This is a genomic window from Tepidiforma sp., from assembly GCF_026419595.1.
In the GTDB taxonomy this organism is placed as follows: Bacteria; Chloroflexota; Dehalococcoidia; order Tepidiformales; family Tepidiformaceae; genus Tepidiforma.
Genome location: NZ_JANZZD010000010.1, coordinates 1 through 55,973, shown reverse-complemented (window position 1 = coordinate 55,973; position 55,973 = coordinate 1). Strand labels below are relative to the sequence as shown.

At 72.0% G+C, this 55,973-nt stretch carries 52 protein-coding genes (1 of these 52 running past the window's edge); 26 read left to right on the top strand and 26 right to left on the bottom strand.

The window, feature by feature from the left end; genetic code table 11:
• The 5 genes from N2041_RS07285 to N2041_RS07265 all read right to left on the bottom strand — a co-directional run.
• On the bottom strand, positions 1–138 hold the beginning of the coding sequence (locus tag N2041_RS07285) for an IPT/TIG domain-containing protein (RefSeq protein ID WP_297677301.1). It extends 2,016 nt beyond the left edge of the window; the window shows 138 of its 2,154 coding nt (coding positions 1–138); it begins with the start codon at positions 136–138; its stop codon lies off the left edge, out of view.
• A 10-nt stretch (positions 139–148) separates the two neighbouring features.
• A complete protein-coding gene (locus N2041_RS07280) occupies positions 149–931 on the bottom strand; it encodes a hypothetical protein (protein WP_297677298.1) in 783 nt (260 codons plus the stop codon).
• A gap of 190 nt (positions 932–1,121) precedes the next feature.
• On the bottom strand, positions 1,122–1,781 hold the full coding sequence (locus tag N2041_RS07275; RefSeq protein WP_297677296.1) for a class F sortase: 660 nt from the start codon (positions 1,779–1,781) through the stop codon (positions 1,122–1,124).
• A gap of 94 nt (positions 1,782–1,875) precedes the next feature.
• On the bottom strand, positions 1,876–2,559 hold the full coding sequence (locus tag N2041_RS07270; RefSeq protein ID WP_297677294.1) for a class F sortase: 684 nt from the start codon (positions 2,557–2,559) through the stop codon (positions 1,876–1,878).
• 64 nt (positions 2,560–2,623) lie between these two features.
• On the bottom strand, positions 2,624–3,286 hold the full coding sequence (locus N2041_RS07265) for a hypothetical protein (protein WP_297677292.1): 663 nt from the start codon (positions 3,284–3,286) through the stop codon (positions 2,624–2,626).
• A 100-nt stretch (positions 3,287–3,386) separates the two neighbouring features.
• Here N2041_RS07265 and N2041_RS07260 point away from each other — a divergent pair, with 100 nt between their 5' ends.
• Positions 3,387–4,643, top strand: coding sequence for a helix-turn-helix transcriptional regulator (locus tag N2041_RS07260; RefSeq protein ID WP_297677290.1), 1,257 nt, complete (start codon positions 3,387–3,389; stop codon positions 4,641–4,643).
• Positions 4,644–4,896: 253 nt separating this feature from the next.
• On the top strand, positions 4,897–5,835 hold the full coding sequence (locus N2041_RS07255; protein ID WP_297677288.1) for a CAP domain-containing protein: 939 nt from the start codon (positions 4,897–4,899) through the stop codon (positions 5,833–5,835).
• Between the two features lie 15 nt (positions 5,836–5,850).
• Here N2041_RS07255 and N2041_RS07250 read toward each other — a convergent pair whose 3' ends face one another.
• The 3 genes from N2041_RS07250 to N2041_RS07240 form a co-directional block, all read right to left on the bottom strand.
• Entirely contained in the window at positions 5,851–6,600 is a 750-nt protein-coding gene (locus N2041_RS07250) for a hypothetical protein (protein ID WP_297677285.1), read from the bottom strand.
• A 65-nt stretch (positions 6,601–6,665) separates the two neighbouring features.
• Complete coding sequence (locus tag N2041_RS07245; RefSeq protein ID WP_297677283.1) at positions 6,666–10,559, bottom strand: hypothetical protein; 3,894 nt, start codon at positions 10,557–10,559, stop codon at positions 6,666–6,668.
• 229 nt (positions 10,560–10,788) lie between these two features.
• Positions 10,789–11,763, bottom strand: coding sequence for a hypothetical protein (locus tag N2041_RS07240; protein ID WP_297677281.1), 975 nt, complete (start codon positions 11,761–11,763; stop codon positions 10,789–10,791).
• A 271-nt stretch (positions 11,764–12,034) separates the two neighbouring features.
• Here N2041_RS07240 and N2041_RS07235 point away from each other — a divergent pair, with 271 nt between their 5' ends.
• From N2041_RS07235 to leuD, 3 genes are all read left to right on the top strand, one after another.
• On the top strand, positions 12,035–14,776 hold the full coding sequence (locus tag N2041_RS07235) for a DUF2325 domain-containing protein (protein WP_297677279.1): 2,742 nt from the start codon (positions 12,035–12,037) through the stop codon (positions 14,774–14,776).
• 65 nt (positions 14,777–14,841) lie between these two features.
• Complete coding sequence (gene leuC / locus N2041_RS07230) at positions 14,842–16,248, top strand: 3-isopropylmalate dehydratase large subunit (RefSeq protein WP_297677277.1); 1,407 nt, start codon at positions 14,842–14,844, stop codon at positions 16,246–16,248.
• Between the two features lie 2 nt (positions 16,249–16,250).
• Entirely contained in the window at positions 16,251–16,859 is a 609-nt protein-coding gene (gene leuD, locus N2041_RS07225) for a 3-isopropylmalate dehydratase small subunit (RefSeq protein ID WP_297677275.1), read from the top strand.
• On the opposite strand, the gene N2041_RS07220 is transcribed toward leuD, so the two are convergent.
• Complete coding sequence (locus N2041_RS07220; protein ID WP_297677273.1) at positions 16,856–17,812, bottom strand: hypothetical protein; 957 nt, start codon at positions 17,810–17,812, stop codon at positions 16,856–16,858. The genes leuD and N2041_RS07220 overlap by 4 nt on opposite strands.
• Before the next feature lie 82 nt (positions 17,813–17,894).
• Here N2041_RS07220 and N2041_RS07215 point away from each other — a divergent pair, with 82 nt between their 5' ends.
• From N2041_RS07215 to N2041_RS07185, 7 genes are all read left to right on the top strand, one after another.
• Positions 17,895–18,332: a PaaI family thioesterase gene (locus N2041_RS07215; protein WP_297677271.1), complete on the top strand. Its 438-nt coding sequence runs from the start codon at positions 17,895–17,897 to the stop codon at positions 18,330–18,332.
• Positions 18,329–19,135, top strand: a complete 807-nt coding sequence (gene aat / locus N2041_RS07210; RefSeq protein WP_297677269.1) for a leucyl/phenylalanyl-tRNA--protein transferase — start codon at positions 18,329–18,331, stop codon at positions 19,133–19,135. Before N2041_RS07215 ends, aat begins: the two co-directional genes overlap by 4 nt.
• A 61-nt stretch (positions 19,136–19,196) precedes the next feature.
• Positions 19,197–19,586 (top strand): cupin domain-containing protein, encoded by a 390-nt coding sequence (locus tag N2041_RS07205; RefSeq protein ID WP_297677267.1) that lies wholly within the window; start codon positions 19,197–19,199, stop codon positions 19,584–19,586.
• Between the two features lie 55 nt (positions 19,587–19,641).
• Positions 19,642–20,730: a 3-isopropylmalate dehydrogenase gene (gene leuB, locus N2041_RS07200; protein ID WP_297677265.1), complete on the top strand. Its 1,089-nt coding sequence runs from the start codon at positions 19,642–19,644 to the stop codon at positions 20,728–20,730.
• 85 nt (positions 20,731–20,815) lie between these two features.
• The gene (locus N2041_RS07195) at positions 20,816–21,850 is read left to right on the top strand and encodes an alcohol dehydrogenase catalytic domain-containing protein (protein WP_297677263.1); all 1,035 of its coding nucleotides are present in this window, start codon (positions 20,816–20,818) and stop codon (positions 21,848–21,850) included.
• Positions 21,847–22,068, top strand: coding sequence for a hypothetical protein (locus N2041_RS07190; protein ID WP_297677261.1), 222 nt, complete (start codon positions 21,847–21,849; stop codon positions 22,066–22,068). Before N2041_RS07195 ends, N2041_RS07190 begins: the two co-directional genes overlap by 4 nt.
• 30 nt (positions 22,069–22,098) lie before the next feature.
• Positions 22,099–23,982 carry a biotin carboxylase N-terminal domain-containing protein gene (locus N2041_RS07185; protein ID WP_297677259.1) on the top strand — a complete coding sequence of 628 codons (1,884 nt, stop codon included), beginning with the start codon at positions 22,099–22,101 and terminating at the stop codon, positions 23,980–23,982.
• Positions 23,983–24,085: 103 nt separating this feature from the next.
• On the opposite strand, the gene N2041_RS07180 is transcribed toward N2041_RS07185, so the two are convergent.
• Positions 24,086–25,684, bottom strand: a complete 1,599-nt coding sequence (locus N2041_RS07180; RefSeq protein WP_297677257.1) for a hypothetical protein — start codon at positions 25,682–25,684, stop codon at positions 24,086–24,088.
• A 111-nt stretch (positions 25,685–25,795) separates the two neighbouring features.
• A complete protein-coding gene (locus N2041_RS07175) occupies positions 25,796–27,412 on the bottom strand; it encodes a carboxyl transferase domain-containing protein (protein ID WP_297677255.1) in 1,617 nt (538 codons plus the stop codon).
• 139 nt (positions 27,413–27,551) lie between these two features.
• On the opposite strand from N2041_RS07175, the gene N2041_RS07170 reads away from it, so the two are divergent.
• The 3 genes from N2041_RS07170 to dcd are packed head-to-tail and all read left to right on the top strand — an operon-like array spanning position 27,552 to position 30,072.
• Positions 27,552–28,475 (top strand): MIP/aquaporin family protein, encoded by a 924-nt coding sequence (locus tag N2041_RS07170; protein WP_297677253.1) that lies wholly within the window; start codon positions 27,552–27,554, stop codon positions 28,473–28,475.
• A 2-nt stretch (positions 28,476–28,477) separates the two neighbouring features.
• Positions 28,478–29,470, top strand: coding sequence for a hypothetical protein (locus N2041_RS07165; RefSeq protein ID WP_297677251.1), 993 nt, complete (start codon positions 28,478–28,480; stop codon positions 29,468–29,470).
• Positions 29,471–29,502: 32 nt separating this feature from the next.
• A complete protein-coding gene (dcd, locus tag N2041_RS07160) occupies positions 29,503–30,072 on the top strand; it encodes a dCTP deaminase (RefSeq protein WP_297677249.1) in 570 nt (189 codons plus the stop codon).
• Positions 30,073–30,076: 4 nt separating this feature from the next.
• Here the strand turns inward: dcd and N2041_RS07155 are convergent, their stop codons facing one another.
• Positions 30,077–31,471: an MBL fold metallo-hydrolase gene (locus N2041_RS07155; RefSeq protein WP_297677247.1), complete on the bottom strand. Its 1,395-nt coding sequence runs from the start codon at positions 31,469–31,471 to the stop codon at positions 30,077–30,079.
• 4 nt (positions 31,472–31,475) lie between these two features.
• A complete protein-coding gene (locus N2041_RS07150; RefSeq protein WP_297677245.1) occupies positions 31,476–32,171 on the bottom strand; it encodes an MBL fold metallo-hydrolase in 696 nt (231 codons plus the stop codon).
• Positions 32,172–32,240: 69 nt separating this feature from the next.
• Between N2041_RS07150 and N2041_RS07145 the strand changes: the two genes are divergently transcribed.
• The 3 genes from N2041_RS07145 to N2041_RS07135 all read left to right on the top strand — a co-directional run bounded on the left by N2041_RS07145 (position 32,241) and on the right by N2041_RS07135 (position 35,206).
• Positions 32,241–32,969: a sulfite exporter TauE/SafE family protein gene (locus N2041_RS07145; protein WP_297677243.1), complete on the top strand. Its 729-nt coding sequence runs from the start codon at positions 32,241–32,243 to the stop codon at positions 32,967–32,969.
• Between the two features lie 104 nt (positions 32,970–33,073).
• The gene (locus N2041_RS07140) at positions 33,074–34,273 is read left to right on the top strand and encodes a CoA transferase (RefSeq protein WP_297677241.1); all 1,200 of its coding nucleotides are present in this window, start codon (positions 33,074–33,076) and stop codon (positions 34,271–34,273) included.
• Positions 34,274–34,498: 225 nt separating this feature from the next.
• Positions 34,499–35,206, top strand: coding sequence for a hypothetical protein (locus N2041_RS07135; RefSeq protein ID WP_297677239.1), 708 nt, complete (start codon positions 34,499–34,501; stop codon positions 35,204–35,206).
• 39 nt (positions 35,207–35,245) lie between these two features.
• On the opposite strand, the gene N2041_RS07130 is transcribed toward N2041_RS07135, so the two are convergent.
• Positions 35,246–36,463 carry an MFS transporter gene (locus N2041_RS07130; protein WP_297677237.1) on the bottom strand — a complete coding sequence of 406 codons (1,218 nt, stop codon included), beginning with the start codon at positions 36,461–36,463 and terminating at the stop codon, positions 35,246–35,248.
• A 76-nt stretch (positions 36,464–36,539) separates the two neighbouring features.
• Between N2041_RS07130 and N2041_RS07125 the strand changes: the two genes are divergently transcribed.
• Genes N2041_RS07125 through secF form a run of 4 tightly spaced genes read left to right on the top strand, consistent with a single transcriptional unit; the run spans position 36,540 to position 40,175 of the window.
• Positions 36,540–37,421: an HD domain-containing protein gene (locus tag N2041_RS07125; RefSeq protein WP_297677235.1), complete on the top strand. Its 882-nt coding sequence runs from the start codon at positions 36,540–36,542 to the stop codon at positions 37,419–37,421.
• A gap of 34 nt (positions 37,422–37,455) precedes the next feature.
• Entirely contained in the window at positions 37,456–37,800 is a 345-nt protein-coding gene (gene yajC / locus N2041_RS07120) for a preprotein translocase subunit YajC (protein ID WP_297677234.1), read from the top strand.
• The gene (secD, locus tag N2041_RS07115; protein WP_297677232.1) at positions 37,793–39,196 is read left to right on the top strand and encodes a protein translocase subunit SecD; all 1,404 of its coding nucleotides are present in this window, start codon (positions 37,793–37,795) and stop codon (positions 39,194–39,196) included. Before yajC ends, secD begins: the two co-directional genes overlap by 8 nt.
• A 4-nt stretch (positions 39,197–39,200) precedes the next feature.
• Positions 39,201–40,175 carry a protein translocase subunit SecF gene (gene secF / locus N2041_RS07110; protein WP_297677230.1) on the top strand — a complete coding sequence of 325 codons (975 nt, stop codon included), beginning with the start codon at positions 39,201–39,203 and terminating at the stop codon, positions 40,173–40,175.
• A 7-nt stretch (positions 40,176–40,182) separates the two neighbouring features.
• Here secF and hemW read toward each other — a convergent pair whose 3' ends face one another.
• The 8 genes from hemW to N2041_RS07070 are packed head-to-tail and all read right to left on the bottom strand — an operon-like array spanning position 40,183 to position 46,310.
• Positions 40,183–41,415, bottom strand: coding sequence for a radical SAM family heme chaperone HemW (gene hemW / locus N2041_RS07105; RefSeq protein ID WP_297677228.1), 1,233 nt, complete (start codon positions 41,413–41,415; stop codon positions 40,183–40,185).
• A gap of 2 nt (positions 41,416–41,417) precedes the next feature.
• The gene (locus N2041_RS07100) at positions 41,418–42,110 is read right to left on the bottom strand and encodes a glycerophosphodiester phosphodiesterase (protein WP_297677226.1); all 693 of its coding nucleotides are present in this window, start codon (positions 42,108–42,110) and stop codon (positions 41,418–41,420) included.
• A complete protein-coding gene (locus tag N2041_RS07095; RefSeq protein WP_297677224.1) occupies positions 42,107–42,883 on the bottom strand; it encodes a Crp/Fnr family transcriptional regulator in 777 nt (258 codons plus the stop codon). Before N2041_RS07095 ends, N2041_RS07100 begins: the two co-directional genes overlap by 4 nt.
• Positions 42,880–43,716, bottom strand: coding sequence for a SirB1 family protein (locus tag N2041_RS07090; RefSeq protein WP_297677222.1), 837 nt, complete (start codon positions 43,714–43,716; stop codon positions 42,880–42,882). Before N2041_RS07090 ends, N2041_RS07095 begins: the two co-directional genes overlap by 4 nt.
• 49 nt (positions 43,717–43,765) lie before the next feature.
• Entirely contained in the window at positions 43,766–44,518 is a 753-nt protein-coding gene (locus N2041_RS07085; protein WP_297677220.1) for an energy-coupling factor ABC transporter ATP-binding protein, read from the bottom strand.
• Positions 44,515–45,309 carry a cobalt ECF transporter T component CbiQ gene (gene cbiQ, locus N2041_RS07080; protein WP_297677374.1) on the bottom strand — a complete coding sequence of 265 codons (795 nt, stop codon included), beginning with the start codon at positions 45,307–45,309 and terminating at the stop codon, positions 44,515–44,517. The genes N2041_RS07085 and cbiQ overlap by 4 nt, the downstream gene beginning before the upstream one ends.
• A complete protein-coding gene (locus tag N2041_RS07075) occupies positions 45,306–45,632 on the bottom strand; it encodes a PDGLE domain-containing protein (protein WP_297677218.1) in 327 nt (108 codons plus the stop codon). The genes cbiQ and N2041_RS07075 overlap by 4 nt, the downstream gene beginning before the upstream one ends.
• 9 nt (positions 45,633–45,641) lie before the next feature.
• Positions 45,642–46,310 (bottom strand): energy-coupling factor ABC transporter permease, encoded by a 669-nt coding sequence (locus N2041_RS07070; protein ID WP_297677216.1) that lies wholly within the window; start codon positions 46,308–46,310, stop codon positions 45,642–45,644.
• A 122-nt stretch (positions 46,311–46,432) separates the two neighbouring features.
• Between N2041_RS07070 and N2041_RS07065 the strand changes: the two genes are divergently transcribed.
• From N2041_RS07065 to N2041_RS07055, 3 genes are read left to right on the top strand one after another with little or no spacing between them, the layout of a single operon-like run.
• On the top strand, positions 46,433–47,296 hold the full coding sequence (locus tag N2041_RS07065) for an MBL fold metallo-hydrolase (RefSeq protein WP_297677213.1): 864 nt from the start codon (positions 46,433–46,435) through the stop codon (positions 47,294–47,296).
• Positions 47,293–48,354: a hypothetical protein gene (locus N2041_RS07060; protein WP_297677210.1), complete on the top strand. Its 1,062-nt coding sequence runs from the start codon at positions 47,293–47,295 to the stop codon at positions 48,352–48,354. The genes N2041_RS07065 and N2041_RS07060 overlap by 4 nt, the downstream gene beginning before the upstream one ends.
• Entirely contained in the window at positions 48,348–48,890 is a 543-nt protein-coding gene (locus N2041_RS07055) for a hypothetical protein (RefSeq protein ID WP_297677208.1), read from the top strand. Before N2041_RS07060 ends, N2041_RS07055 begins: the two co-directional genes overlap by 7 nt.
• A gap of 15 nt (positions 48,891–48,905) precedes the next feature.
• Here the strand turns inward: N2041_RS07055 and N2041_RS07050 are convergent, their stop codons facing one another.
• The 4 genes from N2041_RS07050 to N2041_RS07035 all read right to left on the bottom strand — a co-directional run bounded on the left by N2041_RS07050 (position 48,906) and on the right by N2041_RS07035 (position 52,005).
• Positions 48,906–49,739, bottom strand: coding sequence for a hypothetical protein (locus N2041_RS07050; protein WP_297677206.1), 834 nt, complete (start codon positions 49,737–49,739; stop codon positions 48,906–48,908).
• An 87-nt stretch (positions 49,740–49,826) separates the two neighbouring features.
• Positions 49,827–50,582 (bottom strand): SIMPL domain-containing protein, encoded by a 756-nt coding sequence (locus tag N2041_RS07045; protein WP_297677204.1) that lies wholly within the window; start codon positions 50,580–50,582, stop codon positions 49,827–49,829.
• A complete protein-coding gene (locus N2041_RS07040) occupies positions 50,579–51,391 on the bottom strand; it encodes a hypothetical protein (protein WP_297677202.1) in 813 nt (270 codons plus the stop codon). The genes N2041_RS07045 and N2041_RS07040 overlap by 4 nt, the downstream gene beginning before the upstream one ends.
• The gene (locus tag N2041_RS07035) at positions 51,388–52,005 is read right to left on the bottom strand and encodes an RNA polymerase sigma factor (RefSeq protein ID WP_297677200.1); all 618 of its coding nucleotides are present in this window, start codon (positions 52,003–52,005) and stop codon (positions 51,388–51,390) included. Before N2041_RS07035 ends, N2041_RS07040 begins: the two co-directional genes overlap by 4 nt.
• 81 nt (positions 52,006–52,086) lie before the next feature.
• On the opposite strand from N2041_RS07035, the gene N2041_RS07030 reads away from it, so the two are divergent.
• On the top strand, positions 52,087–55,973 hold a 3,887-nt coding region (locus N2041_RS07030; protein WP_297677198.1), incomplete at its 3' end, for a hypothetical protein.

Genomic DNA, 55,973 nt, shown 5'->3' with positions numbered 1-55,973 from the left:
TGCCGGGGACTGGACCACGGCGAAGGTCACGTCGTCCTCGGCGAGGGCGCGCGCCGGGCGGGAGATGCCGCCGAGGAGGACGAGCAGGAGCGCGGCAGCAGCGAGGGCGGGGACGGGGAGACGGCGCCGGGCGAACATGGGCCGCCTCCTAGTAGGTGTAGCTGATGGTGACGCCGCGGAGCTTCGACGCGGTGCCGCCGGTGAGGTCGACGACGAGGAAGTAGACGTTGGCGCCGTTATCGACCTGGTGGGCGTAGGCGGAGGCAGTCTGCGGCGAGGGGCCGGCGTTCGAGCGGACCTCGGCGAGGATGTAGACCGCGCCGGGGGTGTCGCCGTTGGTGATGGGGGTGTAGTCGAGGCGGATTTTGACGGTATCGCCGGTGCCTTCGAAGGCGGCGGTCATCGTCGTGATGGTGGCGCCGTGGGGCAGGTGGACGGGGGCGAAGTAGCGCTGGGAGGCCGGGTCGGTGTTGAGGGGGTAGAGCTGGTTGAAGCTCTTTTCGTAGACGGCGAGGTCGCTCGCGGGGACGAAGGTGCTGGCCGCGATGCTGATTTTGCCGGAACCGCCGGCGGGGACCGAGCCGGAGGGCGGGGCGCCGGTGTTGAATTCGCGGCCGCTGCCGGTGTAGTGGACCCAGATGGCATCGCCGGGGTTGATGGTGGTGAGCGTGTTGACGAAGCCGGGAACGCCGGGCGCGTAGAGCTGGTAGGCCTGGGTGGCCGGGTCCCAGCGGTAGACGGCGGTGTATTCGCCGGTGAGCGGGGCGAGGGCCTGCGCGGGGGGTGCGGCCTGGCCGAAGTAGGCGATGTTGTTCCAGCCGCGGAGGAGCTGGGCGGCACTGGCGGCGCGTTCGCGGGCGAGGAAGGCGCCGGCGAGGAGGGCGAGGACGAGCGCGGGGGTGAGGAGTGCGGCGAGGAGCCGGGTGCGCATGGCTGGACCTCCGGGAGCGGCTGCTCGGTACGGAGGTCATGGTAGGAACGGCGCGGGGTTCCCTTGATGGGCAAAGGCCCGATGGCGGGGAGGGGGCAGGCCGCGTTCCCGGCGGTGAAAACCCTGATCCGGAGCAGCGGGGCGCCGGGGAGCGGGCGCGGGACTCCCGGAGCGATTCGTGAGGGCGCGACTACTCCCAGATGCGCTTCGCGACGACGACGTCGCGGCTGAGGTATTCGAGGCCGGTGGCGTCGAGTTCGCCGCCGCAGGTGATGAGGGTGATCCACTCGTCGTAGTCGGCCTTCTCGGGGGCTTCGATGATGTCGCCCATGGGGATGGTGTCGCGGTGGTAGCGCTTGTTCGAGAAGACTTCGTACTTGTAGGTGGTGCCGTCTTCCATGACGACGAGGACGATATCGCCGGGCTGGCTCTTCGCGAGGTTGACGAAGGGGGCGGGCTTCGAGTGGTAGTAGACGTGGGCGGAGAAGATCGCATTCCCGCCCCAGCCGGGCCGGTCGTAGATGAAGTACCAGCCGACGGCGGTGTTCTCGGCTTTCGGGGTTTCGAGGGTGTTGGTGGAATCGATGCCGAGCTCTTCGATGGGGGCATCGACGCCGAAGCGGGGGATCTGGAGGCGCGCGACTTTGCCGGCGAAGGGGGTGGGCGTGGCCGTCGGGGTGGGCCGCGGCGTGGGGGTCGAGGTCGCGGTGAGCGTGGGCTCGGCGGAGGGTGAGGGCGCGGCCGGCGCGGTGTCATCGCTGGCGCCGCTCGAGCTGCAGGCGGCGCCGACCACGAGGAGGGCGAGACCGAGCAGGAAGACGGCAACGGCGGCGTTGCGGGCAAGCTTCACGGAGCGCTCCGGGAATAGCGGGGTTGCGAGAGATACCGTATCGCAGGCGGGCGAAACGGGCTCGGCTGAGGAAACGCGCGGTTAGGGCGGAGGGTTACTGGACGCGGCGGGCGACGACGACGTCGCGGTCGAGGTATTCGCCGAGGCCGTTGGGCTGGGTGGCCACGAAGCGGCCACCGCAGGTGATGAGGGTGATCCACTCTTCGTCTTTCGGGCGGGCGCGGCCGCCGACGACGCCGGAGATGAGGTCGCCCATGGGGATGGAGTTGACGTCATAGCGCTGGAAGTAGAAGACCTCGTAGACGTAGGCGGGGCCGTCGGCCATCTGGATGGTGATGCGGTCGCCGGGTTTGGCTTTGTAGAGGTTCACGAAGGGGCCGGGCTTGAAGTTGTAGTTGACGTGGGCGGCGAAGACGGCGTTCCCGCCGAAGCCGGGCTTGTCGTAGATGTAGTACCAGCCGACGTTGTTGACGCCGTCGTGCGGGGTATCGAGCTGGTTGTTGGGGAGGATGCCGATTTCTTCGATGGCGTGGTCGATGCCGAGGGCGGGGGCGACCATGCGGGCGATTTTGCCGTCGAAGGGGGTGGGCGTCGGGGTCGGGGAGGGCACTTCGGTCGGGCTGGCGGTCGGCGTGGGCGTCTCGGTGGGCCGGATATCGAAGCCGACGACCGCCGGGGGGGCCGCGGGGGCTTCGGCGGGGGCGTAGTACCAGCCGACGGCGAGCAGGCTGACGCCAGCGACGAAGGTGAAGATGGCGAGGTAGGGCAGGATGCGCATGCGGCCGTACGGGGGCGCTATCGGCCCCTATCGCTATGGTATACGACGGGCTGAGAAGGGCGGGTTAGTCCCCCGCCGGGCGTTTTCGGCGGAGGCGGAGGGCGGCGAAGCCGGCCGCGGCGGCGATTCCTGCGGCCGGGATGACGAGCCAGGGCCAGAGCGGGCTGCCGCTCCCGGGCTGCGGCTGCATCGATGGGCCGGCCGCGCTCCCGCCCGGGCCGCCGGCGCCGCCGGGCTGGAGGTTGCCCGGGGGCGTGATGTCATCGGTCGGGGGGGTGCCGGTGCGGAGCGGCGGAGGGGCCGGGGTGGCGGCACCGCCGGGCGGGGTGGGGGTGCTGGTGGGGAGGGGGATGGTCGTCGCTGAGCCGAGGCTGAGGTCGAGGCGGATGGGCCCGGGCTCCCATGCGACCGACTGGAGGGCCGGGCGGCCGTCGATGGTGAAGGTGACGACGGCGCCGGTTCGGCCGCAGCCGGGGCGCTGGGATTCGTGGAGGACGGTGACGACGTAGGCAGTTGCCGCGCCGTCGCGGAACGCCGGGCGCTCGCCGGGTGCGGCCTGCGTGCAATCGACCGGGCCGATGAAGGCGCGCACTTCGGTCCCGGTTGGCGCGGGCTGGCCGTCGATGGTGACGGAGCCGTAGACGGTGGCAGGGATCTGAGGCTGGGCGCGCGCGATCGCGGGGACGAGCAGGACGAGCGCGGAGACGGCCGCCGGGAGCACGCGCATGGAGGGATGGTACCGGCCGGGCCGGCGGCGACCAACCGGCGGGATTCGCCCGTTTGACAGTTGTCGCGTACTTTATGTTTCCCCCAGGGGAGGCACCGGAATGGCACGCATCGGGGATACGCTGCGGGAGGCGCGGGAGCGCCGGGGACTGAGCATCGAGCAGGCGGCGCAGGAGACGCGGATCTCGCCGCGGTTCCTCGAGGCGCTCGAGGCGGAGGAGTTCGACGTGCTGCCGGCGCCGGTGTACGTGCGGGGCTTCCTGCGGTCGTATGCGAACTACCTGAAGCTGGACCCGCAGCCGCTGCTCGACCAGCTCGTGGGCGGGGAGGCGGGCGGACCAGCGGCGCCGCCGGCTGGCTACGTGGGCGGGCCGCGGGGCGGCGCCCCGGCCCGGGCGCCGCGGGAGCGTTCGGACCCGTTCCGGCGGGCGGGCGCGGGGCCGGCCGGGGGTGGCGGGGCGGCAAGCGGCGGATGGGCGGCCCCGGGCGACGAGGGCGACGGCTGGGCGCCCGAGCCGCCGGCACCGGTGGAGACGGTCGCGGGACGTGCGCCGATCGAGCCGCCCTCCTACTACGAGGAGGCGAACCCGGACCCGTACGGGTACGAACGGGGGCCCGCGCCGTACCGGCGAGCGGCCGGGGGCGTGCTGTTCGAACGGCCGGAGCTGCCGGGGCAGGGCGGGGTGCCGCGGGGCGTGCTGATCGCGCTGGCGGCGGCGTTCGTGTTCGTCGCCGCACTGGCGGCGGCGGTGCTGGTGCGGTCGGGCGGCGACGGGGGGAGCGGGACGCCCGCCGGGCCGGGCGGGGAGCCGACGCGCGCGCTGACGCCGGCGGCGGTGGTGCCGGTGGGGTCGCCGACGCCTCGGCCGACGGGCGCTGCGGGGACGCCGACGGGAACGCCGGGGGCGAGCCCGACGGCCGAGGGGACGGGGACGCCGGGCGCGACCGGCACACCGGGGACGGCGACGCCGACGCCGCGGCCGGGTTCGACGGCCACGCCGACGCCCACGGCGGGTGCGGCCCCGACGGCGACACCGGTCCCGCCGACGGCCACGCCGACGCCGTTCGTGCCGACGCCGACGCCGGTGCCGCTGCCGCCGATTCCGCTCGGCTTCGAGGAGTGCACGCCGACTGAGACAGGTTATGACTGTGGCAGCGGGCCGGTCCGCGTGGTTTGCGTGCCCCCGTTCCCTGGCGACCCCGCGCAGCGGGGAATCTACAACGGATGGTTCGCGGACCTGCCGCCGTACTACCCCATCCAGCCCGGTTGGCGCGAGACGACCGTCTACCCGGGGTCGAGTTCGACACTGGCCAGCGCGATCCTGGCCGCTGGGCGGATGGGCTGCGTCGGGAACTGAGGCCTGCGCGTCCAGGGCGGTCGGGCAGCGCGGGTGCGAGTGAACGGGCAGTAACGAGCGGGTGCGCCGGGTCACGGCGCGGACACCCTTAGGGGTCGGGGGAAACCCGTAGGGGACGGGCGGGTGACAGCGTCCCAAGGCGTCACCGGGATGCCCTCTGCGTGTCCATGCGGTCCACCGCGGGGAGGGTCGAACCCCGAATCGAGACCCGGCGGGCAACCGCCGAAGCCGTGGGTCTCCAGCGGGGTTCCCGATGGCAGGATTCGAGCTGGCCCGCCCGCGGGCGGCGGGCGTACGGGTACGGGAGTGGCGGCCGGGGCGGTTCGCGCCGCTGTATGCGGCGGCGCTGCTGGCGGGCGCGGGGCTGGGCATCGGCTTCAACGTCATCGCGGGGGATGCCGGGCGGACGGCGACGCGGCCAATGGCGGCCGCAGCGGCGTGGAGCCCGGCCGACGGGGTGCTGGCTCCCCCGGTGGTCTTCGAAGCGCCGGCCGCGGCAGCCATCGAGCCGGCGGCGGGTTCGGCTTCGGACCCGGGCCCGGGTGCGCTGCCCCTGGAGTTCGACCTGGCGATGGGCCGGTTCGGCGCGTGGGCGCCCGCGGCGGAAGCGCCGCAGAATACGGCTGGCGGCGCGGCTTCGGCCCCAGCAGCTCTTTCGGCGCCTGCTTCGCCGGCGCGGCCGGCCCCGCAAGCGGCGCCCGCACCGCCCCCGGCCCAGGCCGCAGCGCCCGCGGCTCCGGCTGCGCCGGCGAAGCCGAACTTCTACGTGCCGGCGGTGCCGGCCGGCCCGGCCACGGCGCTCGAGCTGCAGCTGTTCGAGCTGATCAACGCGGAGCGGGCGAAGGCGGGGCTCGCGCCCTACGTGCTGGACGCGGGGCTCACGAAGGTGGCGCGGACGCGCTCGCAGCAGCTCATCGACCAGGGGTATTTCGGGCACGTGGACCCGTATGGCTATTCGATGTACGTGGAGCTGCTGGCGTACTTCGGCTACCGGAGCTACGCGTGGGCGGGCGAGAACCTGGCGATGAACAACTACCCGGCGGAGCGGGCGGCCGCGGTGGCGCTGGACGGGCTGATGAACAGCCCGACGCACCGGGCGAACCTCCTGGCGGGGGACTTCAGCCGCATCGGCATCGGCGAAATCACCGACGCGCAGGGGCGGCACTACTTCACGATGATCTTCCTCGGCTGAGGCCGCGGGCGGCGGCTATTCGAGACCGCCGGGCGGGGGCAGGTCGTCGGAATCGGACTGGCGGTTGCGGGCGAGGACGTAGCCCGCGCCGCCGCCGATGGCCGCGATGGCACCGAGGACGAGGACGATGACGCCCCAGACGGGGAAGCCGCCGCCGTTGCCGCTGCCGGCGTTCTGCTGGCCCGGCGTGGCGCTCGTGACGCCGCCGCCGGTGATGGGCGAGCCGGCGCCGGGCGAGCCGGCGGGGATGGTGGCGACGGAGCCGCCCTGGCCGGGGGTGCCATTCGCGCCCGGGGTGGACTGGCCGGGCACGGGCGTCGCGTTCGGGTCGGGCGTGCGGGTGGGCGTGGGGGTGAAGGTGGGGATGGGCGCGGGGGTCGCGCTGCCGAAGGTGACATCGAGCTGGACGGGGCCGGCCTGCCAGCGGGCGACCTGGGGCGCGAAGCGGTCGCCGATCTTGATGCGGACCTCGGCGCCGGCGCGGCCGCAGCCGCGGATTTGCGAGTCGGCGACGACATCGACGACGTACACGGTGACGCGGGCGGGGCCGTCGCCGGTGTACTCGGTCTTGCCGTCTTTGCCGCAGAGGGTATCGCCGATGTAGGCCTCGACGGGGAGGCCTTCGGGCACGGGCCCCGCGGAGTCGGTGACCGACCCGAAGATAGTGGAAGGAGGGTCGAACTGCGCGGCGGCGGGCTGGACGGCGATGGCGGCGAACGCGCCGGCAACGATGGCGGCGAAGAGCGAGCCCCGGGAGAAGCTCATGGTCACATCCTGGAAAGGGGACTGACGGCCGCCCCCGAGGGTACGGCAGGCGGCAGACAGGGTCATCAGCGGGGGAGGGTCAACGTAAACGGCTCGTTGACGTAGACCCAGACGGGGCGGCCGCGGCCGAGTTCGGCGAGGGTGTTGACCGCGCCGGGGGCGCCGGGGATGTAGCGGAGCCATTCCTGGTTCTCGCCGTCCCAGGCGTAGATGACGGCGACCTTCGCGGCGTTGTCGCCGAGGGCGTTCGCGACCGGCACGGTGCCCTGGCCGGTCGGCACGAGGTTCCAGCCGGCCGTGAGCGGGACATCCAGCTGATCGCCCCAGGGGATGACGACATCGAGGACGAGCGCGCCTTCGGGGTCGGGCGGGAGCGGCGAGGGGATGAAGGGCTCGATGATCTGCCCGGTGCTGCAGAAGGCGGTGGCGAGGGGCACGTCGTCCCAGGTGAGGGCGACGTAGTCGCCAGGGCCGAGGATGCGTTCGCCGGTGTTGCCGATCCAGCCGCGGGAGGTAGCGCCGGGTCCGCCGAAGAAGGTTTTGCTCTGGCCGGGTTCGAGGATGCCGGAGAGGTCGAGGTGCTCGGCGATGCCGGTTTGGCCGCCGGGGCTCTTGAGGCCGAAGCCGGCGAGGTTGACGGCGGAGCTCCCGCGGTTGGTGACGGTGATGGACTCCTGCCCGGTGCAGCTGAACGCGGTGATGGTGACATCGCCGGGGATGGGCGCCGGCATGGCCGGGAAGGTGACCATGACGTTGGTCGGCTTCATGAGCGAGTTGGTGACCCTGATCCAGGCCTGGCACTCGTCGTCTTCGAGGACCGGCTTTGCGATGTCGGCATTGATCGGGTTGCCGCGGGCGTCGCGGGTATCGAAGGTCGTCGCGGTGGCGAAGCGGCGGGTGCCGTTGATGTCGACCGGGCGGTCGGCGGCTTCGAGGATGATGCCGGAGCCGGCGTCGATCTCGAAGCGGATGGGGATGCCGAGGACGTTGTTGAAGTTGGCGGCGTCGCAGAAGCCGTCGCGGTCTTTGAGGTGGGCGACGACGTACTTGAACTGGGGCGATTCGCCGTTGACGACGGTGACGCGCTTGTAGCCGGCCCACCGCCAGGTCGTCTCGTCGACGTTGGAGGCGATGGCGGGGTGCTTGCCGCGGGTGGTGGGTTCGGGGTATTCGGCGACGGCGAAGTAGCGGCTGCGGCCGACGATCTGCTCGGGCTCGCAGTGGGGGTTGCCGGTGATGCGGTTGGCGGGGCACTCCTCGAAGGTGAGGTTGAAGTCGCCGTAGGTGGCGATGGTGGCCTGGCCCTGGCCGTCGGAGGGCTGGGAGTACATGCGCGGCTTCGCCAGGGAGCCGAGGACGGTCGGCACCTTCGTGTGGGGGTTCACGTTGGGGGAAAAATCGGTCGGGTCGTCCGGGACGAAGAAGCCGGAGGAGCCGTTCGTCACCCGCGGGCTGTAGGAGTTCCGGACGGGTTCGTTCTGCAGCATGAAGGTGACGATGGCGGCGGGCATCTCGGGCGGGTCGGAGCGGAAGTTGGGGTCGCCGCGGAGCTTGGCCCAGTCGTCGGGGAGGACCCAGCGGTCGGCGGGGACGGTGCGGCCGTCGGGCTTGGTCTCGGCCGGGCGACCGGAGGGATTGGAGCCGACGAAGTAGCCGCGGAGGTTGGCGGTGACGCCGCCGAGGGTCGAGACGAACTGGTCGGGCGTGGCGTCGACGGTGATGTCTTCGAAGACGAGGTAGTAAATGACGTAGGCGATCTTGGTCCAGGGGCGGCCGTCGATGAAGACTTCGATGTCGACCTCGCCGGGGACTTCGCTTTCGTAGCGGATGGTGGCGGAGCAGTTCGCGCCGAAGTCGGTGGAGGCGGAGCCGGGGCCGTCGATGGTGATGCCGGGGGCTGGCAGGAAGGTGCCGGGCTGGCCGGAAGGGCGGGTGAAGCGGACCGTCTGGCCGGCGCAGGAGACGTTGGAAGCGAAGGCGTAGGTGATGGTCACGATCTGCCCGGCCCAGGCGACGCGGACGTCCTTCTGCCCGGGGAAGAAGACGTAGCGGATGGTGACGTGTTCGGTGACGCTCGCCGGCGTGGTCTGGCCGGGGTAGAAGACGTCGATTTCGATGCGGGTCGTGGCGCTGGGGCCGCAGTTGGGGGCGTTGGTGGTGGAGATGCGGATGTCGTCGGGATTGGCGTCGGTGTCGCCGAAGGCGGGCGCGAAGGGGTCCTGGCCGCCGTCGTTCAGTTCGAAGCGGCCGCCGACGGAGATGCCCGTGACGACGGTCGGCTTGAGGAGCGTGTTGGGCACCTGGAAGTAGCCGCAGCCGATGATGCGCATTTCGAGGCGGGCGCCGTCGACGAGGAGGTTGGTCGTCTGGGGGGTGCCGGAGTTGAAGGAGCCGATGACCCACTCGGTCAGGTTCGCGCTGGCGAGGAAGGTGCCGTCGGCGACGTTGAAGCGGAGGGGGAGCTCGATCGTGCCGAACGTAACGACGCCGGAGGTCGGGGTGCCGCCGGTGGTGATTTCGGTGCGGTCGATGCGGACCCAGCGGGTGATGAGGGGGCTCGCCGGGCCCGGCTGGACGATGCCGTTGCCGTCGCCGTCGGTGTCGAAGAAGGCAGCGGTGAGCGCACCGCCGTTGTTCGAATCGTTGAAGTAGGCAGCGACGGCGTGCTGGCCGGGGGCGTTCGAGGTGTAGGAGAAGCAGAGGGTGCCGTTGGGCACGGAGGAGCTGATGCGGGGCTCGTTCGCGGCGGACTTATGGAAGACGGTGATACCCGTGACGCCGGGCACATCGGGCCCGCCGATGGGGGTGAAGGCGATGTTGGAGGCGAGGAGGGAGTCGGCGGCGACGGTGCCGATGAGGCAGATGTAGTGGGTGGCGCCGATGACCATCGGGGAGGAGAGGGGACGGGGCGGCGTGCGCCCGTCGAGGGTCACGTGGCGGAGTTCGACGACGCGCTTGATTTCGACGAGGCGGTTGGCAGGAAGCTGGAGGCTCGCGGGCTGGTCGTCGGCGTCCTTGTCGATGGTGACGATGGGGTTGCCGATATCGACGCGGTTGTAGACGGCGTGGAAGTTGAACTGGACCTGGATGTTCGAGGAGTTGTTGGGTGCATCGATGCCGGCGCACCATTCGGGGCCGACCTGGCGGACGTAGGCGACGGTCGGCGTGGCGCCGGTGAACGAGACGATGGTGAAGTCGGTGGTGGAGACGGCGTTGACGGGGTCGGGCGGGTCGGTGAGTCCGTTGGGGATGAGCGGGCTGTTGACGCCGGAGACGGGGTTGGAAGAGGCGCCGGTGAGGAAGGTGCTGTCCCAGCCGGTGGTGCAGACCTCGGCCGGGCCGCCGACGATGCCGTCGCCGATTTTGTCGAGGGTGACGGTGACGATGGCGATGTCGGGGAGGATGATCGGGTTCGGGACCGAGGCGGTGCCGTCCCAGTGCCAGGCGATGGAGAGGGTCTGGTAGCCGGGGGGCGCATAGGCGACGACGCAGTAGACGTCGTCGGAGGTATCGGCGGGGGTGCCGCCGTCGTCATAGTCGGCGCCGGCGGCGGGGCCGACCGCGCCGTAGGCGTAGGTGCCGCTGGTGGGCACGGGCACGTTGACGGCGGGCGGGTCGGCCGGGTTGATGGGGTTGGTGGCGGTGATGACGAAGCCGAGGGTGCCGATGGCGGCGGCGGTCACGCCGGGGACGTTGACATCGAGGCAGTAGCCGTTGCGCGTTTGGGCGTTGGCCGGGAGGCCGTGGGAGTTGGTGCCCGCGAGGAGCTTCGGCGGCTGGAGGACCGGCGCCGGGCTGCTGGAGGCGTCGAACGTCGAGAGGGGGTCCCAGGCGGGACCGGAGGGGTCGTAGGCGGCGCGCGCCGGGGTTTCGGACAGCCGGAGCTGGCCGACCGAGACGACGGCTGCGAGGAGGGCAAGGGCGGCAAAAACGAAAAACCGCCGGGAGGAACGCACCATGAAGTCCCCCTGGGACTCGTGGGCGCACCCCGCCGGCGCCGTGGGATTTGGCGGCAGCGGCACCAGCGTCTCGACCCACCGGTGGCTGCCGTGAGCTTGAGAAGTTATGGCCGAAGGCCAGCGTTAGCGTCAAGCCTTCGTTCGTAAAATCTGAACGTCTCGAGGGGGAAATAGTTACCCCGGGTGCGCCGGCCAACTGGCGCACCCGGGGTGCCTCCTGACCGAAGGCTCACACCAGGGGGCGGGACCGGCGGCGGGAGAGGAGGAGCAGGCCGCCGCCGGAGAGGAGGAGCAGGGAGCCCGCGGCGATGAGCGCCGGGAGCGGCGAGGGCGCGGCCGCGGCCGGGCTGTTGCCCGCGGCCGGCGGGAGGAGGCCGGGGCCGGGCTGGCGGACGCCGGCAACTTCGCTGAACGGCGGCTCGGCCGGCGCGGGGACGGCGTCGCCGACGATGCCGCTGCCGGCGCCGGGGACGATGGTGTCGACCGGGATGATGACTTCGAGTCCGGCGGGCAGGTCGGGGCAGGGGACGATGGTGAAGCGGACGGTGACGGGGCTGGCGCCGAGGGTGACGGTCGCGACCGCGCCGGCGGGCTGGCTGACGGCGTAGAAGGCGCCAGGCGCGCAGGCGAGGGCCGTATCGGCGCCGAGCACCTGGCGGACGGCGTAAGCGCCGGCGGGCAGGCCCTCGGCGACGGCCGCGCCGAGCGGTGCGTCGCCGCTGGTGCTGACCTGGAGCTCGGCGACGACGGCGCCGGCGGCATCGATGACCTGGTAGCGCCAGGTGCGGGCGGCGGCGTCGGGGCCCGCATCGAGGAGGGTTTCGACGCGGATGGCGCCGGAAGAGGCGCTGAAGGTGACGTTCGCGGAGGCGAGGACCTGGCCGGCGAAGGAGACGGAGAGGGTCGCCGTGCCGGGGGTATCGCGGCGGACGAAGACGGTGCCCTCCGCGACGTTGGCGGCGACGGGGGTGGGCGCGAGGACGCCGACGAGCGTGCCGCCCTGGACGTCGTAAATGAAGCCCGGGAGGGTAGCGACCTGGCCTTCGACGCGGACGGTGACGGCGGCCTGCTGGCCGGGCTGGACGGGCGCGGGGGCGATCGCGGAGACGGCGTAGGGAATCTGTGCGGCGGCCGGGAGGGCAGCGAGCGCGGCGAACGCGGCCGCTGCGGCAGCGAGGAGAGCGACGATGCGGCGGGGCGTCATGGCGATCTTCCCTGCGGGCTGGCGGGCGGGGCCGGGCTCGCTCCCCAACGAACCCGGGGGCTCCCGTGGGCCACCCGTTCGAACCGTGCTGTCCACCGCTCGACCACTTCAGTGAACGCACCGTGAAGATACCGCAGCGTGTCAAGGCGGGGCCATTAGAGCGGCGTTAGAAGTCCACCGTCCGGCCACCGGATGGCGCCCTGGCGGCTACCGGGCGAACGGAGACGGTGATGCGCAGGGCCTGCTTTCGGCGTGCTAGAGTTGCGGCGCAATGATCACGGTGCGGGCGGATGAGAACCGGCTGCTGGCGGAGGCCGCGAGCGCGGCCGACCGGGTGGTGCTGCGCCATTTTCCCGGGGCGCGGTGGCTGCCGCCGCGGCGGAGTTATTCGCTGCCGCGCCAGATGGCGACGTACCGGCTGCTGGACCACCTGTTCGGGCCGGACGGCTGGCAGCCGCCGGCGGCGCTGGCGGAGGAGGTGGCGGCCGCGCGGGCGCAGTCGCAGGACCCGCCGACGGCGGAAGCGCGCCTCGAGGTGATGGAAAACGAGTTCTCGGTGCAGTGTTCGTTCGCGGACCGGGAGCTGGTGAAGCGGGTGCCAGGATACCGATGGGTGCCGCAGGAGAAGCGGTGGCGGCTGCCGCGGGTGCCGGAGACGCTCCGGATTCTCGAAGACGGGTTCGGCGACCTGCTGGTGCTGCCGGACAGCGGCGAAGTGGAGCGGTGGCGGGAGGACGAGGAGGCGCGGATCGCGGAGGAGCGCCGGCAGGCGGTGGCGCAGGACGCTGCGGAGGAAGCGAAGAAGGCCGAGGAGAAGCCACGCGAAGAGCCCACGACCGGAACGGCGGAGGCGGCGGCCGCCGGGGAGGCCGGGGCCGCCGCGGCGACGGCTGCGCCGGCGGCTGCGGACGGCATCCCGGCAGGATTCGAGGGGCTGTACGAGCGGCTGGACCGGCTGACCGCGGCGCTGGAGCGGCTCGTCGAGGTCCTGGGGGCCGGCGAAACGCGCGTCCCGGGGGTGACGGTCCAGCCGTCAGCTCCGGGGACAGAGCCTGCGACGGGCCCGACCGACGAACCGGAGCTACCGGACGCGGCCGGTGCTGGGTTCGACTGGGAATCGGAGCTGGACCGGCTGCGGAGCCGGCACGACGACCCGGCGCGGCAGGCGCTCGAGGCCCGGCTGCAGCAGGCGCGGGACGGCGAGCAGGCGGCGCTGCGGATGCTGCTGGGGTACTGGTTCTTCTACAACGGCCGCTGGGCGGAGGCGCTGACGTGGTTCCGGCGGGCGCTGGCCGGCGACGCAGGGGCCGACGCGGACCTCACGGCGGAGGCGGAGCGCGGGCTGAAGGCCGCCGCATGGCAGGAGTTCGCGGCCGCGCTCGAATTGAAGGGCGACCGGTTCGCCGATGCCTACGCGGCGCTCTGGCAGGAGGTCAACAACCGCGGCAGCGGCATCGGCGAGGACCGGTGGGAAGCCGGGCGGGAGGCGATCGCCGGGCTCGCGGAAGACCCGGAGATCGCGCGGCGCGAGGCGAGCCTGCACGGGCTGGTGCGGCTGGCGCAGTTCCTCGGCGCGGCGCGGCGCGGCCAGCAGGTCGACGAGCAGCGGCTGAGCGACTTCGTGCGCGACGGGTCGGTCGCGGCGGATACGCGGGTGCTCGGGCTGGTGCTGCTCGCGAGCGTGCTGTACGAGGGGGAGGCGGTGGCCGACTGGGCGAACGCCTGGCCGAAGAAGACGACCGTCGCGGGGGATTTTTCGTGGGCGGCGCAGCTGGCCATCGACCTGCTGAAGGCCGCCGGGGAGCGCCACCCGGAGGTCGTGCCGGTCGGGGCAGTTTCGACGCTGGCGATCGTCGCGCGCGGGCCGCGGGAGTGGGCTTCGCGCGACCAGCGCCGGCAGCTGCTGCGGCTCATCGGCAGCGAGGAACGGCTGCGGGGGTATGCGGAGTTCCTCGCAGCGTACCGGCTCGCTGCGGAAGGCGACGGGAAGGGGCTGACGAAGGATTTCAAGGGGTATTTCGAGTACCTGAAGCAGGTGCGGCTGGACGACAGCTGGGAGCACCTTTCGGAAGTGCTCGCACAGGATGGCGGCTACGTGACGGACGCCGTCATCGACGACGTGCTGCCGGAGGCCCTGAAGGCATGGGGCATCGGCAACGTGCAGAACCTGCTGGAGGCGGCGGAGTTCGCGTCGACCACGCAGCGGGGCGACAACACGCTGAACCGGATCGCGGACGGGGTCGAGGACGGGACGATCGCGGGGGCGGAGGCGCTCGACGGGGAACAGCGGCTGAAGCTGTTCCGGCTCGCGCTGGAGGCGGCGCGGCGGAAGACGCACGACCAGGATGCGGAGCAGGCGTTCGTGCGGCTGGTGCGGGAGCTGCTGCGGCAGGGGAAGGACGACGAGGTGCCGAATGTGTTCGCCAGCTGCCTCGATGCCTTCCCTGCGCTGAAGGAGCGGGCGCTCCTCGCGTCGTTGGAGTGGGCGCTGGAGCGCGGAGAACCGTTCGACTACATCGCAGAGCGCATTCCGCGCGAGTTCCGGAAGGATTCGAAGCTGCTGGGCGACCTGCGGGCGCTCGCTGTGGTATTTCCCGAAATTCGGCCGCACGTCGAGAAACTCGTCGAGTTCGCGGCCGCTGGCAGCGACGGGCAGAAGGTCGACCTCACCGGGAAGTCGGTCCTGGTGGTCGGCGGGCACCCCAGCCTGCAGGCGAAGGCAACGGCGCTTCTCGAGGAGGCCGGGCTGCGGGTTGAGTGGCTGGACGCCGATGCAGCGAAGCAAGGTGGACGGGCAGTGGACCGTGCTGGCGGCTCGATCGACCTCGTGGTCATCGTCACGAGCTACATCAGCCACGCGGCCTCGGGGCGGGTGATCGAAGCCGCAAAGAGGGCGAACAACCTGTATTTGCAGCGGGCATTCGCGGGACCCAAGATGCTGGCGGCGGTGGTGGGAGCGACGCTCGTCGAAGCGGGACGCCGCCGGGGGACGCTGCAAGGAACCGGCCGGTAGCTGCGGGGCTGGTACACTTTTCGGTACAACCCGCAACGAACGAGACCGACCGCGGCAGGAGCCCTGTGAGCACACCGAAGACCATCATCCAGAAGATCTGGGAGCAGCACGTCGTGGCGAGCGAGCCGGGGAAGCCCGACCTGCTCTTCATCGACCTCCACCTCGTGCACGAAGTGACGTCGCCGCAGGCGTTCGAAGGGCTGCGGCTGGCGGGCCGGCGCGTCCGGCACCCGGAGCTGACGCTCGCGACGGTGGACCACAACGTGCCGACCATCGACCGCGACAAGCCGTGGTCGGACCCGCTTTCGGTGCAGCAGGTGGAGGCGCTGCGGAAGAACTGCGAGGAGTTCGGCATCCCGCTCTTCGGGGTGGGGGATATCCGGCAGGGGATCGTGCACGTCATCGGGCCGGAGCAGGGGCTGACCCAGCCGGGGATGACGATCGTGTGCGGGGACAGCCACACGTCGACGCACGGGGCGTTCGGCGCGCTCGCCTTCGGCATCGGGACGAGCGAAGTGGAGCACGTGCTGGCGACGCAGACGCTGCCGCAGGCGAAGCCGAAGACGATGTCGGTCGAGGTGACGGGCGAGCTGCACCCCGGCGTGACGGCGAAGGACGTGATCCTCGGGATCATCGGGAAGATCGGCGTCTCGGGCGGCGTCGGGCACGTCATCGAGTACCGGGGCGAGGTCATCCGGAAGCTTTCGATGGAAGGGCGGATGACCATCTGCAACATGTCGATCGAGGGCGGCGCACGCGCCGGGCTGATCGCGCCGGACGACACGACGTTCGCGTACATGGAAGGGCGGCGGTTCGCGCCGAAGGGCGCCGACTGGGAGCGGGCGCTCGATTACTGGCGGTCGCTGCCGACGGATGAGGGGGCGGAGTTCGACACGTATGTAACGCTCGACGGTTCGGGGATCGTGCCGACGGTCACGTGGGGGACGACGCCGGCGCAGAGCGTGCCGGTGACGGGCCGGGTGCCGGACCCCTCGGAGGCGCCGACGCCGCAGGCGCGGGAGCTGGCGGAGCGGGCGCTGCACTACATGGGGCTCGAGCCGGGGACGCCGATCCAGGAGATCCGGCTGGACCGGGTGTTCATCGGCTCGTGCACGAATAGCCGGATCGAGGACCTGCGGGCGGCGGCCGAGGTGGTGCGGGGCCGGAAGGTCGCGCCGCACGTGCGGGCGATGGTCGTGCCGGGCTCGGGCCTCGTGAAGCACCAGGCAGAAGAAGAGGGGCTGGACCGCATCTTCAAGGAGGCGGGATTCGAGTGGCGGGAGGCCGGCTGCTCGATGTGCCTCGGGATGAACCCGGACATCTTGATGCCGGGCGAGCGGTGCGCGAGCACCTCGAACCGGAACTTCGAGGGACGGCAGGGCCGCGGCGGCCGGACGCACCTCGTGAGCCCGCAGATGGCCGCGGCGGCGGCGATCGCCGGGCATTTCGTCGACATCCGGGAGTGGAAGTAGCGATGAAGAAGTTCGAGACGGTGCGCGGGCGGGTCATCCCGCTGAACCGGGCCGATGTGGATACGGACCAGATCATCTCGAAGGAGTTCCTGAAACGGATCGAGCGGACGGGCTTCGGGCCGTACGCGTTCGACGAGTGGCGGAAGGACCCGGACTTCGTGCTCAACCGCCCGGTCTACAAGGGCGCGCCGATCATGGTGACGGGACCGAACTTCGGCTGCGGCTCGTCGCGCGAGCACGCGGTGTGGGCGCTGGACGACATGGGCCTGCGGGTGATCATCGCGCCGTCGTTCGCGGACATCTTCAGGAACAACTCGTCGAAGGTGGGTCTGCTGACGATCACCCTGCCGCAGGAGGACTGCGACTGGCTGGTGGCGCGGGCGGAGGAGCTGCCGGAAGCCGAGCTGGTGGTGGACCTCGAATCCCAGACGGTGGCGACGGCCGACGGGGCGTGGAGCCGGCGGTTCGAGATCGACCCGTTCGTGAAGTACTGCCTGCTGAACGGGCTGGACGATATCGGGCTGACGCTGCAGCTGGAGGACCGGATTGCGGCGTACGAGCAGGGCCGGCCGGCGTGGATGCCGAAGACGGAGGCGCTGCTGGCGGGCTAGGCCGATGGGCCGAGCCGGCGCTCGATGATGGCGGCGGCGCGGGCGGCAGCGGGGACCGGCGGGGCGAGCGACAGGGCCTCGCGCGCGGCGGCGAGCTTCGCGGGGCCGGTTTCGGCCTCGAGGGCATCGGCGAAGCAGACGAGCGCCCACTCGCTGCGCGCGGCGACGATGGAAGCAGCGAGCGAGGCGTAGAGTTCGATGCCCCGTGCGGCCGCGAGCAGCTGCGTGAGCGCACCCGCGGCCTGCTCCCCTGAGGGGTGGGCGAACAGGAGGTCGGCGAGGGCGAGGGCAAGCTCGGGTTCGGCCACGAAGCCCGGGAGCGCTGCGCGGGTGAACGCATCGAACGCGGCGGCCTCGAGGGCGACGAGCCCCCGGACGGCCTCGGCGCGGAGCGGGGCCGGGAACGGCGTTGCGAGCGCCGTGATGACGAGCGCCTCGGAGCGCCCGGCAGCGGCGAGCACGCGGATGGCGGTGAGCGCGGGCTCGCCGGACATCGGGCGGGCGTCGCCGGCGGCGAGGGTGATGGCCGCCTGTGCGGCGGCAGCCTCGAAGTCGAGGCGGGCGAGGAGGCGGAGGGCGGCGGCGCGGAGGGGCTCGCCGGAGCCGTTGACGGTCCGCTCGACGGTCGAGAGCGCGGCGCGCGCCAGGTCGAGGTCCTCGCCGGTTGCGACGGGCGCGATGGCGTCGAGGATGCGGGCGCGGAGGAGGGTGCCGGGGTCGCGCCGCTTCGGGGCGGCCGCGAGCCAGGCGAACGCGGCCCGCAACGGGGCCAGGTCAGCGGGAGCTGGCGCGGCGGCGAGGAGTTCGACGGCGGCGAGCAGGGTTTCGGGGTCCGCGGGCACGGTGAGCAGTTCGCGGGCGAAGGCGCGCGCGGCCTCGGGGTCCGGGCGGAGGGCGCGGAGCCGGTCGAGGGCGCGCCGGGCAGCGGCGCGGGACGAGGCTGAGCCGGGCATCCCCGGATGGTGCCGCACGGCGGGGCCTGCGCGCCACGGGTGCCCGTGGAGCGGGGCAGCGGCGCGGGGTAGGCTTTCGCGCATGGACGACGGCGACCTGACGGCGCGGCTGCAGGCCTGGGCGCGGGGGCGGTACTGGGAGCTGGTGGGGATCGAGACGGTCTCGGCGGTGCCGGGCCGGGTGGTGAACCGGGTGCGGCTGCGGGAGGAGCACCTGAACTACAACGACGTCGTGCACGGGGGCGTGATTTCGAGCCTGATCGACTCGGTGGCGGGCGGCGCCGTGCGGACGCTGCGGGAGGAGGCGGAGATCCGGGCGCGGCCGCACGCGACGAGCGATCTGCACGTTTCGTACCTGGCGCCGGCGCGGGGCACGGAGCTGGTGGCGGAGGCGCGGGTGGTGAAGATGGGGCGGACGGCGGCGTTCACGCAGGTCGAAGTGCGGGACGACGGCGGGCGCATCGTGGCGCTCGGGCTGGTCACGTTCGTCATCGGGGGGCGGCGGGAGCCGGCGGGGTGAGCGGCGACGGCGGTTCGGACCTCATCGCGGTCGCGGTGCGGGACAGCGCAGGGCGTCCGTGCCCCATCGCGCTGGAGGTGCGGACGCAGGGACCGGCGCTGCCGCTGCCGCGGCCGCGGTATTCGGTGCCGGGGCCGGAGGCGCTGGCGCGGGCGGACGAGACGGTCTACGTCACGGGGGGAGAGTTCACGCCGGAGATGATCGTGGCGGGGTACCGGCTGGGGTACTTCCCGTGGCCGCGGGACGAAGAGGACGAGCTCTGGTGGTGTTCGCCGAACCCGCGGGCGATCCTGCCGGTGGAGACGTTCACCGTACCGCGGCGGCTGGGGCGGACGATCCGGTCGGGGCGGTTCCGGGTGACGGTGGACGCGGCGTTCGACGAGGTGATCGCGGCGTGCGGAGAGCGGCGGGAGGGAACGTGGCTGACGCCGAACCTCGCGGCGGCGTACCGGGAGCTGCATGCGCTCGGGTGGGCGCACAGCTTCGAGGTATGGCTGGGTGAGACGCTGGCGGGCGGGCTGTACGGGCTGGCCGTAGGGGCGATGTTCGGCGCGGAATCGATGTTCACGCTGTACACCGACGCCTCGAAGGTGGCCGCGGCGGCGATGGTGCAGCACTGCCGGGCGATCGGCGTGGAGCTGGTCGACATCCAGGTGCTGAACCCGCACACGGCGCGGATGGGCGGGGTGGACGTGCCGCGGCGGGAGTACCTGGCGCGGCTCGAGCGGGCGCTCCGGCGGGAGGCGCGCTGGTTCGACGGCGGAAGCGCGGGACTTCCGGACGCGGCGCAGGGACACGGTTGACCCGCGACGCGGGGCCGGTTTCGGCGCACACTGGAGTGGAAGACCGACAAGGAGGCGGATGATGACCGCGACCCGTCCCGTCCCGGTAGGGCTGTACCACCTGCTGACCGATTTCGAATGCCCGGCTGCGAGCGTCCGGGTCATCCGGATGAGCGGCGAGGGCGACGCCGTCGGCTCGCACGTGCACCGGCGGTCGATGCAGATGTACGTCGCGCTGGAAGGCAGCGTCGTGGTCGAGGTGGACGGGGTGGAGACGGTGCTGAAGCCGTACGACGTGCTGGCGGTGTGGCCGGGGAGCGTGCACCGGGCGAGCCCGCTGGACGGGGAGGCCGTGGTGGCGAACATCTCGATCCCGCCGCTGGGGGCCGACGACCAGGTGCCAGTGACGGGCGCGGCGGAACCGCCGGACCTGCGGCTGCCGCGCGGCGCCGAGGCGGACGTGGAGGACTGACGCGGCCGGCGCGGCCGATCGACGGTGAGGCCCCGGGCCGGGAGAATACGGGGCCATGGCTACGTTTCGCATCCTGGTGACGCCGGGCGACGGGATCGGCCCGGAGGTGATGGAAGAGGCGCTGAAGGTGCTGGGCCGCATCGAACGGCGGTTCGGGCACGAGTTCGTCTACGAGGAGGAGACGATCGGCGGGGCGGCGATCGACCGGTACGGCGTCGCGCTGCGGCCGGAGACGGTGGCGCAGGCGAAGGCGTCGCATGCGGTGCTGTTCGGGGCCGTCGGCGGACCGAAGTGGGACGACCCGCGGGCTGCGGTGCGGCCGGAGGATGCGATCCTCGGGATGCGGAAGCAGCTGGGGCTGTTCGCGAACCTGCGGCCGGTGAAAATCGCGCCGGAGATGATCGGGGAGAGCACGCTCAAGCCGGAGGTGCTGCAGGGCGTCGACATGGTCGTCATCCGCGAGCTGACCGGCGGGCTGTACTTCGGCAAGCCGAAGCGGCGGTGGGAGAACGCGGACGGGCGGCAGGCGGTGGATACGCTGCGGTACAGCGAGCGGGAGGTTGCGCGGGTGTGCCACGTTGCCTTCCAGCTGGCGCGGCAGCGGCGGAAGAAGGTGACGAGCGTCGACAAGGCGAACGTGCTGCGGACGGGGCAGCTGTGGCGGGAGGTGGCGACGGAGGTGGGGAAGCAGTACCCGGACGTGGAGCTGGAGCACATCCTCGTGGATGCGTGCGCGATGTACCTCGTGCGGCGGCCGGCGAGCTTCGACGTCATCGTGACGGAGAACATGTTCGGCGACATCCTGACGGACGAGGCGGCGATGCTGGCGGGTTCGATGGGGATGATGCCCTCGGCGAGCCTCGGGCGGCGGCGGAAGGATGGGACGGGCATCGGGCTGTACGAGCCGATCCACGGGAGCGCGCCGGACATCGCGGGGCAGGGGAAGGCGAACCCGCTGGCGATGATCCTGAGCGCGGCGATGATGCTGCGGCTCTCGCTGGGGCTGGAGGCGGAGGCGCGGGCCGTGGAGGAGGCCGTCGATGCCGTCATCCGGGAGGGGCTGCGGACGCCAGACATCGCCGGGCCGGGGGCGAAGGTGGTGGATACCCGGACGATGGGGAGCGCCGTCGCGGAGCGGGTGTAGCGGCGCTTTCGACCAGACGTTTTCGCTGACCCGCTAGGATTGGTCGCCGGGCCGGGAGCGGCCCGCGGAGAAGGAGGAGCTGACGATGCCGGTTTCGAACACGTGCGTGAAGACGGGCGAGGGGCAGGTGGCGATGGCGCAGATCCCGTACCCGGATGCGCCGGGGCCGGGGCAGGCGCTCATCCGCACGCGGCTTTCGACGATTTGCGGGAGCGACATCCACGTGGTGGACGACCTGCCGGTGCCGCCCGGCGTGCCGATGGGGCACGAGGCGGTCGGCACCGTGGAGGCGGTGGGCGCGGGGGTGACGGCCTTCCGGCCGGGCGACCGGGTGGTGGTGAGCTGCCTGCTCTGCTGCGGCACCTGCCGGCGGTGCATGGAGGGCGACCACCAGGTGTGCGAGACGTTCGGCGCGCCGGCGAACCTGCTCTTCGGGGCGCAGGGCGAGTTCTTCCTCGTGAACGGGGCGCAGACCTCGATGGCGAAGGTGCCGGACAGCCTCGAGGACGAGCAGGTGCTGTTCGTGACGGACATCATGTCGACGGGCTTCGCGGCCATCGAGCGGGCGGAGCTGAAGCCGGGCGATACGGTGGCCATCTTCGCGCAGGGGCCGGTCGGGCTGTGCGCGACGGCAGGGGCGCGGACGTACGGCGCGGGTCTGATCATCGCGGTCGAGGGCATCCCGGAGCGGGCGGCGATGGCGAAGCGGTTCGGCGCCGACGTGGTGGTGGACCCGGCGAACGCGGTCGCCGAGATCATGCGGCTGACGGGGAACCGCGGGGTGGACGTGGCGGTGGAAGCGCTCGGCCACGAGGTGACGTTCCAGAACGCGTGCGCGGTGGTGCGGAACGGGGGCACGGTCAGCTCGGTCGGCGTCTACGGCGGGTACAGCGAGCTCCGGCTGCCGACGGGCGGATCGTTCCTGCACCGGAGGTTGGTGACGACGCTCTGCCCGGTGGGGACGGCGCGGATGGAACGGCTGATGGCGCTGGTACAGGGCGGGAAAGTGGACCTGCGGCCGCTGCTGACGCATTCGCTGAAGCTGAGCGAGACGCCTGCGGGCTACGACCTCTTCCGGAAGCGGGAGGGCGGCGTGCTGAAGATCGCGCTCCGGCCGTGAGCGAAGCGGCGCCGCGGCGGCTGGTGTTCGTGTGCCGGCCGCCGCGAGAGTTCGTGGCGTGGGAGCTGGCGGCGTGGGCCGCGGAGGAGCTGGGCGACCTCGCCGGGGTCGTGGAGGTCGAAGTCCGGCACCCGGACCCGGAGATGGACGGCTCGTGCCGCTGGTGCGGGGCGCGGCGGGGCGAGGTGGTGCGGCTGGTGGACGGGCGGTTCGCGTAGGCCGGCCGGGCTGTGGTTGAATGCGCGGCGATGTTCGCGGCGGTGCTCGTGGCGAACCGGGGCGAAATTGCGGTGCGCATCATCCGCACGCTGCGGCGGCTGGGGGTGCGGGCGGTGCTCGCGGCGTCGCCGGCCGACCGGCTGTCGCTGGCGGCGCGGGAGGCGGACGCGGTCGCGCTGCTGCGGGGTTCGAGCGCGGCGGAGAGCTACCTCGACGGGGAGCAGCTGATCGCGGCAGCGCGGGCGCACGGCTGCGCGGCGGTGCACCCGGGCTACGGGTTCCTCGCGGAGTCGGCGGCGTTCGCGCGGGCGTGTGCGGCGGCGGGGCTGGTGTTCATCGGGCCGCCGCCGGGGGCGATGGAGCTGCTCGGCGACAAGGCGCGGGCGCGGCAGTTCGCGCAGGGGCTGGGCATCCCGGTGGTGCCGGGGTACGACGGCCCGGACGATGACGAACGGCTGCTGGCCGCGGCGGCGGAGGTCGGGTTCCCGCTGCTGGTGAAGGCGCGGGCCGGGGGCGGCGGCCGGGGGATGCGGGCGGCAGGGTCGTTCGAGGAGCTGCGCGCGCTCATCCCGGCGGCGCGCCGGGAGGCCGAGGCGGCCTTTGGGGACGGCGGGCTGCTGCTGGAGCGGCTCGTGGAGCGGCCGCGGCACCTCGAGGTGCAGGTGCTGGCGGATGCCCACGGCGCGACGGTGCACCTCGGCGAGCGGGAGTGTTCGCTCCAGCGGCGGCGGCAGAAGCTGGTGGAAGAGGCGCCGAGCCCGGCGGCGGACGCGGCGCTGCGGGCGGAGCTGACGGGGGCGGCGGTGCGGCTGGCGCGGGCAGCGGGGTATGTGAACGCGGGGACGGTCGAGTTCCTCGTGGGGGAGGCAGACGCCGGCGGGAAGCGGCCGTGGTACTTCCTCGAGGTGAACCCGCGGCTGCAGGTGGAGCACCCGGTGACGGAGGCGGTGACGGGGCTCGACCTCGTCGAGCTGCAGGTGCGGGTCGCGGCGGGCGAACGGCTGCCGTTCGCGCAGGAGGAGGTGCGCTTCGCGGGGCACGCCATCGAATTCCGGGTGAATGCGGAGGACCCGGCGGCGGAGTTCCGGCCGACCGGCGGCGAGGTGCGGTGGTGGCCGGGGGCGCAGAGCGCAGGCTGGCGGGTCGATGCGGGGTACGGCGACGGCGACCGGGTGCCGGGCTTCTACGATTCGCTGCTGGCGAAGGTGGTGGTGCACGGGCAGACGCGCGAGGAGGCGGTAGCGCTGCTCCGGGGCGTCCCGCCGGGGCTCATCGAGACGCCGCGGACGACGGCGCCGCTGGCGCAGGCGCTCGCGGACGACCCGGAGTTCGTCCGCGGCGATGTGCATACGGGCTGGCTCGAAGCGCGGCTGCCGGCGCTGCACGCGCGGGCGGGGGCGCCTGCGGCTGCGTGGGCGGCCGCGGCTGCGGCGGCGCGGCAGCTCGCGCAGGGGGCGGGGGCGTTCGCGGGGCCGGGGTGGGTCGGGGCGGGACGCGCTGCGCTGTGGCTGGATGACGGCTGGACGACGGCGGACGCCTGCTCGTTCGACGAGCCGGGGGCGCCGCTGCACGCGCGGGCGGAGGCAGGGAGGCTGGTGGTGGAGGACGGGAACGGGCACCGGTGGACCTTCCGGCTGGCGCTGCCGCCGGCTCCGGCACGGCGAGTCGCGGACGCAGGCGGCGGACGGGGCGCGGAAGCGGTCGCGCCGCTGGCGGGCACCGTCGCGGCGGTGCTGGTGAGCGCAGGGCAGGCGGTGGCGCCGGGGGACGTGCTCTGCGTGGTGCACGCGATGAAGATGGAGCACCCGGTGCGGGCCGATGCGGCGGGCGTGGTGGCGGAGGTGTGCGCCGCACCGGGCGCGGCGGTGGCCGCGGGGGAGGTGCTGGTGCGGATGGAAGCCCGGGCTGGCTGAGGCGTCTGCCGCCGGCGCGGACTTCGGCGGAGGCCGGGGCGAAATGAGCGGGGGAGCCGCGCGCCGCGGCTCCCCCTTCGAGCATGGCCCGCGAGATTGGGGGTCAGTTCCCCTTATCGGGGGCGTCGGGCGCGGGGCGGGGCGGGACGGCGCCGCCGCCGGCCTGCTTTTCGAGCTTGTCGATGTCGAGGGCGGGGTCGAGGCTCTTCGCGACGGCGATGAGGTCGTCGCGGGAGACCGTGGGGTTGATGCCCTTCGAGTAGGCGTTGATGTTGTAGCTGGTGCCGTTCGGGGTGACCCAGCCGATGCCGTAGTCGCTGATCCAGCCGAAGAACTCGCCGGAGGAGGAAGCACCGGGGCTGGCGTAGATGGCGACGTCGATGACGTCGGCGCCCTTGACGAGCGTCCAGGAGAGGCTGTAGCTGGCGACGAAGCCTTGCGGCCGCTGGCAGCCGGGGTCGATGTCCATCGCGAAGCTGGCCGCGCGGTCGATGGTGTAGCCAGGCGGCGGCGCCGGGGCGCGGAAGCCGAGCCGCTGGATGTCGGCCTCGGTGAGGGTGCGCTGACGGACGAAACAGGCGTCGCTGAAGGACGGGTCGAGGGCCTTCGCGACGGCGCGGATGACATCGGGGCTGCCGGTGCCGTCCTTGCCGCCGTACCAGACGGAGAACTGGAGCCCCCTGGCAGCCCAGCTCGCGCTGTACTGGTCGATGTAGCCGGGGAAGGACGTGTCGGCACCGGCGGGCAGGCCGGTCACGGAGACGCCGAGGCTGTCGCCCTGGTCGGAGTTCCAGTAGGCGTAGAGGCCGAAGCCTTCGGTCGGCTTGACGGACGTGTCGCAGCCGGCGGCGGGTTCGCGGAAGGCGGTGATGTGGACTTCGGTGAGGGCGAGGCCAGAGGGAACGGCGGGGCGGGGGTCGCCGACACCGAAAGCGGCGAGGGCCGACCAATCGGCATCGGTGACGGTCCAGAAGCACTGCTGGTCGAAGCCGGGCGCGACCTTGCTGATCAGCTCGCGGAGGACCTCCGGCGCGCGGGGGTCGGGGCCGGAGGGGTACGGCTTCGTCGTGTCGTAGGGGCGGACGGGGTAGCTGTTGACGTAGATGGAGAAGTGGTAGCCGAGGGCGGCGAAGACCGCGCCGTCGGAGCGGAGGACGGGCGCGAGGGGCTCGGACGAGACGACCTGGGAGAGGTAGGCCTCGAGGCCGGTCGCGGTATGGCGCCAGGAGGTGGAGAGCATGGGCCGGGGAGTGCCGGCCGGCTGCCCCTGGTCGTCGCAGTCGGCGACGGCGGCGAGGCTGACAGCGATGAGTTCGAAACCGTCGCGCGGGATGCGGGGCTGGATGCCGGCGGCTTCGAGGTCGACGGCGGAGACGCCGAGCGCGGAAGCGGGGAGCGGCGCCTGGCACTGGTAGGGCATGCCGTAGCCGAGTTTGGAGGAGGCAGCATCTTCGCCGCCGGCGCCGCCCATGCCGGTGGGGCCGGCTGCGGCGGGGATGGACGGGCGCCCGAAGGGCGTGCGCGTCGGGAACGGGGCGGAGATGCCGGGCGAATCGCCGGCAGCGGGCGGGGCGTCGGCGCTATCGCCGTCGACGAAGGCGCGGGCGGTGAGGGCGCCGGCGGCGAAGACCGCGGCGGCGGCGACGCCGGCGATGGCCCAGCCGAGCGGGCCGGAGAGGCGGATGGGCGGGTTCGAAGGCATGGTTCCTCCTGCGGGGACGTTCCCCCTTCGATGCAGGGAACGACGGCGGGTGACGAAATGTTCCCGCCGGTTCGCGCGCGTCTCACTGGATGATTCGGCTGACGGGAGCGGCTACATGCGGAAGGTGCCGAAGCGGGTGTGCTGGAGCGGCGCGCAGGCGGCGGCCTGGAGGCCCATGGCGAGGACGCGGCGCGTCTCGCGGGGGTCGATGACGCCGTCGTCCCAGAGGCGGGCGGTGGAGAAGTAGGGGGAGCCTTCGGCCTCGTAGCGGGCGATGGTCGGCGCTTTGAACGCTTCCTGCTCCTCGGGAGAGAGGGTTTCGCCGCGGTCGAGGCGGACCTGGAGGAGGACGGAGGCGGCCTGTTCGCCGCCCATGACGGAGATGCGGGCGGAGGGCCACATCCAGAGCTGGCGGGGGCCGTAGGCGCGGCCGCACATGGCGTAGTTCCCGGCGCCGAAGCTGCCGCCGATGATGACGGTGAACTTCGGGACATCGGCGCAGGCGACGGCGGTGACCATCTTGGCGCCGTCTTTGGCGATGCCCGCGTTCTCGTACTGTCGGCCGACCATGAAGCCGGTGATGTTCTGGAGGAAGACGAGGGGGACGCCGCGGGCGGCGCAGAGTTCGATGAAGTGGGCGCCTTTGAGGGCGGCTTCGGAGAAGAGGATGCCGTTGTTGGCGACGATGCCGACGGGGTGGCCTTCGATGCGCGCGAAGCCGCAGACGAGCGTGGTGCCGTAGCGGCCCTTGAACTCGTGGAAGCGGGAGCCATCGACGATGCGGGCGATCACTTCGCGGACGTCGAAGGCGTGGCGGAGGTCGGCGGGGAGGATGCCGAGGAGGTCGTCGGCAGGGTAGGCGGGGGGCTCGGGCTCGGCGACGGGCCAGGGCGGCGGCGGTGGCGGCGGGAGGGTGGCGACGATATCGCGGACGATGCGGAGGGCGTGGTGGTCGTCTTCGGCCAGGTGGTCGGCGACGCCGGAGATGCGGGTGTGGACATCGGCGCCGCCGAGCTCTTCGGGGGTGGTGATTTCGCCGGTGGCCGCGCGGACGAGGGGCGGGCCGCCGAGGAAGATGGTGCCGGTGCCGCGGACGATGACGGTTTCGTCGCTCATGGCCGGCACGTAAGCGCCGCCGGCCGTGCAGGAGCCCATGACGGCAGCGATCTGGGGGATACCGAGGGCGCTCATCCGGGCCTGGTTGTAGAAGATGCGGCCGAAGTGGTGCTTATCGGGGAAGACGTCGTGCTGGAGGGGGAGGAAGGCGCCGCCGGAATCGACGAGGTAGACGCAGGGGAGGCGGTTTTCTTCGGCGATCTCCTGCGCGCGGAGGTGCTTCTTCACGGTGAGGGGGTAGTAGGTGCCGCCTTTCACGGTGGCGTCGTTGGCGATGACGACACAGGGGCGGCCGGCGACGAGGCCGATACCGGTGACGATGCCGGCGGAGGGGACATCGTCGTCGTAGACGCCGTCGGCGGCGAGGGGGCTGAACTCGAGGAAGGCCGTCGCGGGGTCGATGAGGAGCTGGATGCGTTCGCGGGCGAGGAGTTTGCCGCGGGCGCGGTGGCGTTCGACGGCCGCGGGTTCGGCCGCGGAGGCGACGCGGTCCAGGCGGGCGCGGAGGTCTGCGGCGAGGGCACGGTTGTGGGCGGCGCTCGCGCGGAAGGCCTCGGACGCGGGGTCGATGCGGGATTCGAGACGGGGGAGCTGGTGGGCGAAGGGGTCCATCGCGGGCTCCGGCGAGTGATGGCGGCAGCTTACCGCGGGCCGCGGGGGGAGTCAGGGCGGGGGCCCGCCGGAGTGTTGATCGCCGGGGGAGGCGGTGCTAGGTTGCGGGGCCATCCGACGGGAGAAGGAGCCTCGAGCGATGACGACGACGGATGAGGCGCGGGCGAACGATGTCCGGCAGCGGGCGGAGCGGGTGGCGAATGCGGGCGACGCGGTCGCGCGGGCGCTGGGCTACCCGACCGGATTCCTCGCGGAGCGGTTCGCGTTCATGGACGACGCGCACGAGTGGCGGCGGCTGTTCGCGGAGGTGCTGGGGACGTTCTTCCTCGTGTTCGTGGCGGCGGGCGCGACGATGGTGGACGCGCGGTTCGGCGGAAACGTGGTGAGCCCGGCGACGCAGGTGACGGTGCCGGGGCTGATGGTGGCGGCAATCATCCTCTCGATGGGGTCGGTCTCGGGCGCGCACCTGAACCCGGTGGTGACGCTGGCGTTCGCGCTGCGGTCCGATTTCCCGTGGCGGCGGGTGCCGCTCTATCTCGTGGCGCAGGCGGTGGGCGCGGCGGCAGCGGCGGGGGCGCTGGTGGCGCTGGTCGGGGAGCAGGGGACGGCCGGGCTGACGCTGCCGGGCGAGGGGGTGAGCGCGCTGCGGGCGATGTGGTGGGAGGTGGTGCTGACGTTCGGGCTGGTGACGGTGATCCTCGGGACGGCCTCGGGAGCGCAGAACGTGGGGCCACTGGGAGCGGGCGGGGTCGGCGGCTACATCGCGCTGGCGGGCCTCATCGGGTGGCCGATGAGCGGGGTTTCGATGAACCCGGCCCGGTCGCTGGGGCCGGCGCTGGTGTTCTGGGAGTGGCGGGACTGGTGGGTGTACCTCGTCGGGCCGCTGGGCGGCGCGCTGCTGGCGGTCGGGGCGGCGTGGGTGCTGCGCGGGCCGGGCGGCGGGTTCTACGGACGGAAGGCGGCGCAGGGCGGGCTGGGCTGGCTGTGGCACCCGGGCCCGGTGACGTACCGCATCCCGGATGCGCCGGATGACCCGCCGCCGCCGCGGGGCGGGGCGCGGTAGCGATGGCCGGCGGCGGGCGGCAGGAGCGGCGGGCGGTCATCGACATCGGCTCGGACACGGTGCACCTGGTCATCGGGCGGCTGGTGCCGGGGCCGGGCGGCGGGCCGGCGGTGGAGACGCTGGAGTCGCATTCGGTGCTGCTCGAACTCGGGCTGGAGGTGGCGCGGTACGGGCGGATCGACCCGCGCGACCTGCGCGGCCTGGAGGCGGTGGTCACGCGGTTCGCGGCGAAGGCGCGGCGGGAGGCGGGTCACCTCGTCATCGGGGCGACGGAGGCGAGCCGGCGGGCGGCGAACGGCGGGGAGGTGCTGGCCGAGCTGGCGCAGCGGGTGGGCGAACCGATCCGGCTGCTCTCCGGCGTGCGGGAGGCGCAGCTCGGCGTCCTCGGGGTGCGGGCGCGGCTGGACGAACGGGGGGAGCAGCTGGTGGTCGATTCGGGCGGGGCTTCGACGGAACTGTCGCTGACGTCGGGGCGGGAGGTGTGGGCCGCGGCGTCGCTGGGGGCGGGGGCGGCAGCGCTGCGGGCGGCGATGCCGGGCGACCCGCCGGGGCCGCTGACGTGGGCGCTCGGCGCGGCGGCGGCGGGGATGGCGCTGGCGGCGGCGCCGCCGGGCCGGCCGGCGAAAGCGTGGGCAACCGGCGGGACAGCGCACCACCTCGTGCGGCTCGAGCGAAAGACGCGGAACCGGAAGCCGGCGGCGCTGACGATGGGGGAGATGGAGCGGCTGAGCGGCGAACTGCTGCGGAAGCCGGCGGAGAAGCTGGGGCGGCGGCGGAAGCAGGACCCGCGGCGCGTGGCGCTGCTCGCGCCCGGGGTGCTGATCCTGGCGGCGGTGCTGCGGCACTACGGGCTGGAGCGGTGCACGGTGCTGCCGGAAGGGGTGCGCGAGGGCATGCTGCTGGCGAGCGCGCTGGAGGGCGAGACGTGGTGGCAGGACCGCGCGGGTGAGGGCCGGGGCGGCGGCGAGGAGGAACGGAAGGCGGCTGGGGCCTAGACTGGGGCGAAATCCAGCCGGGGTGCAGGGCGATGGTCCTGAGCGATCGAACGATTCGGCGCGAACTGGAGGCGGGGAACATCGAAATCGACCCGCTGGGCGCGGATGCGATTCAGCCGGCGAGCGTGGACCTGCGGCTGGGGCACCTGTTCCGGGTGTTCCGGAACTCGCGAGTGCCGTTCATCGATGTGAAGCAGGAGTACCCGGACCTGACGGAGCTGGTGGAGGCGACGGCGGAGCAGCCGTTCATCCTCCACCCCGGCGAGTTCGCGCTGGCGGTGACGCTGGAGCGGGTGCGGCTGCCGGACTTCATCGTGGGGCGGCTGGAGGGGAAGTCGTCGCTGGGGCGGCTGGGGCTGCTGGTGCATTCGACGGCGGGGTACGTGGACCCGGGCTGGAACGGGGCGCTGACGCTGGAGCTTTCGAACGTGGCGAACCTGCCGATCGCGCTCTACCCGGGGATGAAGGTGTCGCAGATTTCGTTCCTGCGGCTGACGGAGCCGGCGGAGCACCCGTACGGCTCGAAGGAGGCGGGGAGCAAGTACCAGGGGCAGGAAGGGCCGACGCCGAGCAAGTACTACCTGAATTTCCGGGAGCGGTAGGCCCTCACTCGAGCGGGAAGGCCTCGCCGAGGGCGGGGATGCGAATCTCGGAGGGAACCCGGGCGCGGAGCGCTTCGGCGAGGGCCTCGGCGGCGGGCGGTTCGCCGTGGACGAGGAAGATGCGCTTCGGCGGCGCGGGTGCGGATTCGACCCAGCGGAGGAGTTCGTCGCGGTCGGCGTGGGCGGAGAGGCCGTGGAGGCAGGTGACGCGGGCGCGGACTTCGACGTCGATGCCGAAGACGCGGACGGTGGGTGCGCCTTCGAGCAGGGCGCGGCCGCGGGTGCCGGCGGCCTGGTAGCCGACGAGGCAGATGAGGTTGCGCGGGTCGGGGGCGAGGCGCTGGAGATGGTGGAGGACGCGGCCGCCGGTGAGCATGCCGCTGGCGGCGATGATGATGCGCGGCCCGGGGAGGTTGTTGAGCTTCTTCGAGTCCTCGATGGTCCGGTGGAAGCGGACGTTGCGGGGGAAGAGGGCGCCGGGCGCTGTGTGGGGGATATCGCGGTCGAGGTATTCGCTTTCGAGGTAGCGCGAGTAGAGGCTGGTGACGTCGTTCGCCATCGGGGAGTCGATGTGGATGGGGACATCGGGGAAGCGCCCGGTTTCGATGGCGACGCGGAGGTGGTGGGTGACGAGCTGGGCGCGGGCGACGGCGAAGGCCGGGATGAGGACGGTGCCGCCGCGTTCGAGGGTGGGGAGGAGCTCGTCGCGGAGCTGGCTGACGATCGGGTCGTGGCTGTGGGCGCGGTCGCCGTAGGTGGATTCGAGGACGAGGGTGTCGCAGGCGGGCAGGGGGACGGGGTCGGTGTGGAGGGGCTGGCGGTAGCGGCCGAGGTCGCCGCTGAAGATGATGCGGTGGGCGCGGTCGTCGGCGAGGGGGACCTCGAGCTGGACGAAGGAGGAGCCAAGGATGTGGCCGGCGTTGCGGAAGGTGACGCGGAAGGTGCCGGCGTCGAAGCGTTCGCCGTAGGGCCGGGTGCGGAGGTATTCGAGGGCGCGGAAGGCGTCCTTGACGGTGTAGAGGGGGAGGGCGGGGTGGTGCTTGCTGAAGCCTTTCCGGTTGGCGAAGGCAGCGTCCTCTTCCTGGATTTCGGCGGCGTCGAGGAGGAGGATGCGGGTCATCTCGGCGGTGGCCGGTGTGGCGTAGACGGGGCCGCGGTAGCCGAGGCGGACGAGGCGGGGCAGGTAGCCGGTGTGGTCGATGTGGGCATGGGTGAGGACGATGGCGCGGGGCGCCTGGGGGTCGAAGCCGGGGCCCTGCCAGTTCTGGAGGCGGAGTTCTTTCAGGCCCTGGAAGAGGCCGCAATCGACGAGGACGGCATCCCTTCCGGCGGTGACGAGGAAGCGGGAGCCGGTGACGGTGCCGGCGCCGCCGTGGAAGGCGATGGAGGCGGAGGGCACGGGGCTACTGCCGGAGCCAGCTGGCGGCCGGGTCCTGGCCGCGGCGGAGCCATTCGAGGACGAAGGGGTTGTGCTGCTTTTCGAAGGCGATGGTGGTTTCCTGCATGTGGCCGGGGAGGACGATGGTGTCCTCGGGCAGGACGAGGAGGCGCTCGCAGATGGAGCGCATCTCCTGTTCGAAGTTGCCGCCGGGGAGGTCGGTGCGGCCGATGGAGCCGCGGAAGAGGGTGTCGCCGCTGAAGAGCATGCCTTCTTCGGCGTAGTAGGAGACGGAGCCGGGGGTGTGGCCGGGGGTGGCGATGGTGTGGAGGCGGAGGCCGGCGACCTCGACGATGTCGCCGTGGGCGACGAAGGCGTCGGGGTCGGGCGGGCCTTTTTCGATGGGGATGCCGAAACGGGCGGCGATGGACTTCCAGCCGTGGCGGAGGAGGTCGAGGTCGGCCTGGTGGAGGAGGAATTTGGCGCCGGTGGCGGCGTGGACGCCGGCAACGCCCATGACGTGGTCGACGTGGGCGTGGGAATTGGCGATGTACTTGATGGTGACGCCCATGTCGCGGGCGAGTGCGAGGATCTCCTCGGGCTCGTCGCCGGGGTCGATGCAGATGGCTTCGCCGGTGCGGCGGTTCCCGATGACCCAGCAGTTCTCCTGGAACACGCCGACGACGATGCCGCGGACCATGAGTTCGTTGGCAACTTCCATGCGCGTAGGGTAGCGCGGCGGGGCGCGCTGCGCGTTGGCCGAAGGGGCCGGGCGTGCGATAAGGGGGCGATGGACCCGGCGACGGTGGGCATCGTGATGGCGCTGGCAGCGGTGGCGTCGCTCATCCAGGCGCTTTCGGGGTTCGGATTTTCGCTCTTCATCGTGCCGTTCCTCGCGATGGTGGTGGGACCGAAGGAGACGGTGGCGCTGGCGAACCTGCTCGGGACGGCGGTGAACCTGACGCAGCTGCGGTCGGTGGGGCGGGCGGCCGAGCGGGGGATGACGGCGCGGATGATCGCGGGGTGCTACGCGGGGATGCCGCTCGGGCTGGCAGTGCTGCTGGCGGCGGAGCCGCGGGCGCTGCAGGCGGGCATCGCCGTGTGCGTGCTGGCGTTCACGGGGGTGCTGGCACGGGGCTGGCAGCTGCGGGGCCGGGGCCCGGGGTGGGATTTCGGGACGGGGTTCGCGAGCGGGATTCTGAATACGTCGACGAGCATGTCGGGGCCGCCGGTGGTGCTCTATCTGCAGGGGCGGCGGCTCGGGCCGCTGGCGTTCCGGGGGACGACGACGGTGTACTTCCTCGCGACCTCCGGCGGGGCGGTGGCGATGCTGCTCGCCTCCGGGGCGCTGACGGGGCGGGCGGCCGCGCTGGCGGCGGCGGCGTTCCCGGCGAGCCAGGTCGGCCGGCTGGCGGGGAACCGGCTCTTCCGGCGGTTCGACGAGCGGCGGTTCCGGCTGCTGGTCTTCGCCATCTTGCTGGCGAGCGCGTGCTCGGCGCTGGCGAACGCGCTGCTCTAGCGGCCTTTCGAACGGAACGGCGCGGGCGAGGCCGGCGGCCGGGGCGCGAAGGGTGCCGGCTGGTATGATGCGCCCCGCGAAACTGCGCAGGGAGGGAGCGCGCGATGGCAGGTCCGCTGGAAGGCATCCGGGTCGTGGAGATGGGGGTCTGGGTGGCGGGACCGTCGTGCGCGGCGATCCTGGCGGACTGGGGGGCGGACGTCGTGAAGCTCGAACCGCCGGAGGGCGACCCGTTCCGGGGGCTGGGCGCGGCGTTCGGGGCGGTGATGAACCCGCCGTTCGAACTGGACAACCGGGGGAAGCGGAGCGTCGCGGTCAACCTCGAAACGGCGGAAGGGCGCGCCATCGCGGAGGCGCTCATCGACCGGGCGGATGTGTTCGTGACGAACATGCGGCCGCGGGCGCTGGCGCGGCTGGGGATGGACTACGAGCGGCTGGCGGCGCGCAACCCGGGGCTCATCTACTGCCAGGTCACGGGCTACGGGCCGGATTCGCCGGAGGCGAACCGTGCGGCCTACGACGTTGGGGCGTTCTGGTCGCGCGCGGGCGTGGTGGCCGGGCTGACGCCGGCGGGCGCGGAGCCGCCGCTGCAGCGGGGCGGCATGGGCGACCACATGACGGGCGCGAACGCGGCCGGCGCGGTGGCGGCGGCGCTGTTCGCGCGGACGCGGACGGGGAAGGGGCAGCGGGTGAGCGTCTCGCTGACGCGGATCGGCGTGTACATGATGGGGTGGGACACGAACACGCAGCTGCGGGCGAAGCTGCCGCCGACGCCCCCGCACGACCGGCGGCACGCGCCGAACCCGCTCATCAACCCGTACCGGGATGCGGAGGGGCGGTGGTTCTACCTGCTGCTGCTGCAGGGCGACCGGCACTGGCCGGACCTGCTGCGGGCGCTGGGGCACCCGCCGGAGCTGGCGGAAGACCCGCGGTTCGCCGACATCCCGGGGCGGCGGGACAACGCGCCGGCGCTCGTGGAGGTGCTGGACCGCATCCTCGCGACGAAGACGCTGGCGGAGTGGGGGCCGATTTTCGACGCGAACGACGTCTGGTGGGCGCCGATCCTGAGCGTGGCCGAGGTGGTGCAGGACCCGGTCGTGCGGGCTGCGGGGGCGTTCGTGGAGCTGGAATCGCCGGATGGGCCGGTGGAGCAGGTGAACACGCCAGCGGACTTCTTCGGCACGCCGGCGGAACCACGGGGCTGGGCACCGGAGCTCGGCCAGCACACGGAGGAGGTGCTGCTGGAGCTGGGGTTCGACTGGGAGCGGATTGCCGAGCTGAAGGAGGCGGGGGCGATCCTGTAGAATTCGCCCCGTTGGCTAGAATCTTTCCCGGCCCCCCGCTCGTTAAAGAGACCGAGATTCTAACCGGCATATGCATTCGCTTAAACAATTCAGATGATCAGACTGTTCGCTCCAACCTGCTCGCGACAATGCCTCAGCTATCTTTTTCTCATTTTCACCGGCGATCGATATTGTCTTTACACTGTGAAAACGCGCATGAAGAAACGGTGTTCAGTCTGCAAGTCTATGACCGAATGGGTGACGGTGGCTCAGCCCTTGTCATTGATCAGGGCCCAAAACCAAAGAGATGTGCGAATAAGACTTGGATTTTGTGGCAGCATCTACTGCTTCGGCCTAATTCAGGAACATATTCCAACTGACGAACGAACACTATTCTTCGTCTCTTCCTCGGCCGAAGAGGTTCAATGCTCGTCATGCTCAAAAGTGACGTCTACGGAAATATGGTTGATCTTCAAGGTGACCGGTTTCCCGGAAGCAACTAGAGAAGGTTTATTCCCAGATAATCATTCAAATTTGATCGATTCTCTTCCTAAAAACCCGACGCCATTTATCGACTATAAAATCGACCAAAGCCAAATCTACGATTCGTTGAACTGGCTGTATCTTGACCGTTCGCAGGTGGAAGAAGACCCCGAGTTCTTCGAGGAGAATGATGGCGACTATTCGCCAGAGTTATCAGACGATGACTTCGATGACAGTTTTATAGAGACTACTTACAGAACTCTTCGCGAATTCCATGATGATATAAGCGACTGCATGGTCGGCCCGAATTATATGTTCAACAGTCTTCCAAAATCTCCCCACAGAACTTACTGGTCAGCCCGATTTGACGATGAATACACAGACGATGAAACGTTTGAGATAGACATTGAGCTGCCTGATGACCTTTCGGTGGAGGACGAGACGGACGACTTTGACCCAGAAGGGTTTTGAAAGGCTTAGCTGATTCTCCGGCTACCCAATCCGGAGTATTTAGGCGCCCGGCGCCGGGGCGGCGGCGCGGTGGCGGCGGAGCGGTTCGGGCACGAGGAAAGCGAGGACGGCCGCGCCGGCGAGCCCGATGCCGCCGGTGACGACCGACGCAGCGGCGAGCGAGCCGAGGCCGATGATGGCGCTGACGAGGAGGGGCCCGCCGGCGGTGCCGAGGTCGGTGACGAGGCGCCAGGCGCCGAGGAATTCGCCGCGGCCGGCCGCAGGCGAGAAATCGGAGCCGAGGGTCATGTTGATGCCGCTGCCGAGGCCGTTGCCGAACGAAACGAGGAGGCTGGCGAGGAGGAGCGTGAGGTAGGAGCCGGAGAGCGGCACGAGGAGCATGCCGAGGGCCATGAAGAGGAGGCAGGGGACGCCGGCGAACTTCCGGCCCCAGCGGTCCATGACGATGCCGACGGGGTAGAAGAGCGTCATATCGAGCGCCGAGGAGAGGCCGAAGATGACCGAGACCTGGGCGGCGTCGAGACCGATGCGGTCGCCCCAGAGCGGGATGACGGCCTGGCGGCTGGAGCGGAGAACCTGGATGGCGAGGGAGGCGAGACCGGCGGTCGCGAAAATGCCGGCGTGGTCGCGGAGGACGCCGAGGACGGGGTGGGAGGCATGGGCAGGCGCGGTTTCGGCGCCCGTTTCGCGGACGACGGCGAAGATGAGCAGCGCGGCGGCGAGGGCGAGGAGCGCCTGGAGGTAGAACGCGGCGTCGGTGCCGATGACGGCGGCGAGCGCGGCGCCGAGGAACGGCCCGGCGAAGTTGCCGATGCGGTTCGAGCCGCCGATGAGGGAGAGGACGCGGCCGCGCTGGTCGAGCGGCGAGACATCGGTCGCGTAGGAGAGGCGGGCGAGCATCCAGATCGCCCAGGTGCAGCCCATGACGAAGACGAGCGGGGCGAGGACGAGCGGATGGGGCGCGAGCGCGATGCCGATCGCGACGAGGAAGAGGACGGCGGTGGCGATGAGCATCGTCCAGCGTTCGCCGATGCGGGAGACCATGATGCCGGCGGGGATATCGAAGGCCATGGTGCCGATGCCGCGGAGGGCAACGAGGAAGCCGGCGAAGGCGGGCGAGGCGCCGATTTCGATGGCGTAGAGCGGCATGACGGGAATGACGGCGCCCTGCCCGACGGCGAAGAGGAAGGTGGGCAGGTAGACGGAGACGGTGAGAGAGCGGATGCGGAAGGGCGCCGGGCTGACGTTTCCGTTCACGTGAGCATGGTAGGGGCGGCGCGCCGGGCGGGCGAGCCGACGGCGGGCGGCGCGCCGGTGGCGTAGGCTTGGGGGCATGGACTGGCCCGGGCTGCGGGAGGCGCTGCTGGCGGACGACGCGGGCGCGCAGCTGCGGGCGCTGGATGCCGCGGGGCGGCTGACGGCGGCGCTCCCGGAACTGGAGGCGGGACGGGGCTTCGCGCAGCCCGAGCTGCACGCGTACGACGTGCTCGGGCACAGCCTGGCGGCGGTGGACGCGGTCGACGCGGTGTTCGCGGACGGCGCCGCTGGCCGGGCGTTCCGGGAGGCGATCGGCTGGGTGGATTTCGACCGCTGGCTGGGGCGGGAAGTGGGCGGAGAACCGATCGCGGCGCTGGTGCGGCTGGGCGCGCTGCTGCACGATGTCGCGAAGCCGGCGACGGCGACGGTGGTCGAGGGGCGGCTGCGGTTTCCGCGGCACGGGCCGGCGGGGGCCGACCTGATGGCGGAGCGGCTGACGGGGCTGGGGCTGGGCGAGGAGGCGGCAGGGCTCGTCACGAAGCTCATCCGCTACCACCTGCGGCCGCAGGAGCTGGTGCGGAACTGGCCGGCGACGGACCGGGCGGTGCGGCGGTTCGTGCGGGACCTCGACGGGGAGGTGCTGGCGCTGATGGTGGTGAACCTCGCCGACGGCTGGGCGACGCAGGGGCCGCGCTATACACGGGAGCACTTCCGGCGGCATTGCGGGTTCGTGAACTACGTGCTGGCGCGGGCGTGGGCGGCGTCGGAGGACGACGGGCCGGCGCCGCTCGTGACGGGTGATGACCTCATTACCGAGCTCGGCCTTTCCGGTGGACGCTTGCTTGGGGCTGTCCTAACATCGGTTCGCCACGCCCAGCTCGAGGGGCACGTCCGGACGCGGGAGGAGGCTCTCGCACTGGCGCGGGACGTGCTGGGGCGCCCCGGAGCGACCGACTAGCGAGGGCCGGGGGTGCCCGGGAGGAGTTTCCACCATGGCCGCAATGTGGAGCGTGATTTTCTACACCGGGCTGGCGGTTGCTGCCTTCTACTTCATCCTGCTGCAGCCGGTGCTGAAGGAGAAGAAGGAGCAGCGGAAGGCGGTCCAGCAGCTGAAGATCGGGGATGAAGTCATCACGACGGGCGGGCTCATCGGCGAGGTGAAGGACGTGGTGGTGCCGGCGGCGGGCCCGACGGAGATCATCCTCGAGATTGCGCCGGGCATCCGGGTGCGGGCGGTGACGGACGCGATTGCGCGGCGGCTGAGCACGCTGGAGACGAACGAATCGCAGCCCGCGGCCGAGGGGCCGAAGGGCGAGGTGACACACTCGGGTGCGTAGTACTTCGACGGTTCTCCTCTTCCTGTTCGTGGTGGCGCTGACGACGTTCAGCGTCATCGTCGTTTGGCCGAGCACGCCCTCGCGCTACCTGCCGGGCGACTTCTGGCCTGCTGGCCGGGGCATCAAGATCGGCGACTGGGAGCGGGAGACGATGCGGCTGGGGCTCGACCTGCGCGGCGGCGCGTACCTCGTGCTGGAAGCCGACCCGCCGCCGGACTACCAGGGCGACCTCGACCAGGCGCTGGAGAGCGCGAAGCAGGTGGTCGAGCGACGGGTGAACGCGTTCGGCGTGAGCGAGGCCGAAATCACGCGGGCGAGCGGCAACCGGCTGAGTGTGCAGGTGCCGGGCATTTCGCTGACGGAAGCGCAGGACCTCATCGGCAAGACGGCGGCGCTCGAGTTCATGGTCTATGACGACCAGTACAACCTCGTACCGGCGACGGGCGTGGTGAACGGGCAGACGCTGCAGATGACGGGCGCCTACCTGAAGAACAACACGTATCCGTCGCGGCTGGGCACGACGTTCGCGGTGAACTTCGAGACGACGGGCGTCGGCGCGCAGCTGATGGAGCAGATCACGACGCGGGCGCTGCAGTACCCCTCGGGCGACCCGCGGCGGCTGCTGGTGGTGATGCTGGACGGACAGGTGTTGAGCGAGGCGGAGGTGCAGGCGGTCATCCGGGACGCGGGCCAGATCACGGGGCAGCCGACGTTCAGCGCGGCGAGCACGCTTTCGAAGCAGCTGAACTCGGGCGCTCTGCCGATCCCGCTGCGGACGGTGCAGGCGAGCGAAGTGAGCGCGACGCTGGGCGAGGATTCGGTGCTGGCGTCGGTGAAGGCGGGCCTCGTCGGGATGGCGGCCGTGATGATCTTCATGATCCTGTACTACCGGCTCCCGGGCGTGCTCGCCTCGGCGGCGCTGGTCGTCTACACGTCCGTCGTCCTGATGATCTTCAAGCTGGTGCCGGTGACGCTGACGCTTTCGGGCATCGCGGCGTTCGTGCTCTCGGTCGGCATGGCGGTCGATGCGAACGTGCTCATCTTCGAGCGATTGAAAGAAGAGCTGCGGCGCGGGCGAACGCTGAACGCGGCGATCGATATCGGCTTCCGGCGCGCGTGGCTGTCGATCCGCGACTCGAACGTGTCGACGCTGATCACGTGCGTCATCCTGTACTGGTTCGGCGACCAGTTCGGGGCGGCGCTGGTGAAGGGGTTCGCGCTGACACTGGCGATCGGCGTGCTCGTGAGCATGTTCTCGGCGATCACGGTGACGCGCACGTTCCTGAAGATGATCCTCGGGACGCCGATGGCGAAGAGCGCGTTCCTGTTCAACGCGTCGGAGCGGCCGGCGCAGGAGCGGCCGCGGCGGCGGATGGCCGAGGCGGCAGGGGAGTAGGCCGATGCTGGACTTCGCTGGCAAGCGGTGGTGGTACCTCGGGTTCTCGGGCGTGTTCTTCGTCGCGGCGCTGGCGGCGCTGGCGATCTGGGGTCTGAAGCCGGGGATCGAGTTCACGTCGGGGTCGACGTTCACGATCCAGTTCCTCGACCGGCCGGTTTCGCAGGCGGAGCTGCGGCAGGCGATGCGGGAGCTTGGGCACCCGGAGGCGCGGGTGCAGGCCTCGGGCGAGAACACGTACATCGTTCGGACGAGCGAGCTGGAGAACGCGCCGAGCCTGACGGCGGGCGCGGGGCCGGTGCCGCCGGGCGAGATCGACGACATCGAGCGGGGGCTGCAGGAGCGGTTCGGCGCGCTGCAGCGGAAGGACTTCGCGACGGTGTCGGGCGCGGTCTCGGCGGAGATTGCGCGGTACGCGACGCTCGCCGTCATCGCGGCGGCTGCGGCGATCCTGATCTACATCTGGCTGGCGTTCCGGCAGCTGCCGAAGCCGTGGCGGTACGGCGCGTGCGCGGTCATCGCGCTCGTGCACGATGCGGTGATCGTGATGGGGCTATTCGCCATCCTCGGCGAGTTCCGCGGGGTGGAAGTGGACACGGCCTTCATCACGGCGATCCTGACGGTCATCGGCTTCTCGGTGCACGACACGATCGTCGTGTTCGACCGCATCCGCGAGATGGTGACGCACGACCCGTACGTGCCGTTCGAGGAGGCGGTGAACGCGAGCCTGACGGAGACGCTGGCGCGGTCGATCAACACGTCGCTCGTGGTGGTGCTGACGATCGTGGCGATGCTGCTCATCGGCGGCGAGACGATCCGGAACTTCCTGCTGGTGCTGCTCGTCGGCATCGTGGCCGGGACGTACTCGAGCATCGGCGTGGCGTCGCAGGTGCTGGTGGCCTGGGAGAACCGGGACCTGGCGCGGTTCTGGCGGAAGATCCGCGGGCAGCAGGAGCTGGCGGCAGCCGAAGCGGCCTGAGCGGGCGTTACGTCGGCTCGGTGCGCGACAGGGTGGCCGGCGCGGCGCTGGCGGCAAGACCCGGCAAGCGGGGCGCGGTTTCCTCGAGCTGGACCAGGAGGCGGGCGGCGATTTCGCCGTGGAGGAGCCGGCCGCGCGCGGTGAGGCGGATGCGCGGCGCGAGTTCGAGGAGGCCGGCTTCGGCAAGCTCGCGGAGGACCGGACCGGCGGCGGCGTCGAGCGGGACGAACCAGCGGCGTTCAAAGTCAGCGGGTTCGAAGCCTTCGAGCAGGCGGAGGCGGAGCGCGAGCCAGTCGGCGACCTGCGCCGGGGGCGGCGGCGTCGTGACGCGGGCGAGCGCGGGGCGCGGATTGCCGGGCGGCGCGGCTTCGACAGCGGCGATGTAGGCGCGCGGGTGGGCGACGTTCTCGTACCGTTCGCCGGCGAGGTAGCCGTGGGCCCCGGCGCCGAGGGCGAGGTAGTCGCGGTCGGTCCAGTAGGTTCGATTATGTCGTGATTCGTGCCCGGGGCAGGCCCAGTTCGAGAGTTCGTACTGGCGGAAGCCGGCCGCTTCGAGGAGCGCTGAGGCGGCCTCATACATGTCAGCGGCGAGGTCCGGGTCGGGCGGTTCGATCTCGCCGCGGGCGATGCGGGCGGCGAGCGGGGTCCCTTCTTCGACCGTGAGGGCGTAGCAGGAGAGGTGGTCGGGCTCGAGGCGCAGGGCGGCGCGGAGGCTTTCGCGCCACGCATCGAGCGGCTGACCGGGCAGGCCGTAGATGAGGTCGAGGCTGACGCTTTCGAACTCCTCGGCGCGGGCGGCGGCGACGGCGGCGGCGGTCGCCTCAGGAGAGTGGATGCGGTCGAGGAAGGCGAGCTCGGCGGGCTGGAACGACTGGGCGCCGATGGAGAGGCGGGTGACGCCGGCGGCGCGGAGGGCGCGGAGGTACGGCGGCGACGAGGTCCCGGGGTTGACTTCGAGGGTGACTTCGGCGCCGGGTTCGAACGGAGCGATGGAGCGGAGCCGCTCGAGCAGGGCGGCGAGGTGCTGCGCAGGGAATTCGCCGGGGGTGCCGCCGCCGAAGCCAACGGAGGCGATAGCGCGCCCGGCGAGGAGCGGGCGGGCGGCCTGAGCTTCGCGGAGCAGGGCGCGGGCGTAGGCATCCTTGAGGGCATCCATGCCGGCGTAGGCGTTGAAGTCGCAGTAGCCGCACTTGATGGTGCAGAAGGGGATGTGGACGTAGACGGCGAGGGGTTCGGCCATGGCTAGTGGCGGAGGGCTTCGCGGAGCTCGGCAACGCGGTGGGTGGTGATGCCATCGACGCCCCAGTCGGCGAGCTCCTGGGCGCGGTCGAGGTCATCGACGGTCCAGGCGACGACGGCGAGGCCGCGGCGGCGAAGCTCCTCGACGACGGGGCGGGTGAGCAGGCTGTGGCGGCAGGAGACGCCGCGGGGGAGGGGATCGCGCTCGGCGACGCTGAGGAAGAGATCGAGCTTGGCGCGGACGTCGATGGAGTAGAGGAGGTCGATGGAGGGGATGAGGTCGTGGAGCGCGCGGAGGACGGCCCAGGACTGGGACGAGGCGACGACCGGCGGATGGTGTTCGAGGGCGCGGAGGAGGCGGTGGAGGGCGGCGGCGGTGCCGTCGCCGCCGTCTTTGAGGTCGAGGAGGATACCGGCGCCAGAGCCGGCGGCGAGGTCGAGCAGCTCTTCGAGGCCGAAGTGGGCGGAAGGGAGCCGCTTCAGGTACCAGGTTTCGACGAGGAAGGGGAAGAAGCGGATACGGCGCTCGTGGCGGGCTTCGAAGCGGCCGCGGTGGAGCCAGAGGTCGACCTCGAGGAGGTCGGCGCGGGCCTCGATGGCGGCGGCGGCAGCGGCGGGGTCGTTGCCGCCGCCGTGGGCGATGAGGAGCGGGCGGGGGTGCTCCGGCGAGAGCGGACCGGGAGCCGCGGGAGTCACCCTGCCATGGTACTGGCCGGCGCGTTCACGGGATGGCGCGGGGAGACGGGGATTTCGCCGGCAGCGATGTCATCGAGGAGGTCTTCATCTTCGATACGGTAGCCATCCGGGATGGGGGAGATGGCGCCGAGGGTGACGAAGCGGGAGAGGAGGGCGGTGACGGTTTCGCGGCTGGTGCCGATGGTCTGGGCGAGCTCCTGGTGGGTGAGGCCGAGGCGGATGATGCCGTCCTCGCTGCGGGCGAGGAGGGTATCGGCGAGCCGTGCGGAGACCGGCTTGGAGACGATGTTCATGAAGGTGCGCTGCATGCCGGCCAGGCGGCGGGCCATGAGCTCCATCATGGCGAAACCGAGGCGGGGAGACTGCTGGAGGAGGTGAGAGAAGTCTTCCCAGGTGATGGAGACGGCCATGGTCTCTTCGATGGCCTGCGCGGTGGCGGTGCGCTCGCCGTCTTCGACGATGGCCATGTCGCCGACGACATCGCCCTTGCCGACGACGTCGAGGATGATCTCCTTGCCGTTGTCGGCGACCTGGAAGATTTTGACGCGGCCTTTGAGGATGAGGTAAACGCGCTCGGCGGGGTCGCCAGCGGCGAAGATGATTTGGCGCGGTTTGAAGCGGCGTTCGGTGAGATGGGGGATGAGGCGCTCGAGCTCTTCATCGCTGAGGACATTGAGGACGCGGGAGAGCTGACGCAGGTACCAGGCGATGGAGCGCTGGAGCGCCTGGCGGCCGCGGGGCTGGGTGTGGCGGGCTGGCGTTTCGATGGTCATCGCGATTCCCCCATGTTGCGATAGCGGATTCGGAGCTGATCGAGCAGGCGGATGGCGCCCGGGCTGGCGTCTTTCTCGGTGACGGAGACGTAGGTCTCGAGGTCGGGCAGGGCTTCATCGAGGCGGCCGAGGCGGTAGCGGAGCATGCCGCGTTCGCCGATGAGGGCGACGTTCCAGGGCGCGAGGCGGAGCTGGAGTTCGATGGTGTCGTGCCAGCGCTGGATGTCGCGGCGGTTGCGGAAGATGACGTGGAGGTTGTTCAGCATCCGCTGGAGGATTTGGCGGCGCGTGACGGCGGCGAGGAAGGTCTCGGGGCGGGCTCCGCCGAGGTCGAGGCCGCGGAGCATGGCGAGGAGTTCGGCTTCATCGAGCCGGGCGCCCTGCTGGAAGGGGTCGAGGTAGGTGTAGCTGCCGGGTTCGCCGTAGCGGACGATGAAGTGGCCGGGGAATCCGACGCCTTCGGCCGGGAGGCCGACGCGCGCTGCGATTTCGAGGTAGACGAGGGAGAGGGTGATCGGGATGCCGACCCGGCGCTCGAGGACGCGGTCGAGGTAGGAGTTTTCGGGGTCGTCGTAGTGTTCGAAGCTGCCGCGGAAGCCGCGGACGGCGAAGAGCTGGTGGTCGATGGCGTGGGCGAGCGCTTCGTGGGAGGGGCGGTCGCCGGCCTCGGCGAGGACGTCTTCGGCGATGATGTCGAGCGCGCGTGCGGCCGCGTGCGGGTCGACCGGGTGGCCGCCGAGCCGGGCGATGATCATGGCGGCGGAGAAGAGGTCAACCTCGTCGGGGTGACCGGCAACGGCGGCCTCGAAGGCGTCGAAGTCGGCGGTATTCACTCCAATCCAGTATACGAGCGGGAGGCGAAATCCCGTCACCGCGCGGGGTTCAGGGCATTTCGAGCCCGTGACGTTCGAGGAGGGCGGCGTCGGCGAGGAGGTCCGGAGTGGGGCCATCGGCGACGATGCGGCCTTCATCGAGGATGACGGTGCGGGGGAAGACTTCGGCGACGAGGCGCATGTCGTGGGTGGAGACGAGGAGCGTCTGGTCGAGGCCGCGGAGGAGGTTGATGAGTTCGCGGCGGCCGCGGGGGTCGAGCCCGGCGGAGGGTTCGTCGAGGACGAGCAGTTCGGGGGACATGGAGAGGACGGTCGCGAGAGCGGCGCGCTTGCGCTGGCCGAGGGAGAGGTGGAAAGGCTGGCGGCGCTCGAGGCCGGCGAGGCCGACGGCTTCGAGGGCGCGGGCAACGCGCGCTTCGACCTCCTCCTTCGAGAGCCCCATGTGGATGGGGCCGAAAGCGACGTCGTCGTAGACGGTGGGGCTGAAGAGCTGGTCATCCGGGTCCTGGAAGACGAGGCCGACGAGGGCGCGGATGCGGCCGAGGTTCTGGCGGGTGACGGGGACGCCGGCGATGGTGACGGAGCCCTCGGCAGGGAGGTGGATGCCGTTGAGATGGAGCATGAGCGTGCTCTTGCCGGCGCCGTTGGGGCCGATGAGGGCGAGCTTTTCGCCGGGTTCGATGCGGAGGTCGACGCCGTGGAGGGCCTGGTGGCCGTTCGGGTAGCGGAAGACGAGGCGCTCGACGAGGACGAGGGGCGCTGCGGCGGGACGAGGCTCGAGGGCAGGGGCTTCGAGCGTCATGGGCGGGGCACCCAGGTATGGGCGCTGAGTTCGAACGCGGCGAGGCCGGCAACGGCGATGAGGAGGAGGGCGAGCTGGGGCCGCGGGAAGGGGCGGTCGTGGAGGTGGCGGAGGTGGCCGGCGTAGCCGCGGGACTGCATCGCGAGGTAGACGCGCTCGGAGCGTTCGTAGGCGCGGATGAAGAGGGCGCCGACCATGTTGCCGACGACGCGGCCCTGCCAGGTCCAGTGGGGCGGTTTGCGGCCGGGGGGCACTGCCGCGCGGGAGGCGCGGGCGCGCATCATGCGGGAGGCTTCGCCGGTGAGCACAGCGAGGTAACGGTACATGAGGGCGACGATGGCCACCATGAGCCGGGGCAGCCGGAGGCGTTCGAGACCTTCGAGGAGGTCGTGGAAGGGGGTCGTGAAGACGAGGAGGGCGGCAGCCTGAACGGAGACCCAGCTCTTCAGGAGGATGGTCGCGAAGGCGATGAGGCCTTCGCCGCTGAGCGTGAGGGTGAAGAGGCCGAGGTCGAGGTCGGCGATGGGCCGGCCGGGGCGGGTGAAGATGAGCGGGAAGGCAGCGATGGCGAAGGGGAGCGCGATGAAGGCGCCGCGGAGCATGGGGAGGGGGCCGATGCGGGCGAAGAGGGAGACGGCTGCGAGGGTGAGCCAGGCGGCGGCAAGGGCGAGGAAGGCGCCTTCGGGGAGGAGGCTGACCGAGAGGATGAAGGCGATGACGAGGAGGAACTTCAGGCGCGCGTCCGCCCGGTGGAGGGGGCTCTCGCGGGGAAGGTAGCGGTCGAGGTTCAGGTGCGGGCCCTCCGGGAGGCGCGGACGGCCGCGGCGAGGCCGAGCGTGACGCCGAAGACGATGCCGACGCCGATGAGGCCCGAGAGGATGACGCTCACGCGCTCATCGTCGATGCCCGGAATGGTGTAGTCGGGGAGCCACTCGTAGGCGGGGTCTTTGCCCTTGTGGACGAACTCCTTGTCCTCGGCGACGCGGTCGAGGCCGTCGGGGTCGGAGGAGGCGGCGGGCGCGAGGAGGACGACGACGAGGACGGTGATCAGGAGGCCAGCGAGGACCCAGCCGTAGCGTTTGAGGAAGGAGCGGGAGTTCGGGGCGGCGGACATGCTCGGCTCCTAGGAGGCGGCGCGGGCGTCGCGGAGGGTGAGGAGGTCGGCGCGGGCGGCCTGGATGAAGGCGAGGGCGCCGACGGTGATGATGGCTTCGCCGATGCCGATGAGGACGTGCCAGCCGACCATGGCGACGAGGGCGGCTTCGAGCGAGGTGGTGCCGGAGGCGGCGAGCTGGAAGGAGCAGACGACGGCGGCGGTGACGACGGAGAGCCAGGCGGCGATGGCCGCGGCCGGGAGACGGCCTTTCGCTTCGCCGCCGAGCGCGGCGGCGATGGCGCGGTAGACGGCGTAGCCGCCGATGGTGCCGATGAGGCCCATGTTGAAGATGTTGACGCCGAGAACGACGAGGCCGCCGTCCTGGAAGACGATGGCCTGGACGGCGATGACGCATGCCATCACGATGGTGGCCGCGTAGGGACCGAGGAGGACCGCGGCGAGGACGCCGCCGAGCAGGTGGCCGGAGGTGCCGCCGGGAATCTGGAAGTTGAACATCTGCCCGGCAAAGATGAAGGCGGCCATGACGCCCATGAGGGGGATGGCGCGGTCATCGAGCCGGGCGCTGACCTGCCGGAGCGAGACGGCGAGGGCGGCGGCGGTGATGACCCAGAAGACGATGCTGACTGGGACGGAGAAGAACCCGTCGGCGGCGTGGAGGAGGAAGATGGGGGTCATGGGTTCTCCCGGGTGCCTGCGTTCCGAGATGCAGTTTACCTGCAAAGAGTTGCAGCTACGAGGGGCGGGCAACGGAAGCCGGCGGTAGCGGTTTGGACGTGCGGGCCGGTATCGTTCGAGGCATGGACGAGCCGGTGCGCTACCGGGTGGGAAACCTCGACATCGCCGTCATCTGCGACGGGTACATCAAGCTGGACGCGGGCGCGGTGATGGGGCTCGTGCCGCGGGTGATGTGGGAGCCGATCATCGGGCCGGAGAACATCGACCGAGAGCACCGGATGACGCTCTCGCTGAACTGCATCGTGGTGCGGAGCGGCGACGAGATCCTGCTGGTGGATACGGGGATGGGCGACAAGGTGCAGGGCACCCCGCGGGAGCGCGGCTTCCCCGGGGAGTACGGCCGGCTGCTGGAGGGGCTGCGGGCGCTGGGGCTCGGGCCGGAGGACATCACCGTGGTGGCGAACACCCACCTGCATGCGGACCACTGCGGCTGGAACACGCGGCGCACGGAGGACGGCCGGCTGGTGCCGACGTTCCCGCGGGCGCGGTACATCATCCAGGCGGGGGAGTTCGACGCGGCGATGCACCCGAACGAGCGAACGCGGGGCACGTATTTCGAGGAGAACTTCGCGCCGCTGCAGGGGACGGGGCAGCTGGAGCTGGTGGAGGGGGAAACGGAGCTGATCCCGGGGGTGAAATTCTGGCCGACGCCGGGGCACACGGCAGACCACGCGTCGATCGTGCTGAGTTCGGGCGGGGAGACGGCGATCTACACGGGCGACCTCGTGCACCACGCGGTGCAGGTCGAGCGGCCGGCGTGGATCGCGGCGTTCGATATCCTGCCGCTGATGTCGCTCGAGTCGAAGAAGAAGCTGGCGGAGCGGGCGCTGCGGGAAAACGCGCTGCTGATTTGCGTGCACAATCCGTTCCCCGGGACGGGGCGGCTGACGGAGCGGGACGGCCGGCGGACGTTCGTGCCGGCATGAGCGCGGGGGTGATGCGGCTGGCGCTGCGCGACACGCACGCGGCGTTCGGAGCCGCGTTCGGGGTGCGGCGGGGCTGGGAGATGCCGCTGCACTACGGCGGCCCGGCGGCGGAGTATGCGGCGCTGCGGGAGGGCGCGGCGGCGTTCGACCTGAGCTGCCGAAGCCGGTTCATGGTGACGGGGCCGGATGCGGGTGAGGTGGTCGCGGCGGCGCTCGCGGGCCATGCGAGCGAGATGGAGGAGGGGCGCGCGGGGCGGTTCGCGCTGCTGGATGCGGAGGGGAACATCGCCGACCTCGTGCTGGCAGCGCGGACGGGCGGAGCGGCGTACCTGCTGAGCGGCGAGCCGGAGCGGCGGGAGGCGCTGGCCGCGGCGCTGGCGGCGGCCGTCGGCGAGGGGTTCGAGGTACGCATCGACGACCGGACGGCGACGACCTGCGCCGTGGGGCTGGCGGGGCCGGCCGCAGCGGCCGCGATGGCGCGGCACGTGGCGGAGGCGCTGCCGGGGCGGCTGGGGCCGCTGCACTGCGCGGCGTTCGAATTCCACGGATTCCGGGCGCTGGCGGTGCGGGCGAGCGGCACCGGGGAGGACGGCTTCGAGCTGGTGCTGGCGCCGGCGGTGGCGAGCCACCTGCTGGGGACGCTGCGCACGGCGGGGGTCGCGCTGGCGGGGTGGGAGGCGCTCGAGACCGCCCGGGTGGAGGCGTGCATCCCGGCGTGGGCGCCGGACCTCGAGCCGGGGCTTTCGCCCGCGGAGGCAGACCTCGACGTGCTGCTCGGCATCCCCGGCGGGCGCGAGGGCCGCATCCTTTCGGCGTTCCTGCTCGAAGGCGAGCCCGTGCCGGCGGGGACGGCGATCGTCGACGCCGAGGGCCGCCCGGCCGGGGAGGTGCGGTCGTGCGTGCGGGCCGCGGGATTGAAGGCCACGGCCGGGCTGGCGATCATTGACGCGGCGGCGGCGTACCCGGGCGCGGCGCTGCGGGCGGGCGACGCGCAGCTGCTGGTGGCCGCGAAGCCGCTCTATCGACGCAGAACGGAGGGGAGTTCGCAGCGATGGTAGACCTTTCGGCGCTGGCCGCGTACGAACCCCGGTGGCCGGGGGTGGTGGAGCTGAACCTGCAGGACCAGTGGCGCGCCCGCTGGGTCGATGAGCAGGTGCTGCCGGCGAATGCGCCGGTGAACTACGCCTATGCGATGGTGGTGGCAGGCGAGCGCGGGTACGTGCTCCGGCGGCCGGGCGAGACGGCGTGGGGGATGGTGGAGGGGCCGACGGGTGACCGGCACGCGCAGGCGTTCGTGGAGGAGGAGGTGCGGGCGCGGATGGGCATCGAACCGGGGCTCGTCGAGCTCATCGGGTTCTTCGAGTGCAAGGCGACCCGGCACAACCGGGAGTATCCACAGGGGACGCTGACCGTGCGGCCGCTCTACCTGGTGGTGGCGAAGGAGGTCGGCGATACGCCGGCGGGCTGGGAGCGGCGGCGGCTGCCGCTGAACGAGTTCATGGTGGCGCTGCGGTCGCGGTATCCGGAGCTGGATGAGTACCTCGGGAAGGCGGCGCTGCGGCATGCGGTGCTGCGGAAGGAAGGGAAGGGGTAGGCTCGAGGGCCGCGGCTATTCGCCGTAGGTGCGGGCGAGCAGGTCGTAGAGCTGGGGGTCGTAGGAGCGGAGCCAGGCGCGGTCGCGGCGGCCGGCGAGGTCGGCGTGGAGGAAGTAGGCCTGGGTGCCTTCGGCGAAGTATTCGTTGGCGTTGGTGGCGGCGTAATCGCCGCGGTATTTGCCGGCGGCCATGGCATCGGCGTAGTACTGGCGGACGTCGAAGTAGTCGGCCGGGGGCAGCGCCCAGCCCATCACGAGGTGGCCGAGTTCGTGGTAGAGGATGTTGAGGCCGCCGCAGGGGCCTGAGCGCCGCCCGAGAAGATCGTCTTCGTTCACGGTGACGACGGGGTAATCGGCGGAATCGGCGACGCCGCAGACGTGGTCGAAGAAGTCGCGCGCCTCCTGGTCGTCGAGGCAGCGGAATTCGGGCAGGTCGAGGACGCCCTGCCCGCTGGCGGCGACGATGACGTAGGCGCCGTCGGCGGCGAGGTTGGTTTCGAGGTCGTTGTTCGCGAAGAAGCGCTCGACGGTTTTCTTCGCGGCCTCGATGGCGCGGGGCGAGACGCGGTCGTTGGCGACGATGGCGATGCCGGCGGCTTCGGCGATTTGCGTGTACTCGGGGGCGAAGCGGCGGGGCTGGCCGGGGTCGGGCATGCGGGCGACGCCCTGGCAGACGTCGCCGGCGGCCGCGAGCGGGGTCGGGGTGGCCCGGGGGAGGGGCGTCTCGGCGGCCGGGCGGGCCGGGGCGGGGGCGGCGTCGGAGGCGGAGCGCAGGACGATGCCGGCCGTCCCCGCGAGGGCGAGGATGGCCAGGAGGGTCGCGCCGGCGAGGGCTGCGGCGGTCTTCACGATGACAGGGTAGGGCCGGAGCGGCCGGGGCCGGAAGTGCGGCTTGACCCGGGGTTTCCGCGGGACGGACCGGGGCCGCCGCGCGGCTTACCGCTCGAGGGCGAACCTGACGGTGACGCTGACCGTGATGGTGGATTCGCCGGGTTCGATGGGGGTGCTGTCGCCGGTGGCAGCGGCGCGCGGGACGGCGAGCGGCACGGGGCCGCTGACGGCCGTTTCGCTGATGGCGAGGACGTCGCCGAGGCGGACGCCAGCGGCGGCGGCGTAGGTTTCGGCGCGCTTGCGGGCGTCGGCGATGGCGTTCTTCCGGGCGGTTTCGAGGAGGGCCTCGCGGTCGCCGAAGCCGAACTGGAGGCCGTTGACGCGGACGGCTTCGCCGCCGGCAGCGATGGCGTCGTCGATGACGCGGCTGAGGCGGTCGAGGTCGCGGACGCGGACGGTGAGGATGTTCGAGACGGCATAGCCGGTGATGACGGGCTGGCCCGGGCGGGAGTAGTCGTAGACGGGGTTGACGCCGACCTGGCGGGTCTGGATGTCGCGGTCGGCGACGCCGTTGGCCTTGACGCTGGCGATGAGGCTGGAAGCGGCGCGCGCCGCGCGGTCGCGGGCTTCGGCGACGGTGGCGGCGAAGGCTTCGATGCCGAGGTCGATGGTGGCCATATCGGGCGCGGCGGACGCTTCGCCGGTGCCGGAGACGGTGATGCCGGTTTCCATGGGGGCCTCCCCGGTGATGACGGTGGTCTCGCCGTTCGAACAGGCGGAGACGAGGAGGAACGGGGCGACCAGGAGGAACGGGGCGAGGAGCAGCAGGGCACCGAGAGGAAGGAGCCGATTCGTGTTCATTGCTGGCGCCTCCGGGCGATTTCGAGGGTGGCGAGGGCGGCGAGGGCGAGTGCAGCAGCCGCCCCGGCGGCGACGAGGAGCCAGCCCGGCGGGCCGGCGCGGCCGGACTCGCCGGGTTCGGCGAGCGCGACGGCGGGTGCTTCTTTGCCTGCGGCATCGTCCGGGGCGGCGGTCGTGCGGACTTCGCCGCCACCGGCGTCATCGGCCGGCGCGCCGGGGCCGGTCGCGGGGACGGCGGGCTCCGCGGTGGTTTCGGGGCCGGGGGAGCGGCCGGAGCCGGAAGCGCCCGCGCCGCCCGTCGGCGGAGGCGCCAGCCCGGGCGTGGGTTCCGGGGTAACGGCGAAGGGCGCCACGGTGGCGGCGCCGCCGGCAGTATCACCGTCGTCCGGGGCGGCCAGCGGCGCCATCGCGTCGCCGGCATGCTCGCGGGAGGCGAGCGGCGCGGCGTCTTCGCCGCGGGGAGCGGTCACGGCGAGGACGGCGACGACCGCGAAGGCGGCGACCGCTGCCGCCGCGATGCCGCGCGCGCCGAGCAGGAGCGGCCCGGGGACCGCCGCGCGAGCGGGCGCGGGGGTGGGTGCTTCGAGCATCGCCGGGGTCAGCCGGAGGGAGCGGGAGGGTTCGCGGAGGGGGAGCGCGCGCAGGGCCGCCCGGAGGGCGCGCTCCTCATCGAGCCGGGCGCGGCAGGCGGCGCAGCGGGCGACGTGCTCGTCGAGGCGGCGGAGGCTGGCCTCGTCGGCGCGGCCGCTCACGGCATCGGTGATGCGGGCATGCCAGGCGCGGTGGCGGCGGAAAAGGCGGTCGATCATGCGTCCCCTCGGTCGTGAAGACGTCCTGAGCGCGGGAAAAGTTCCGGGTGGCGGGCGAGGAGCTGGCGGAGGCGCTCGCGGCCGCGCGAGAGGCGGGATTTGACGGTGCCCATGGAGACGCCGGTGGCGGCGACGATTTCGTCGTACTGGAGGCCGTGGACGTCGGCGAGGAGGACGACGTCGCGCTGGTCGGGCGGGAGCTGCGCGAGGGCGCGTTCGAGGGCGTCGCTGAGGCTGCGGGCTTCGAGGGCGGCGGCCGGGTCGGCGGCGGGGTCTGGCGGGTCGATGGCGGGGTCGTCCGGGTCACCGGCGTCGAACGGCCGGGTGGGGACGCGGCGCATGCGGCGCCGGAGCTCGTCGCGGGTTTGGTTGAGGGCGATGCGGAGGAGCCAGCTGCGGAAGCTGCCGCCTTTGAACTGGCCGAGGGCGCGGTAGGCGGAGAGGAAGGCTTCCTGGGCCGCGTCTTCGGCGGCGGTTCGTTCGCCCAGCCGGCGGTAGCAGACGGTGAACACGAGGGACTGGTAACGGTCGACGAGGCTGTTGAAGGCGTCGAGATTGCCGTCTTTTGACAAAGAGACCAGGTGCTCGTCCGGGGGTTCGAGCGTGTCGGTCATGTGGGCCGAGGGTAGGTCAATCGGCTGTAAAGGGCGAAGCGAAGGCCGCGCCCAGAGCAGCGGGGAGGCTATGGTACGCTGATGACGATGGACAATGGCGAGGGCCGGCCCCTCGATGAACTGGAATCCGGCCAGCAGGACCCGCAGGACTGGTACTTCGACCTCCCGAGCGACGCGTGGAAGCGGCAGGAGGAGAAGAACCGGCAGCTCCGCGAGCGGGTGCGGAGCGGGGAGCAGGAACCGCCGGAGCGCGCGCGGCGCGACCCCTGGGTGTTGAACCGGCCGGCGCCGGAGCCGCCCAAGAAGCGCGGGCTCTTCGGGCTCGGGCGGAAGAAGAAGGACGGGGAGGACGAGCCGCGCCGCGCCGCGCCCCAGCAGCGAGCGTTCGGGGGGTGGCTGGGCGAGCACCGGGACGGCGAGGACGATGACGACTGGTCGACGGAGCGGCTGGAGCCGGGGATCGCCTCGCAGCCGCTGCAGCTGAAACCGCGCGGGGGCGCGGCGCCGGGCGGCCCCGGAGATGCCCCGCGGGAGCCGGCGGGGCCGATCGAACCGCCGCCGCTGCGGCTTCGGCCGCGGCGCGAGCAGGAGGACGGCTCGCGGCTGAACTGGGATTTCGGGCCCGGGGCATGGCCTGGGCCGGAGGCGGACCAGCCTGCCGGGGAGAAGGCGGCGGATGCCGAGGACGACGGCGGGAGCATCGTCGCGCAGATGCGGGCGTGGGCGGAGCGCGGCCGGGATGAGGGGCATCGGCGGTTCGGTACCGGGTTCGAGGCCGCGCGGGACGGCAGCGGCGAGGCACCCGAGGCCAGCCAGTGGGACGCGGCAGGATTCGCGGCCGAACCGACGGGCGCAGCGGCGGCGGGGATGGGCGACGCGCACGAAGGGGAATCTGCGGACGAGGCGTCGGTATCCCCAGCTGGATGGCACGAGGAGCGCGCTGCGGCCGAATGGGCGGCACCGCCGTCGCTGCCGCTCATCCGGCGGCGGCAGCCGGGCGAGGGCGAACCCGGCCGGGAGCCCGGCAAGAGCAGCAAGTGGGATGAGTTTTTCGGCCTGAACCGCGACGGGGCGGAGGATGAGGAGGGCGGCACGGGCGTTTCGGAAGGCCTCGCGGCGATGCGCGAGTGGGCGAAGAAGAAGCCGCTCGGCGAGGACGTTCGCGACCTGAGCCAGGTGCCGGAGGAGTTCCTGAAGCCGTTCGACTGGGAGCTCGAGGAGCAGGGCGAGCGCGCGGAGGCGTCCGTGGCACCGGCGGAGAGCTGGATGGATGAGACCGGCAGTCCGGCCGACGACGCCGGGAAGAGAGCGGATGAGGACGGGCCGGTGCTCGGCTGGCAGGACCACGAGGACGGGGTGCGCGCAGCCGCGTCGGCAGCCCCGGGCGCGCCGGCCGGCGCGGACGAGCTTGCGGCGGCGTGGCAGGATGGCAGCAACGAGGACGCCAGTCCGTTCGCCGCGTTCGCTCCGCCGGAGGCGGAGTCGGCCGCGGGGCATGAGCCGGCGTTCGCCGGCGCGTGGCCACCGACCCCGGACGAGACGCCGTCCAGCCCGTTCGCGGCCTTCACCCCGCAGGCGACCGACGCCGGGGAGGACGTCGGCGTATCCGACGCGGCCGCGGCATGGCAGGAGTTCGAGGACGACGCTGCGCAAGGGCTGGAACCGGAGCCGGCGCGCGACACGTTCGACACCCCGGCGGCATGGCAGGCCCCGAGGGATGACGACTCCCCGCCGTTCGCGGCGTTCGCGGGGCGAGGGGATGAGCGGGCGGGCGACGACGACCCGCTGGCGGGCCTGTTCCCGGTGCGCGATGACCGGGGTGCTCCCGAGCCGCCGAAGGAGAAGCGCGGCCTGTTCGGGCGGCTGTTCGGGCGGAAGCGAGTAGAGGAGCCGGCTCCGGACTTCGCGCCGGGCACGGACTGGCGGGCGGCGTGGCAGTTCGAACAGGACGGCCGGGACGATACGGGCGCGAGCGCATCGCTCGGGCCCGCGGAAACGCCGGGGGTCTTCGAAGGAAGCCGGCTGGTTGCGCATGAGGCGCCGGCGACCACCCCGGAGGGGTGGGGCGCGAACGCGGGCGAGGCGCTCGCGGACGACGTCGAGGCGGTGAGCGACTTCGCTGCGCAGGTGCAGTCGCTCGCGTGGCAGCTCGAGGAGCAGGGCCGCGAGCCGGCCGCGGGCGCCAACACGGCATGGGCTGAAGAGACCCCTGGGACCGCTGACAGCGATGGGTGGGCGCCAGAGGTCGCGGCCGGGTTCGTCCCGGAAGCGGCGCCGGTCGGCGACCTCCCGGCAGAGCGTGCCGCAGCAGATGACGAGGACGAATGGGCGCCGGAACCGGTCGAGCTCGTCGGGCGTGCGTTCGGAGACGCCGGACCCTCGCTGGGGCTGCTCGACCAGGCCGAACCCGAGCCTGAAGCCGGGAGCGACAGCGATAGCTGGGCGCCGGAGCCGGTGGAGCTGAGCTCCCCGGCATTCGGGGCGGCGGTGCAGGCGGCGCTGTGGGGCGACGGTCAGTCCGAACACCGGGAGGCGGACGTCACGAGCGACCAGCCGCGGCCGTGGTGGGAAGCCAGCGAGGCCGAGGAGACGGTCGAGGAGGCCGTCGCGAGCGCCGCTGAGCCCGTCAGCCCGGCGGACGCGCCGGTCGCCGAAGCGCCGCGGCCGTGGTGGGAAGCCAGCGAGGCCGAGGAGGCCATCGAGGAGGCCGTGGCGAGCGCCGCTGAGCCGGTGGTCCCGGTGGCGGATGTCACGAGCGACGAGCCGCGGCCGTGGTGGGAGACGAGCGAGGCCGAGGAGACGGTCGAGGAGGCCGTGGCGAGCGCCGCTGAGCCGGCGAGCCCGGCGGACGACGCGCCGGTCGCCGAAGCGCCGCGGCCGTGGTGGGAAGCGAGCGAGGCCGAGGAGACGGTCGAGGAGGCCGTCGCGAGCGTCGGCGAGCCCGTCAGCCCGGCCGACGCGCCGGTCGCCGAAGCGCCGCGGCCGTGGTGGGAAGCGAGCGAGGCCGAGGAGACGGTCGAGGAGGCCGTGGCAAGCGTCGCTGAGCCGCTGAGCCCGGCGGTGGATGTCACGGGCGAGGAGCCGCGGCCGTGGTGGGAAGCCAGCGAGGCAGAGGAGACGGTCGAAGAGGCCGTCGCGAGCGCCGCTGAGCCCGTCAGCCCGGCAGTGGAGCCGGTTGCCGAAGAGCCGCGGCCGTGGTGGGAAGCCGGCGAGGCCGAGGAGACGATCGAGGAGGCCGTAGCAAGCGCCGCCGAGCCGGCGAGCCCGGCGGACGACGCGCCGGTTTTCCAAGAGCCGCGGCCGTGGTGGGAAGCCAGCGAGGCCGAGGAGACGGTCGAAGAGGCCGTGGCGAGCGCCGCTGAGCCTGTCAGCCCGGCGGACGACGCGCCGGTTGCCGAAGAGCCGCGGCCGTGGTGGGAGACGAGCGAGGCCGAGGAGACGATCGAGGAGGCCGTGGCGAGCGCCGCTGAGCCCGTCAGCCCGGTGGCGGATGTCACGAGCGACGAGCCGCGGCCGTGGTGGGAAGCCAGCGAGGCGGAGGAGACGGTCGAGGAGGCCGTGGCGAGCGCCGCTGAGCCGGTGCGCCCGGCGGTGGAGTCGGTTGCCGAAGAGCCACGGCCGTGGTGGGAGACGAGCGAGGCCGAGGAGACGGTCGAAGAGGCCGTGGCGAGCGTTGCTGAGCCCGTCAGCCCCGCAGTGGAGCCGGTTGCCGAAGAGCCGCGGCCGTGGTGGGAAGCCAGCGAGGCAGAGGAGACGGTCGAAGAGGCCGTGGGGAGCGCCGCTGAGCCCGTGAGCCCGGCGGACGACGCGCCGGTCGCCGACGAGCCGCGGCCGTGGTGGGAAGCCAGCGAGGCGGAGGAGACGGTCGAGGACGCCGTGGCGAGCGCCGCTGAGCCGGCGAGCCCGGCGGACGACGCGCCGGTTTTCCAAGAGCCGCGGCCGTGGTGGGAAGCCAGCGAGGCCGAGGA

Coding starts and splice junctions, on each gene's coding strand:
- N2041_RS07065 (WP_297677213.1), top strand. CDS start 46,433: ATGGACGAGCCGGTGCGCTACCGGGTGGGAAACCTCGACATCGCCGTC.
- leuB (WP_297677265.1), top strand. CDS start 19,642: ATGGCTACGTTTCGCATCCTGGTGACGCCGGGCGACGGGATCGGCCCG.
- N2041_RS07255 (WP_297677288.1), top strand. CDS start 4,897: ATGGCAGGATTCGAGCTGGCCCGCCCGCGGGCGGCGGGCGTACGGGTA.
- N2041_RS07175 (WP_297677255.1), bottom strand. CDS start 27,412: ATGGACCCCTTCGCCCACCAGCTCCCCCGTCTCGAATCCCGCATCGAC.
- N2041_RS07245 (WP_297677283.1), bottom strand. CDS start 10,559: ATGGTGCGTTCCTCCCGGCGGTTTTTCGTTTTTGCCGCCCTTGCCCTC.
- N2041_RS07055 (WP_297677208.1), top strand. CDS start 48,348: ATGGTAGACCTTTCGGCGCTGGCCGCGTACGAACCCCGGTGGCCGGGG.
- N2041_RS07185 (WP_297677259.1), top strand. CDS start 22,099: ATGTTCGCGGCGGTGCTCGTGGCGAACCGGGGCGAAATTGCGGTGCGC.
- N2041_RS07170 (WP_297677253.1), top strand. CDS start 27,552: ATGACGACGACGGATGAGGCGCGGGCGAACGATGTCCGGCAGCGGGCG.
- N2041_RS07250 (WP_297677285.1), bottom strand. CDS start 6,600: ATGAGCTTCTCCCGGGGCTCGCTCTTCGCCGCCATCGTTGCCGGCGCG.
- N2041_RS07220 (WP_297677273.1), bottom strand. CDS start 17,812: ATGCCCGGCTCAGCCTCGTCCCGCGCCGCTGCCCGGCGCGCCCTCGAC.
- hemW (WP_297677228.1), bottom strand. CDS start 41,415: ATGGCCGAACCCCTCGCCGTCTACGTCCACATCCCCTTCTGCACCATC.
- N2041_RS07135 (WP_297677239.1), top strand. CDS start 34,499: ATGACCGAATGGGTGACGGTGGCTCAGCCCTTGTCATTGATCAGGGCC.
- N2041_RS07180 (WP_297677257.1), bottom strand. CDS start 25,684: ATGCCTTCGAACCCGCCCATCCGCCTCTCCGGCCCGCTCGGCTGGGCC.
- N2041_RS07150 (WP_297677245.1), bottom strand. CDS start 32,171: ATGGAAGTTGCCAACGAACTCATGGTCCGCGGCATCGTCGTCGGCGTG.
- N2041_RS07095 (WP_297677224.1), bottom strand. CDS start 42,883: ATGACCATCGAAACGCCAGCCCGCCACACCCAGCCCCGCGGCCGCCAG.
- N2041_RS07240 (WP_297677281.1), bottom strand. CDS start 11,763: ATGACGCCCCGCCGCATCGTCGCTCTCCTCGCTGCCGCAGCGGCCGCG.
- N2041_RS07085 (WP_297677220.1), bottom strand. CDS start 44,518: ATGACGCTCGAAGCCCCTGCCCTCGAGCCTCGTCCCGCCGCAGCGCCC.
- N2041_RS07070 (WP_297677216.1), bottom strand. CDS start 46,310: ATGACCCCCATCTTCCTCCTCCACGCCGCCGACGGGTTCTTCTCCGTC.
- N2041_RS07205 (WP_297677267.1), top strand. CDS start 19,197: ATGACCGCGACCCGTCCCGTCCCGGTAGGGCTGTACCACCTGCTGACC.
- N2041_RS07260 (WP_297677290.1), top strand. CDS start 3,387: ATGGCACGCATCGGGGATACGCTGCGGGAGGCGCGGGAGCGCCGGGGA.
- N2041_RS07040 (WP_297677202.1), bottom strand. CDS start 51,391: ATGATCGACCGCCTTTTCCGCCGCCACCGCGCCTGGCATGCCCGCATC.
- N2041_RS07195 (WP_297677263.1), top strand. CDS start 20,816: ATGCCGGTTTCGAACACGTGCGTGAAGACGGGCGAGGGGCAGGTGGCG.
- N2041_RS07125 (WP_297677235.1), top strand. CDS start 36,540: ATGGACTGGCCCGGGCTGCGGGAGGCGCTGCTGGCGGACGACGCGGGC.
- N2041_RS07035 (WP_297677200.1), bottom strand. CDS start 52,005: ATGACCGACACGCTCGAACCCCCGGACGAGCACCTGGTCTCTTTGTCA.
- N2041_RS07165 (WP_297677251.1), top strand. CDS start 28,478: ATGGCCGGCGGCGGGCGGCAGGAGCGGCGGGCGGTCATCGACATCGGC.
- N2041_RS07265 (WP_297677292.1), bottom strand. CDS start 3,286: ATGCGCGTGCTCCCGGCGGCCGTCTCCGCGCTCGTCCTGCTCGTCCCC.
- N2041_RS07075 (WP_297677218.1), bottom strand. CDS start 45,632: ATGTCCGCCGCCCCGAACTCCCGCTCCTTCCTCAAACGCTACGGCTGG.
- dcd (WP_297677249.1), top strand. CDS start 29,503: ATGGTCCTGAGCGATCGAACGATTCGGCGCGAACTGGAGGCGGGGAAC.
- N2041_RS07145 (WP_297677243.1), top strand. CDS start 32,241: ATGGACCCGGCGACGGTGGGCATCGTGATGGCGCTGGCAGCGGTGGCG.
- secF (WP_297677230.1), top strand. CDS start 39,201: ATGCTGGACTTCGCTGGCAAGCGGTGGTGGTACCTCGGGTTCTCGGGC.
- leuD (WP_297677275.1), top strand. CDS start 16,251: ATGAAGAAGTTCGAGACGGTGCGCGGGCGGGTCATCCCGCTGAACCGG.
- N2041_RS07270 (WP_297677294.1), bottom strand. CDS start 2,559: ATGCGCATCCTGCCCTACCTCGCCATCTTCACCTTCGTCGCTGGCGTC.
- yajC (WP_297677234.1), top strand. CDS start 37,456: ATGGCCGCAATGTGGAGCGTGATTTTCTACACCGGGCTGGCGGTTGCT.
- N2041_RS07235 (WP_297677279.1), top strand. CDS start 12,035: ATGATCACGGTGCGGGCGGATGAGAACCGGCTGCTGGCGGAGGCCGCG.
- N2041_RS07140 (WP_297677241.1), top strand. CDS start 33,074: ATGGCAGGTCCGCTGGAAGGCATCCGGGTCGTGGAGATGGGGGTCTGG.
- N2041_RS07215 (WP_297677271.1), top strand. CDS start 17,895: ATGGACGACGGCGACCTGACGGCGCGGCTGCAGGCCTGGGCGCGGGGG.
- N2041_RS07280 (WP_297677298.1), bottom strand. CDS start 931: ATGCGCACCCGGCTCCTCGCCGCACTCCTCACCCCCGCGCTCGTCCTC.
- N2041_RS07060 (WP_297677210.1), top strand. CDS start 47,293: ATGAGCGCGGGGGTGATGCGGCTGGCGCTGCGCGACACGCACGCGGCG.
- N2041_RS07045 (WP_297677204.1), bottom strand. CDS start 50,582: ATGAACACGAATCGGCTCCTTCCTCTCGGTGCCCTGCTGCTCCTCGCC.